The organism is Planctomycetia bacterium (assembly GCA_034440135.1).
Lineage (GTDB): Bacteria > Planctomycetota > Planctomycetia > Pirellulales > JALHLM01 > JALHLM01.
On sequence record JAWXBP010000339.1, the window covers coordinates 1 to 48,043 of the forward strand.

The window sequence follows — 48,043 nt, forward strand, 5'->3', positions numbered from 1 at the left end:
ACCAAAACTTTTCCCCACATTTTGTGGCCGATAAAAGCAGCTTGCTACCGTCCGACATTTGTCGGGCCAATGTCTTTTCGCAAAGGGTCATCGCGCCGTTGTAGGAAACTTCGCACCATGCAAACCGCACTCCGCGGTGAGCGATAAATGGAGCGAACGACGATGGCAACGCAACCGGTTGAATCCTTGGCCCTGCGACCGCGTGAGGCGGCGAAGGCTTTGGGCGTGAGCGCCAGAACGCTTTGGGGGCTATCTGCGCCACGCGGCCCGATTCCCTGCCTTCGCGTGGGAAGCGGCAAACGGCAAACCGTGCTTTATCCGGTGGCCGACCTGCAACTCTGGCTGAGCCGGCAAGCGGTGCACGGCTGACTCCGTTCGGCCGCGGAGACTTCTTAGACAACTTCAACCTCCGAGGTTTACTATGTCCAAGTCTTCGATCGAAAGCATCTCTACAACCAATGGCAAGCCAGCACAGATTGGAATTGAGACCGATCCCTTTGATCTAGACCGGCTCCGACTCTCGCAAAACTTTGGCGAGGCGCTCGGAGTCAAGAAGATTCTGACCACGCTCCGTTGCCGCAAGCCCGACAAACAAGAGTTTGTCCGCGTGCGGCCAGGCGATGAATGGCGGCTGCAAACCGCGATCCTCGAAGATCGTGTCAACCGCGAGGATTACATCGTCGACCCTCGCTTACACGCCGACGTAGCAGAATTCCTGCAACCTGTCGTGTTGCTCTTGGCAACTACCAAGCAGGGAAATCCATTTCTCTGGCGGTGCAAGCTGCCGTCGTCGGACGGACGCCCGAACGCCTGGAACGATTCGATGTTGGCGGCGGCTCACGCGGCGGAAACGAAGTGGGTTCGAGTCGCGGCGAACATGCAAGCTGGGCTCTACGACGTGTTTATCGCCGCCGGGGAGCTGGCCGAGCCAGAGTGGCCAGATCTGACATTCCAGCAACTCGTCAAGCTTTGTTTCCAGTCGCGATTTATTGCCAGCCCGGATCACCCGGTACTCAAGCAACTGCGCGGCGAAGCATGATCGACACGTTCAGAGAAATCTGGTTGGCGGACTTTGAATTCTCCGCGCCCACCGGCGAGCGGCCTGAACCGCTCTGCCTGGTGGCGCGAGAATTCCGCACCGGTCGCTTATTGCGGCTGTGGCGTGCAGACCTGCAATCGTTGCGGCTGCCACCCTTCGAGACGGGCAAGGGGACGCTGTTCGTCGCCTACTACGCCAGCGCAGAGCTTGGCTGTTTTCTTTCACTGGGCTGGCCAATGCCCGCGCGAATCCTCGATTTGTTTGTTGAGTTTCGTAACGCCACGAATGGCCTACCGACTGAATGCGGTAGTGGCCTACTCGGTGCGCTGGTCCATTTCGGGCTCGACGGCATCGCATCTGCGGAGAAGCAAGAGATGCGCGAGTTGGCGATGCGCGGCGGCGACTACACCGACGCCGAGCAAGCGGCCTTACTCGACTACTGTCAAACGGACGTGGACGCACTCACCAAACTGCTGACCGCAATGCTGCCCGAGATTGACCTGCCGCAAGCAACCTTGCGTGGTCGCTACATGGCCGCGGGGGCACGAATGGAATCGATTGGCGTGCCGATCGACCTTGAGACCCTGGAACAACTTCGTGAGTCTTGGCGGTTGATTCAAGGGAAGCTTATCGAGCGGATTGATGCAGACTTTGGCGTGTACGTTCCGCGTGGTCAAAAGCGACTCGACCATCGCAGCGATCCGCGCGGACGCTTCGAAAACGGCAACGCCGGCGGACCTGGCCGGCCCAAGAAAGCACCGCCGCCGCGCGAGATCAACCCCAGCCTGGTTGTGCAGCCGATCGAACTCATGCTGCTGCGCGACGCGCTGCTGTTGCGCGACGAAATGATGCAGCACATCCGAAAAGACTGCCCGCCTCACATCGTCGCCAGGCTCGAGCACTTGCTGCGCGAAACCGATCGCCTGGCCGGTCTCAACCCAGACGAACAGCGACCGCCGCGTTAGAATGCGGCCGAGGCGTGTTCACCGATACGCGACCTCATAGAGCAACAGCCGCGGCGGCGATGATCACGTCGCCGCGGCCACGCCTCACCACGCCTTCCACGACCGCGTGCGCAAAACGTCGCGCACAACTCGCGTCGAGCCCCGCGATCGTCGAAGCAATCCGCGCCGCGATCGACCTCCGTCTCGTGCTGCTCCGCGTTCGGTCCGCGCGACAGCAGTCGATCGACGAGCTCGCCGGCGACGTCGCCGACGGCGGTTGTTGCGCACAAACCGCCGCCCTCCCTTGAACCCTCACCCTCTGCGCGCTGCAAAGGTGAAGGTGAAGGTGGAGATAAATCTCTTTCCTGAAAGGTACCAAGGCGCGACGGCGGTTGTTGCGCAACAACCGCCGTCACGTCGGCCTCGTCGTCGCTCGATCGTGACTCATCGGCGAACGAAAGTTCGCCTTGGTCGGGTGGAGCAACGCGACGACCGACGCGGACGTCGGCCGGCTCGTTGAGATACACACTCCACACGCCGTCGCGTCGATCGACCACGTGCAACAAACCATGCGCGGCGAGCGTTTCGAGCGCCCGCCTCCCACTGCGATCGCCGACGCCCTGATCACCGCCGACGTCGCACGCATGCGTCGACACGCTCGCGCAACGACCGCCGGCCAGGTCAAACAAATACAGCCAGGCCAACTTCGCTTCGCCGCTGAGACGAGGCCAACGCTTGACCACGCCCCAGCAATCGCCGGCGGCCGCGGGCGCCGCCGGCGAATCGGCCTCATGCCGCCGGCTTCGGTCCATCGCCGCTCCTCCGGGTCACAATGGGCTCGCGGCCGTCGAACAATCGCCGCTGACCGATCTCATCGTCGTCGCTGACCCACGTGTCCAATCCGTCGTCGACCTCGACGTTGGCGAACAACTGCCCCGCGCGGTGCCGCTTCAACTCCACGCGCGCCACCACGCGCGTCGGCACGCCGCCCGGCCCGCGTTGGTAAACGATCAACACCCCCGGGCACGGCAACAACAGGTCTTCGCTCGTCATCGCAAACCCTCCCGCCGACGACAGAGACAATCGTCGCCGGCGTCGCGCTGCAACGCCTGCACTTCCACGATCGCCTCGTTCACGGCCACCATCCCGATCGCCTTCCCGCGCACGACTCCCACCGCCGGCGGCGCCACGATCCTCCATTCGATCGCCGCCCGCCGGCGGCACCCACGACTCGCGATCAGCACGATCGGCCCGTCGCTCGAATCGAGCACCAAAGCCTCCACGTCCGAAGTCGACAAACAAAGCGCTCCCATCGCTTCATCCTCCTTGCTGACGTTGAAACAGTTGATCGAACTCCACCGGATGCGGCGCACGCTCCACCGCCTCCCGCAACCACTCCGTCGCGTCCACGTACAACTCGCTCGTCGCGATCGACGAGTGATCCAACATCGCCCGCACCGCATGGGCGCCGCCGACGCGCGCCACCTGCGTTCCGCAGGTCGCCTTCAACGCGTGCAGCTTGTACCACTCGCCGCGGCGAACGCCGGCGGCCGCTTGAATCCTTCGCCACTCGCGATAGAGCGTTCGCCAGGTCGCGTACGGCCAGGCAAACACGCGCGCGTCGGCCGAGCGAATCGCCACCAGGTGGCGCACGACGACTTCCTTGAGCGGCTTCAAACGCTCGACGCCGCACTTGTCTTCCTCCGCGCGCACGCGAAGCGTGCGGCGCGCGAGATCGAGGTCACTCCATTCGAGCGACAACATCGCTTGCCGACGAATGCCCACCTGGCTCGCGACGACGATCCACGCGCGCCACCATGCCGCCGGGGTCACGCCAGCGATCGCCGGCGCGACCGCCACGCCGCACGCGGCGTAGATTTTCCCGAGGAGCTCCTGCGGCGACGGCCGCGGCCGTCGCCGCGGCAACTTGAGCGGCTTCGCCCAAGGCACTTGCGCTATCAAGCTCAACGCGTCACGGTTACGCGGGCCTGCCGGCCCCGCTTTCGCAAGGATGGCGCCGATCGCCGCCAGGTGCTTATTCACCGTCGCCGGCGAGAGTGATTTTCCGCGCCACGCGCGCTTCGCGAGCTCCGCTCGAAACGTCGCCATCGTCAAGTTGGAAACAGCGTCGATCGGAGGATCCTCCGTCAGCGACCGCCACAACGTCAGCGCCTCGCGATACGCGGCCAACGTCTTCGGCGCAGCCTGGGGCAAAAAGTGCGGCTCGTACGTGGAGTAATAAAAGTCCCCCACGCGCAGCAGCACACGCTGCAGCGTCATGGTGCGTTCCTCGCGTTTTACAAACGGCGTTCACGCACGCGACATAAGAAGCGAACGTGAACTAGAGTTGCTTAAGGGACGCTCGTTGTACCGCGCGTTTCAGCCGTCGGCAACACTTTTCGCCAGCGCCGCGCAGCGAAACGGCCGTTGCCCGGAGGCAACGGCCGTCTTCGATGTGCGTGCGGAGAAGCCTTAAGCGGTCACATGCAGCGGACGCGAGGAGCGGAGAATCCGCAACTTTTCCGCTGAATCACCGTTGGAGTCCTCGCGGTGGCTCCCTTCTCCCCACGCATTCTATCAACCACAACTCGCACCGCGAGCCGCGAGAATTTTCTGCCAAAAAGAGGTCACCCGAATCAAACTCCGGTGCCCACAACTACCCCCAGCGGGAGTCGAACCCGCGTTGCCGGACTGAGAACCCGGAGTCCTAGGCCACTAGACGATGGGGGCCTTCAACTACTGCCAAGCCCCAAATTCTAAATCGCGGTCCGTGCCACGGCAACCGCAGGCGTGCGGAAATCATGGGCCGCAGTCTGCGCCAGGAATGGTGTGCTGGAAAATACGATTTGCGGAGCAAGACCTGCCCGGATCGCCCGAATTCCCCACAGGGCGAACTGTGCCGCGAGCGCCACGCAGGGCTGAGGGCGGTTCGATCTGCTCTGGCGTTTGCCCGGTCGACCCCTAGAATGAGGTCGATTTCCGCCTTTGCTGTGTTTCAGGAGTTTGCCTGCCCGTGGCCAAGAATCCCGTGATCGTCACCGCGCCGGACGGCAGCCGGATCAACTTACGAGATCCCTTCGTGGCCGGTTTTTTGGCCTGGCTCATCCCTGGCGCGGGGCATCTCTACCAGGGTCGGACCACGAAAGGCATCATCTTCCTGACGTGCATCCTGGGCACCTTCGCCTATGGCGTCTTTATCGGCGGATCGCAGGTCGTCTACGCCTCGCTGCGGGCGGAAGATTACTACCGCCTTTCGTTCGTGGGCCAGGCCGCCGTGGGCTTGCCGGCGTTGCCGGCGCTGGTGCAGCATTTCCGCGTCGAACGCAAACAGCCGCCGCTGTGGAACGGCTGGATGGCCCCGCCGGACGTCATCAAACGCGGCAATCCAGGGATGTCGGAATTGGATCGCCTGCAGGGCGACCCCGGGCGCGATTTCGACTTGGGAACGACGTTTACGATCATCGCCGGGCTGCTCAATGTGCTGGCGATTTACGATGCCGCCAAGGGACCGATGTTCATGCCGCCGGACGAGCGCGAAGCCAAGCGCAAAGCCGCGGAGGGAAATACGTCGACCGAACCAGGCACGGGGAGTTAAGCAATGACAAGCGGACTATTGCTGGCGATCGGCCCCGTGCATTTGATGCACGTCGTGCCGCTGTTGGTCTCAGTCAGCCTGGTCTATTCCGCTACGCGCTGCGAATCGACGGAAGAAATCATGCGCGGGGCCTGGAAAAGCGCCGTCACGTTCGGCGGTTTCCTGGTCGGCATCTTCATCGTGCTGGCGTTTTTGTCCTGGCTCGTTTGAACCAGGCGACCCCGGTCGCTTTCGCCTATCGACCGGTCGAGTTGCTCGGGGCCACCGGCGCAAGTTCTTCATCGTCGTCGGAAGGCGACTCGCTGCGCGCCGGAATGACGAGTTCGACGCCAATCGGCAATAGCTCTGGATTCGAGATCAACGCTCGGTTGGCCTTCAAGAACTCGCCCGCCCGGGCGGGATCTCCCAAGTACCGATCCGCTAGGGACGCCAAGGTGTCCCCATCCATGACGCGGTGCTTGCGCTGTCCCGCGCCTGCCGACGAATCGGTCTCGTCTCTCCATGCGCTAGACGTGCCGGCGGACACGTCGCTCAGCGGCTCTTGCGGAAAGGACTTGGCTAACGCGGGAGGCGGCGCAACCAGGTCCACCGGCCCGCGCTGTTCCGATACAACGTCAACGGAGGGCGCGCGGTTGATCTTGCCCAAGAGATGCGTGCCTGGCCCCTCGGTCATCGGCGGCTTCTTCACCGTGATGCGCTGCGGCGCAACGCCGTTCTCGGCCGAGCTTTCCGGCTTGCGCTTGAACGTCAGGGCCGCGACGATCGCGACTACGAGCACGACAAAGATCACCACGGCCTTGAGCGGCGGCGGCTGGGTTTCTTGATCCATAGCGGCAAGGGCTCCTGATCGTTACCCATCGGAGCGGGCGGGAGCCGCACTTTCGCGCCCCGCGCGGAATACCGCGAATTCCGTCTGGGAAAACTCTGCGGCCGTCAAAGGCGTGCTTTGGCCGTTGCCGGCAACTATACTAATCGCCGGCGGAAATCGCTCCTCGTCAAGCAACTCGCGACCCACGAACCATGAAACGACGACCCTTGCGCCGCGTCGTCTCCCGAGGACTCGAGAAACGAGCCCTGCGTTTGGAGTCGTTGGAATCGCGCGCGCTGCTGAGCGGCGCGCCGCCGGGATATTTGGCCGGGCCCGAGTTTCGGGTGAACACCTTCACTGCGGGCAACCAGCAGTTCGATCCGTTTAACGCCCAAAACGTGGCGATGGACGCCGATGGTGACGCTGTGGTCGTGTGGGTGAGCGATTCGCAGGACGGCAGCGACCGCAGTATCCATGCCCAGCGTTACGCCGCCGACGGCACGGCGGCCGGCGACGAGTTTCAAGTCAGTCTGTACACGACGAACAACCAGATGAACGCGTCGATCGCAATGGACGCCGATGGCGATTTCGTCGTGACCTGGAGCAGCAAGGGGCAAGACGGTTCGGACTATGGCGTTTACGCGCGTCGCTTCAACGCCGCTGGCGTGCCGCGCGGCGGCGAATTTCGCGTGAATCAAGAGTCCGCGGGCTATCAACGACTTTCGACAATAGCCACAGATGCGCAAGGCAACTTTATCGTCGCCTGGGCCGAGCGACCGTCCGAGCTACAAATCTGTCCCTGTCAAATCATGGGGCGCAGGTACGACATGGATGGCGTGCCCTTAGGGGACGAATTTCAGATCAACGAACCCTCGACCGATTTTGTTACAGAGCCGCACGTGGCGGTCAACGGACGCGGTGACTACGCGGTCGTCTGGCGGCGGAGCCAAGCCGCTGGGACGGACGACGTCTATGGCCGTAACTTCGCAGCGGACGGCACGCCGCGAAGCAGCGAATTTCGCGTCCACCAGCGCACGGAGAACCAACAAATTCGCTCCGGCGTAGCGATCACGGCCGCAGGCGAGGTCATCGTTACCTGGCACAACCAGTCCACGGTCGCCGGCGTGATCGAACCGCGGCACGTCTTCATGCGCCGCTTCGCGCTGGACGGCACGCCGCTTAGCGACGACACGCGCGTTAATACTTCGCCAGAGCCAGAACATCGCAACCCCGCCGTCGTCGTGACGCCGGCCGGCGACTCGGTCGTGACTTGGGCCGGAAAGAATTTCGAGGAGCCCGGAAACAACACGTTCGGCGCGTTCCTTCAGCCGTATGACGCGAGCGGGAACGCGGTCGGCGGCGAAACGCTCGTCAACGTTACCACGGCGGGACAGCAACAATTCCCCGCGATCGCCACGGACGCCGACGGCGACTTTCTGGTGGCCTGGTCGAGCTTGGGCCAAGACGAAGGCAACGAATTCGGCATCTATGCCCGGCGGTTCGAGCGTGGCGCGGACAGATCGCCGCCCATCGTCGGCAATGTCTTCGTGGGAGGGGACGAGCATGCCATGCGCGAACGCGAGGTGCTCGTGCAACATCCCGAGCGGATGGTCGTGACGTTCAGCGAAGCGATCGATCTATCGCCGGGCGGGGCCCGCCAGCAGTGGCGTCTGCTGCGCAATGGCGTGGACGAAAGCGAGCGACTGGCCGCGGCGACGTACGTGTTCAACGGCGCGGCGAATCGCCACGAAGCGACGCTCGATTTCCAGACACCGCTGCCGGACGGCGACTACGAGTTGATCGCCTTGCCCACGCTTCGCGATCTCTCCGGAAAAATGCTGGACGGCGACTACGACGCCGTCGGCGGAGACGCGTTTACCCGGCGTTTTACGATCACGACTCCGGAAGCCAAGGGCCCTCAACTGTCGATCGCAACGGGAGACCTGTTGATCGACGACGGCGTGCCGGGCGCCATCGCGCGGGACGCGGCAGGCAATTTCATCCTCGTCTGGCCTGCTGCGGGGCAAGGCCTTGATATCCGAGCACAGCGGTACGACGTCAACGGCAACGCTGTCGGCCCGGAGATCGCTGTAAACAGTTTGCTTGCCGGCGACCAGAAACAGCCGACCGTCGCGATGGACCATGACGGCAATTTCGCCGTGGTCTGGACGAGCATCAACGAACTCGGTGAACAGGACGCGGACAATGAAGACATTTACCTGCGGCGCTTTGACTCCGCGGGCAATCCGTTGGGCGCCGAGCTGCGCGTCAACGTCTCCGACAGCGGCGTGACGTCGCCGTTTGTGCAACAGCGGCCAACCATTGGCATGAGCCCCACGGGCGAGTTCGTCGTGGCTTGGGAAACGAGCGCACATCCAGGCGGCGGCGGAGTCGATATTCACTTCCAGAGATTTAACGCCAACGGTTCGCGAAGCGGAATCGAGACGCGAGCCAACTTTGAAGAGGAGGACACGCAGCGTTTCCCGCACGTGGCGATGGATGCGTACGGCGACTTCGTTTTGACTTGGACCAGCCGTCGACAAGACGGTTCGATCCCCGTCAGCGATGGTGTCTACGCCCGCCGTTTCTCAGCGGCCGAGGGAACGCTCGTCGGCAGCGAATTCCTCGTGCATCGCGATGATGTGGCGGGAGAACAGCGCAGATCAACCGTGGCGATGGATTCTAGCGGCAACTTCGTGATCGCCTGGCAATCGGTCGCGTTGGGCGCTGAGGACATTTACGCCCAGCGATACGCGTCCCGCTTAAACGGCGCGCTCAGCTATGAATTTGCTGTCGGCCCTCGATTCAGGGTCAATCAGCAAACGGCCGGTCCACAGCAGCGCCCCGTGGTGGCGATGGACGCGGATGGCGATTTTGTCGTGACCTGGCAGAGCAACCACTCGCCGCAATTGAACGATATCAAATATCGTCGCTATGCCTGGAATGGCACGGCGCAGAGCGACGAGTTGGCGATTGCCGATGTTGGAACGCCCACGCAGCAGACCTTGCCGCAGTTGGCCATGGACAGCCAAGGCAATTTCGTTCTGGGCTGGCATGCGGAAGAATCGCCGACCCCGGGCCTCTTCGCCCAGCGCTTCGTCGGTTTCGTGAATTCGCCCCCCGCCGCCGACGCCGGAGGATCGTACGCCATCGCCGAGGGGCAGCCGCTCCAACTCAACGCCGCGGGGAGCGCCGATGTCGATGCCGGTCACGCCGCGCAACTGCGCTACGATTGGGATCTCGACGGCGACGGCGCCTTCGACGACCTGGTCGCCGCCGATGCATTGGCGACAGTCACTTGGAACACGCTTTCCAGCCTGGGCGTCGTCGACGACGGCCAATATGCGATCTTCGTGCGCGTCACCGATCCACTGGGAGGCGTGTCCGTCGACAGTGCGACGCTGAGTTTGTCGAACACCGCGCCCAGCCAACTCGTGCTCGTGACCGGCGCCGCGATCGACGAAGGCGGCGAAGCCATGGTGACCGGCACGTTCGTCGACCCGGGATTTCGCGACGAACACCAACTGCGGATCGACTGGGGCGACGGGACGATCGAAACGCTATCAATTCCAGCCGGGTTACAATGGTTTTCCTTCAAGCACGTGTACGTTGACGACAATCTCGCCGACTCCTTTCGGATCACCGCCCGCGTGATCGATGATGACGAAGGAATGAGCGATCCGGCTGAGACGTCCCAAACGGTTGCGAACCTGGCTCCGTTTTCTCTGGCGGTTCAACTCAGCGATGCGAGAGAGGGCGAAACGTTGACGGTCGTAGGTAGCTTCTTGGACGCTGGAACGGGCGATGTACATGACGTCTACGTCGATTGGGACGACGGCCAAGGTCTAGTGAAATTGCCCGCCGCTGCAGTTGTGGCGCGCCAATTCACCGCCGCGCATGTGTACCGCAATAATCGAAACGATGTCGAAATTCGGTTGCGCGTCCACGACGACGACGGCGGAGTCGTGCAAACGACGCGGCGCGTGAATGTCGAAAACGCATCACCGGCGAATGTGGTGCTAACATTGGCCGTAAACGTTGTGGCCGTGGACGGGTTGGTGCAATTGAGTGGGACTTTCACCGACGCCGGTCTTGACGACCGACATATTGTCGACGTGTTTTGGGGCGACGATTCATCACCACAGTCGATTCCGTTGCCAATTGGCGCACGAAACTTCGTCGCCACCTATCGCTATCCACTCCCAACAGCTTACGTCATCTCCGTCACAGTCTCAGATGAAATGGATGAATTGGCGACTGGAACGACCACCGTTCAAATCATCTGCGGAGTTTCCGGCGATACCAACGCCGATTGCGTCGTGAACGTGGCGGACCTCAACGCCGTCCGCAACTTTTTCGGCACCGGCGTGCCTGGCGGCCCGCGCGTCCCGGGAGACGTCTATCCCTTCGACGGCGTCGTCAATGTGAACGATCTCAATCAAGTGCGCAACCAGTTCGGCGTCAGCGCCCCGGCGCCGCAGTCGAATCACGAAAGCACCATCGCGCCGCGCATCGACGAGCACTCGGTCAGTCGATCCTTGACAGCGCTGGACGCTGTCTTCGCCCGTTGGACGAACAACGAGCTGCCTCCACGGTTGTTGCTCGACGACGCCGGTCAGCCGCGTGGAACCCAGCGACGCAAGGCCGTGATGAGCTCCCGCTAGCGACGCGGCTTGGCAGGGCGAATCGGCGTTACCGCGGCGGCTTGCCAATTCTGAAAGAGCAGATCGGCCGCGCGTTGGCGTTGCTCTGTATGTTGCGTTGGCGTGTGCCGCGTCATCGCGCTAGGTGCGCCAGCGGGCGTAGCACCGAACTGATTGCGCACGGCGTTCAGATCGCTGATGTCGACGTCGTTGTCGCCATCGGCGTCCCCAAGTCCTTCACCGCCGAAGTTGTTGCGAACATTGTTCAAGTCAGTGATATCGACGCGGCCGTCCTCATTGGTATCGCCGACGAGGCGGGGCGCGACCGTGACGGTAAAACTAACAGGATTTGCAAACGCGCCGGCGGTATCGAACAGCACCAGGGTGACGGTGGACGATCCCAGCGCATCGTCGGCGAGCGTGAATCGAAGCGTCCCGTCGGCGCTCACCTGCGGCCGTCCGGCGACGCCCGCGAAGATCGCCGTATGCGTATCATAAGTCGGATAGAAGAAGACGTTCTGCGTCAGCTTTTCGTCGTCCGGTCCCACGCTGACGTTGGTCGCCCAGTTCGGAATGATGTGCGCGCCGGAGTTCTTCGGCACCACGACGTTTTCGCCGCGCGTGAACGAAGGCGGATCGTTGACCGCATTCACCACGATGCGATATGACTTCGCGGCGGACACGGCCCCCAAGCTGTCGCGCGCCACGATCGACAGATTGGCAATCCCGTTGGCGTTGGGCGCCGCGCGAAATCGAATCGTGCCGACGGCGTCGATCTGCGGCCGACCGAGCGCCGTGAACAGTCCGGGATTGTCGTTCTCAACGACGAATTCCACGGTTTGACTCGCCCGCTCATTCTCCGCCCCTGGTGAAATACTTGTGATCCGGCCGGCGTAAACCTGCGGCCCGCCGTCCTCCTGGGCGTCGGTGACGTCCGGCCCGAGGACAAAACTCGGCGCGTCGTTCACCGCGTTGACGATCAGCCGGAAGGTTTGCGGATCCGACGTATCCTGTCCGCCGCGTTCCGTGCCGCCGCCGTCTCGGAGGCGCACCCGTACGCCGGTCTCGCCAAAAGCGTCCGGGGCAAGTCGGAAGCTCAATCGGCCCAGACCGTCGATAGTTGGCGGCACGGCGAACAACGACGGGTCGTAGCCGTCGACGAGATAGCTCAACGGTGGTTGCGGCGTATCGTCCTCGCCGTCGCCATAGGATTCCAACTCCGCGAAGTCGAGATTCATCGTTGCGTTCGCGGGAGCGTCTTCGGCAAAAATCAGCGTGTCGCTGCCGAACAGCAGCGACGGCTTGTCGTTGACCGGCCGAACGGTGACGGTGAAGGTCCGCGTGAAGACGCCGTTGTCGGCCGGCGACAGCAAGTTCAAATCAGCGCCGCCGTCGGTAACGGTGACGGTGACGCGCGCCGCGCCCCACTTGTTCGCCGCGGGCGTGAATCGCACGGCGCCGGCCTTGGTGATGATGTTGTAATCGCGCACGAGCGCCAGGAACAAAGCGGGATTGTCGGAGGACACTTCAATCTTGAGCGGCTGCACTTCGCCGCCGCCTGCGGTGATGTCAGACAGTACAATCTTCGTTTCCAAGGCGTCTTCGTCGACCACTTGCGGCGGAATCTCATTCAACGTCGGCGGATGGAGCACGGAGCGCACTCCGATATCAAGCAACGGCAACACTTGATTCTCGTTGCCGGTCAACTCCACGTAATGAGCGCCATTGACTTTTGCATTGGTGAGCAACGCCACGCGGTTCGACCAGCCGCTCGATACGACCACGTCCGGTAGGCCATCATTGTTCAAGTCGCCGGCGGCCACGCTGAGATGTTCCGACGCGCCAAACCGCGCGACGCCGACGTTGTACGGTTGCACCGCGGCGAAACCGACGGTCCCTTGCCGTCGTAAATTGCGCAACACGCTGAGGCCGCGCACCGCACCGCCGCCGACCTTCGTGGTCACCAGCAGGTCGTTGTCGTTGTCGCGGTCAATGTCCGCGACCGCGAGCGACATTGGCGAGGCGGCCAAATCGAAGTCCTGCCGCGTCGTAAAGTTGCCCTGAGTGTCGTTCCACCGCACCGTCACGCTGCTATCGAAAACGTTCGCGGTCACCAGGTCGCGGTGGCCGTCGTCATTCAGATCGGCGAGCGACACCGACGTCGGTCCTCGGCCGGTCGCAACGGTCGACGCGACTTGGAACTCGCCCGCCACATTGCGCAAGACCGTGACGTTGTTCGAACCGAAATTGGCGACCAGCAGCTCGGGATAGTCGTCATCATCCCCATTCAATTGCGCTGACGCAATCGCTCGGGGCGATTGACCCACCGCAATGATTTGCCGAAACGGCGGCGAGTCCGGAAACACGCCGCCGCCGGAGTTTCGCAGCACGCGCAAGTTTCCTTCGGACTCGTTCACCACGGCCAGGTCCGTTCGGCCGTCCTGGTCCCAGTCGCCGGCCGTGATCGCAGTCGGCGCAAACCCAGCCGCGTACACGCCGCCCAAGACAAACCAACCGTGACCGTCGCTCAAGAACACCGTGATCGTACTGCCAAACTGATTCGTCACGGCGATATCGAGCCCGTGCGCGCCGTCGAGTTGCGCGGTCACGATCGACGAGGGGCCGCTCGCCAAAGTACTCGCCGCGGAAATGGCGCCCAGCCGCTCCAGTACGCCGCCGTTGTTACGGACGATCGTCACGTCGTTCGACAGCGCATTGGCCGTGGCGACGTCCTGATCGTTGTCGCCATCGTAGTCGAAGAGCGCCACCTCCTGCGGGGCGTCGCCCACGGGCGTGACCGATTCGGTGAACTTGTTCCCCAGCGGCGCGGTAGTCGCCTGATCGTCGGGCGTCACGGCCCTGACCGCATACACGCCGCCGCCAAGATTGTTGAACTCGTACACGCCGGCGCTATTCGTCTGGTCAATCTCGTCGCCGTCGCTCTTGTGGCCGGAGTGATCTCTGTCGAGGTACACGTCGGCAAACGGCATCGGCAATTCACCGTCATTGTGGACGCCGTCGCCGTTGGCGTCGCGATAGTACCTGCCGGTAATCCGCCCTTTGACGCTGACGCCGTAGTTGCTGAACTGATAGAGGCCGAAGTCGCGACCGACGGCGGCCTCGGCGGCGTCCAACTCGACGACGTATTCCGACTCCGCCTGATCCGCGCGCGGCGACGTCTGGAGCCAGCCGCTCAACTCCGCCACGCGCACCTTGAACGGCAGGAACGGCTGAATGTTTGTCAGCACGTAGTTGCCGGCCGGATCTGTGATGGCAATCGGCTCGCGCGTACCTTGCGAATCGATCGGAAAGCGATCCAGCACGCCGTTGCCGTTCAGATCGAGATAGACCTCGCGGCCGGACAATGGCGGCTCCACGCCCGCGGCGAAGATGCCGTTCTGATCGAGGTCGTGAAACACGCGTCCGCGGATTTCCGCCCGCAACGGCAACTCGCCGAAATCGAAACCAGACGCCGACTCGCCGGCGTACAGGTCCGCGCGGTGCTGTCCGCGCGAGTTGACAAACGGATGTACGCCGGGTTCCTCGGCGACGGCTACGTTCAGATCCGCAAAACCATCCGAGTTCAAGTCGCCCACGGCGAGACTGGCCGGAGCGCCCGCCGGCGAAAGTCGCGATGTCCCTTCGATGGTGAACTTGCCGTGGCCGTCGTTGAGCAGGGTCTCGACGCGCCTCAAATCATCGAGCGCCACGGCCGCGTCGAGATCGCCGTCGCGGTCCCAATCAGCGAGCGCAACGTCTTGTGGCAGGCCCGGCAGTTCAAGCGTCGCTTCCGCGGTCGCTTGAAAGACGCCATCGCCACGGTTCACTAGCACGCCGAACTCCCGCGCGGCGCGGCGTAGGCCGATCAAATCCAAGTCGCCATCGCCGTCCATGTCGGCGGACTGATAAGGCGTGACCGCGTTGACCAGGTTAGTCGACTGCGAGGCGTCGAATTGACCGCCGCCGAGGTTCAACAACAGGTCCGTCCCCACGATCAGGTCGACGGTCGCGCTCCCTGACTGATTCGGATTGAAATTTCCCGCCACGATCGCTTCCGCCAGTCCGCTCACGTCAAAAGATTGCGACGTTGGAAAAACGCCCGCACGATTGTTGAGCGCCACGCGCAGTCTTCCGCCATCGGAGCCCGCGTTCGGCTCCAGCCAGACGAGATCGACAAATTGATCGCCGCTCACGTCCACGAGCAGCGGCGCACTGGGGAAGTTCGCGGTGTCGATGACATGTTCCGGAGCGGCGAACGTCCCGTCGCCGCGATTGCGCAACAAGGTCAGATTGCCCGCCGACGCGGTATGCGCCACGATGAAATCAACGTCGCCGTCGCGATCGACATCGCCGTGCGCGAGCGTGCCGGCGGCCCATGGGACGCCAGTGGAAACATAAACCGGTGCGGCGAAATTCCCCTGACCGTTGTTCTTCAGAATGATCAGCCGGTCGGACGTGGCGTCCGGATTTGACTCGAGCGCCACCAAGTCGAGATAAGTGTCCGCGTCCACATCGACGGCCACCAGATCGGCGATTGACACGTTGGCTTCCAAAGCCGAAGTTCCGGCAGCCGTCAACCAACTGGGCGAGGTGCGTTTCCAACCCGGCTGCGATTCCGTCGCCACGTAGTGCACGCCTGGCGGCAAATCCTCGAACGCATACACGCCATCCGCATCCGTGACGACGAATGTCTCATCGCTATCGCGCTTGCCGTCACGATCCTTGTCGAGATACACGACCAACCCGGCCAGGGGCGGCTCGTTGGCGTCGCGAATTCCGTCGCCGTCCTGATCTTGAAACCGCACGCCGCGCAGTTCGGCCTGGTAGCGTTCCACGGCGCCGACGTCCGCCGTCATGACGCCGTTTCCGTCGCCGTCCTGGGGACGTGGTGCGCCGAGTTGATCAAATGCCGGCGAGCGCGCGGGATCGGCGGCATCGATCGCGAGGCTATTTGGCAATAGTTGATGTACCAGCGGCGTGCCGTCGGACGGCAAGCCGACCAGCCCCGCAGCGGCCTGTGAGTTCACTTGATCCGTTGCCCGTCCAAATCCCGTCGCGCCGTTCGAAGCACCGACCAGGTTGTACCCGAGACTGGCCAATACGCCGCCGAGATCGATAGGAGTAACGCCCGTGCGGTTTCCGGCAATCAAGCTGCTCTTGATAGCCAGCGTTCCGCCCGCTTCGCCATAGATGCCGGCGCTCCCGGCATCGGAATTGTTCTGCGCGATCGTGGCGTGAACCATCGCCGTGACGGCCTCGGCCGCGCTAAATACGCCCGCGCCGTTCGCCGTGGCATCGTTGTTCGAGACGGTCACGTTTTCCAGCACGAGCGTCGCGGCGGCGAGCACCGAATCCTCGTCATAGCTCGCCTCGTAGCGCTGCAGGAAGATTCCCCCGAGATCGCCGGCTCCTTTGCCGTTCCAGACGATCGTGACCTGATTCACCGAATTGGCGGCGACGCGCGGATTGAGCTGGCTGCCACTGGTCGTCGAGTTCACGCGGAACTCGGCGCTGCGCGGATGGCCTTGATCGTCGAACTGTCGCGCGTACACGCCCCACCCTTCGCCGTCTCGTCCCAAGCTGGCGAACGTGGCGATCAGGCCGCCGTCGGCCAACGCCGCCAAGGCTGCTCCACGTTCGAGACCAGTCGAAGTGGTGCTCAATGGAACGACGCCGGCAATCGGTTGTCCCGAGGAATTCAACAACCGATATTCCAGTTGCTCTGTCGCACCGCCATCGCTGATGCGGCTCCACGCCACGGCGTAGCCGTCGCGCGTGGCGACCAGGCTCGTCGCCAACAACGACGCTTGGGCAGCGCTGGCAATCACCAGTTCCGTGCCGAGCGGCTGCGCGGAGGCGTCAAAGAGTTGGCCGCGCAGCGAGAATCGACCATCCACCTCTTCGGTGGACCAAACTACCAGCGACCTGCTATCCGCGTCGATCGCCGCGAGACCGCCCGTTTGTTGCCCGGCAGTAACCGAATTTACCCTGCGATCACGGACTTGCTCGCCGCTCAGGTAAAACCGCGCGAACACGCCGTCATTGTCACCAGCGCCCATGCCGTTCCAGACGACGAGGATTTCGCCGTCATCGTCGATCGACACGCTCGGCGCCGTTTGATGTCCGGCCGCTGCGGGATAGGGAACGACCTCCGTCTCGTCGAGCATGCCGTTCGCGTTCACGCGGCGAACGTGAATGCCCCAGCCTGCGTCGTCGGCGAGGTAACCCTGCCAGGCAATCACGCCCTCGCCCGACTTGTTCATCGCCACGGTCGGATGCACGCGTTGCGGACCGCTGATGTTGACGAGTAACTGCGGCCCGGGATTGCCGGCAGCGTCGAATCGGCGCGCGTAGATTCGCCCGGAGTCGCCACCATCGAAACTTTCCCAGACGACCAGACTGTTGTTGGCGTCATCCATTGCCACGACCGGCAGTTGTTGTTGCGACGCGTGCGGCGTGTTCACCAGGACTTCGCCGCCGACGGTCTGCAACGAATCGAGCGCCGGTCGCGTGCCGTTCGCTGCCGCCGCGTTGTATACGCCGCCGCCCTCGTTCGCCGTGTTTGCCACGAACGAGGTTGCGCGCGCGTCGGCCCGCGCACCATCGCCGTTGTAGAGGCCGCCGCCAAGCTCCGCTTCGTTATCGCGCACGACGACGCCGTCCAACTCAAGTTCGCCCAGATTGCGAATGCCGCCCCCTTCGGCGTCTGTCTGCCCTCCCCGGACGGTCAGCTTTTCGAGTCGCAGTTTTCCGCCAGGACGCACGTCGAACACGCGGTCGATCGAGTTACCGTCGATCACCGTCGCGGCGAAGCCTTCCCCTGTGATAGTGATCTCCGTCGTGATATCGAGATCGCCGAACTGAGCGGCGTCTTCGAGGCCAGGACGCGAAAGTTGAAAGACCGTCGGTCCCAAGGAATTGAGCGCGGACAGAATGATCTTCGTCGGCGCGCCACGATCGGTGGCCTGGAGAATCGCCTCGCGCAGCGTCACGCCCGTCGCGGGATCGTCCAACGGGCTTGTCACGCGAATCACGCCCGCCTCTTCGACCGCGACATCAAAGCCTTCCAGGCTGCCGCCGGCGACCGAGTTCCCGACGACATCGAACACGTTGTCCGGCAAGCTGCGCACGTCATACCGCGCGCTGTCATCCGCCGTCCACGAACCACCCGGCGGCGTCAGGATGTACGTGACCTCGATCGATTTGGCGTCGTTCGCCGTGCTGTACGAAACCGGCGCCGCCTCGCTCGTCCAAGAGCTGTTCCCCAGCCGCACGACGGATAATTTCGACAGTGGCAGCCGATCGCGATCAATCAAGTCGTTGTCGAAGTAAGTGACTCTGATCTGCAGCGACATACCGTGCGCTTCCGTGATCGTCGCAATAGGCGTCGTCAACGCGCGGGGCGCGATCGTATCTGTTTTCAACGCTTTGTACGCGTTCAACCGGCCGGCGCTGGCCACGACGCCTTGCAAGCCGGGCACGTGATCGACCCCCTCAAGGATCGCGTCCCGCACTTCCTTGACCGTGGCCTGCTCAAAATGACTCCAGATGAGCGCCGCCACGCCGCTCACGTGCGGCGCGGCCATGCTGGTGCCGTTGCTCGTCTTGTAGCAGGAAACCTGTACGCAGTCCCCGGCCCAAGTGCTCAGGACGCCGATGCCCGGCGCGGCGAGATCGACCGACGTAGGTCCATAGTTGCTGAACTTCGCAAGTTGATCGGCACTGTCGACGGCCGCGACGGAGAGGATGTTGTCCAACTCGTAACTGGCGGGATAAAAGGCGTTGGAGTCGGTGTCGACGCCGGAGATTCCGTCCTGCCCGTTGCCCGCCGCGGCGACGAACAGGATGCCCTCATCGCCTGCACGCTCAATCGCATTCTCCAGATCGACTTGCGGACCATAACTGCCGAAGCTGGCGTTCAGGACGCGAATTGGCGTCCCGCGCTGCCGCATATCCTCAGCGTAGTTGATCGCCCGAATGGCGTCCGACGTGACGCCCCGGTTGTTCGCGTCGAGGACCTTGAGCGACATCAATGAAGTTTTCCACGCCACGCCAGTGACGCCAATGCCGTTGTCCCCCACGGCGCCGATGGTTCCGGCCACGTGCGTGCCGTGCCCATGATCGTCGTAGGGATCGTGGTCATCACATGTGGGGCTTTTAGGATCGCCATTGCAGGGACGGTCGTTGACGAAGTCGTAACCGTGGATGTCGTCGACGAAGCCGTTGTTGTCATCGTCAACATTTGGCAGACCGTTCGACTCCGTGACATTCCTCCAAATGTTGGCAGAGAGATCCGGATGATCGTAGGCAATGCCCGTATCGAGCACAGCCACGACGACCGATTCCTTGCCGACTGTGATGTCCCAAGCCGACGGCGCATTGATGTCGGGTCCGGAATTCTGACCCGGCGTGGCTTGCCCGGTGTTGTTGAGACCGACCTGATCGACGAAGCGCACGTCGTCAGGAACTTGCGCGCCTTGAATCACGCTGTTCGGGCCATAAGAACTGACCCAAGGATTCGCCAGCAACGCCGACGCGATTTCCTCCTGGCTCGCAGTCGAAGACACCAGTACCTGTCCGGGCAACCCAAGGCCGCGCACCCCCAGAAACCAAGGGCCGATGCGAGCGTTGTTCAAGAGCGGCGCCACACCAGCGGGACCGCTTGCCGTGTTGAGCGCCTCGGGCCGAAGCCGGACAATCCATTCGTGTTTCGGCGCTGCTGATTGCAACGCGATCGCACCGCTACCGGGCTCATCCTCTACGGACGCAAACCAGGCTGGCGATACCGTGTCGTAATCCAAAGCAACCGGATTCAGCACCGCAAGCAAACGTCGCGACTCAAGCGGTTCGACCCATGCATGAGAACGCGTGGCTCGCGCGCGCTGGCGCAACTTGTCTGGACGTCGCGCACGGATAGGTTGATTCATCACCAAGAACCCAGGGAGGAGACGCTACGACTCGGACGCCGACTGCGCCAACATAATTTTCCAAAAACCCCGTCCATCTTAACACAGTGGCGACACAGAAACCTTTCCTTGGAAACGCAATTTCCTGGGTACGGACGACGCACGCCCTACGTCCGGTATCCGGCGCTCTGAGCCTAAAAGCGGACGGACTTTGCCCGATGAGCGCGCAAATTCCCCAGATTTTCGAAAATCAAGTTCGCCTGCCGACCATGACGATGATGACGGTTGTAGGGGGAATCGTGACAGTAGCGTTTGCGCGGCCAATGCGGCCGCGCGTGATCCTTCCTACCACTCGAATCCGGCCATGAAACCCTCCAACAGCGGTGGCAAATGTCGACATGCTTGCTCCGCCCTTGGGGAGGTCGCGCCCCAAATCCTTGGGCGGCACTAGTTTGTTGCCTGACTTTGGGCGTGGCCGCGTGGACGAGTGCTGCGGAAGAAATGGACGAACCTTGGTCGGTAGTGCCGGACGCGTCGGCCTCCGACGGCCCCGACGCCATCGTCAGCGACGATCCCTACCTTTCCCCGGACGGGCAATACGTCCGCCCCGTGAGCTTTCAGCCGCAGCCGGCGCTGACGCCGGCGACGGAGTTTTCCCCCGATGTTGCACTTCCGGCCGCCGCCGCGAGCCTGATCGCGGAATCAGGGTTGGCCACTAGTTTCCTGGGACGCCCCGGCGCACCCCGGCGATTCTCCCCCGCCACGTCGGTCGTCTACGGACGTTTGGCACGCCCGCGGATTCCGACGGACGGCGGCAGCATGCTGCTGAAATCGCCAGCTGCGGTAGGCGTAGGCGTGCAGCGCAGAACGCCAATCGTCAACGACCCGCGCATTCGCGGCAGCCGCATCGGCCAGTTGGCGGCGTCCGGCTCTTACTGGGTGCCCGCGCGTGAAGATCTCGACACGATGTTGAGCAAAATCGATGCGCGCGCCATCGACACGATCACGACGATTCGCGGGCCGTACAGCGCGCGCTATGGACCAGGCTTCAACTTCATCGACGTGCAACTGCTCGCCGCACCGCGTTACGCTGACGGCGACATGATCGAAGGGATGACCAGCGCCGACTATCAAACCAATGGCGAACAGTTCTACGGCCGCCAGGTACTCACCGGCGGCAATGAACGACAAGGATACCGCGTCGGCTACGGCCACCGCACCGGCAACGACTACGAAAGCGGCAACGGAACCGACATTCCAAGCAGCTACAAATCACGCGACTTGGAACTGGCCTACGGACTCGATCTCACGGAAGATCAGCACGTCAACGTCAGCTACTTGCGGCTCGATCAGACGGACGTGGAGTTCCCCGGTTATGCGTTCGATCTCAACTATCTGGTGACCGACGCCGTCGACGTCGATTACACGATCGAAGATCAGGCCGCCTTCGATCGCTTCGACGCCGAGTTCTGGTACAACCGCACCCACTTCAACGGCAATGCCCAGCGCACCGGGAAGCGCCGCCAGTTTCCGCTGTTCAACTTTTTCAATTTAACAGCTTTCACCGACGTTGATTCCACGTCCACGGGATATCGATTCGCATCCACCTGGGGCGACGATGAGACCGGTACGCTCACCGCGGGCACGGATCTCCGCTACCTCCGGCAAGAGCTCAACGAACTTTCCACCGGGCGGATCGGCCTCACGATCTTCGAGAACGCCAATTCGCCGATTCCCAAGTCGGAGTCGCCAAATCCCGGACTGTTTGCGGAGGCTCAAACACCTCTCACCGAGCGCTGGACCGTCACTGCAGGAGCGCGGGCCGACTACGTTGCCCCGAAGATGCTGGAAGACGTGGCCAATCTGCAAGCCCTGGGACTGGCGCAACCGCAATCGTCACTGGCGGAAATCCTAGGCACCGATGACTTCGATCAGGAGTACGGCCTCTGGGCGGCATACTTGAGCGGCGCGTATGAAATCGATCCGCATTGGACGGCGACGATCGCCGGCGGCCATGCGGAACAAGCTCCGACCATGACCGAAATGTACGCCGCGCAAACGTTTCTCTTCGTGCTACAGAACGGCCAGAACACGGTTACCGGCGATCCCCGGCTCGACAATCAACGCTTATGGTAGATCGATCTCGCCCTGCAATGCGAATATGATCGCTTCCGCGCCGGCGCGAATGGCTTCCACGCCTGGATTCATGATTACATCACCTTTGAGAACATGGGCGTCTTCCGCGGCCCACCCCAGGGCCAGGTGGAGCAAGTTAGTTTGAAATACGTCAACACGGATCTGGCCACGTTGACGGGCGCGGAACTGTTCATGGAATACGACTGGACGTCGCGATGGACTCCCTTCGCGACGCTGTCTTATGTGGAAGGGCGCGATCACACCCGTAACGGCGATTTCGCCACGCGTGAAGCATCCTCCGGCCAGTCCAGCGAACGCGTTTACGGACTCGAACGCGGCGCCTTCAGCGGCGTCGCTGGCAGCGACGAGGAACCGTTGCCGAGCATCGTGCCGCTGGAAAGCCGCCTGGGGCTGCGATTCCATCAAGCGTCCGACCAACCGCGCTGGGAGTTGGAGTTCCAGGCTCGCGTCGTGGCGGCGCAAAATCGCGTGGCGACCAGTCTGCTGGAATCGCCGACCGCGGGCTTCACAACATACGATCTCCGCGGCCGCTGGCGCGCGACGGATCAACTGCTACTTTTGGCCGGCGTCGAGAACCTCGCCGACAAGCAATACCGCGAACACCTCGACTTCCGCTCCCCCAGCGGCATCTCCGTGTTCCAGCCCGGCATCAGCTTTTACAGCGGCGTGGAATTGAATTACTAGCCGCTCCCTCCGTCGGTAGCCGAGGTCTGTGATCTCGCGAAGTTGGCGCCGCGCTACCATGAGGCTGCCTGATCTGCGCCAACTACGCATTTGTGAATGCGTAGCATACGCTGATAGTGCGCTTGCCGACGGCGCGGCCGAGGTCACAGACCTCGGCTACAGACGGAGAAGTGCTTCAAAAGCCCAAGCGGCCGCGTAACCCGAGCGGGGCGCCGAGGGAACGGGCGTTGACTTCTCCGCCGCGGCGGAGGAGTTCGTCGAGGGCGGCTTGCACGTCTTCCGTGGCGATCACGCCGTCGTCGGCGCGTTCCATTTGGAACTGTACAGAGCGCCGGATCAGTTCCTTGATAAATGCGCCGCTTCCGCCCTCGGATTGGGCGACCAGCAGTTCCTCGACGTCGACGGGAAGTTTGACGCGCCGTCCGTAGAGTTGCGCAAGTTTGCGGCGACCCTCTTCATCGGGGCAAGCAAATTCGATCGCCTGGTCGATCCGCCCCGGCCGCGCCGCGAGCGCTTCCTCCAAATCCTGCGGGCGGTTCGTCGTGAGAATGAACAAAATCTCCGCGTCGTCCTTGAGCCCGTCCATCTCGTTCAGCAACTTATTGAGCATCACTTCGGTGCAAGGGCCGTCGTGTTGTTCGCGGGAGCGGGCGATCAGGTCGACGTCTTCAATCACCACGATGCTGGGCTGCAACAGCCGCGCGAGCGACATATACTCCGCCAGCATTCCCACTTGTTCGCCGGTCATCAGCAACGTCGTTTGGCCTGGCATCGACGTCGACAAATAGCGGATCGTATGCGTCTTCCCGACCCCCGGCGGGCCAAACAACAACAGCCCCTTCTTTTTCGATTGCCCAAGCTCGCTTAAGCGCGCCCGCCGGCCGACGAAGTTGATGACGTTGCGATCCAGCAGCGCCAGAGTTTCGTCCGGCAGGATGACTTCCTCGCGTGCCACGGGCGCGAGCGTATGCACTTTCAGCCCAGTGCCTTCGCCGGAATACTCGTCCGAGGCCTCCAGCGAGAGAATCTTGCCGCGATACGAGGGCGCCAACCGCACTAATTCCTCGATCCGCGCATAAACCGCTTGGATCAGTTCGCCGCCGGGGCCGTCGTTGGGCGCCGCGACGTCAACGCGCACGGTGCCTGGGCCGTGCATACTGCGCACACGCGAAAGCAGAATCGCCCCGGGGCGCTGCTTGCCGTGAACCAGCCACAGGCTACTATCTTGCACGCGGACCGGCGCCGCCTCGCCGATGTTGACTTCCTCATATTGCACTGGCACTTGTGTCGCGACCTGCGTGCCGGTCAGTAGGTGCGCCAGTTCGATTCCCTGGAAATACTCATGTTCGTATTTCACTCCCATGAGCCGGGCGACCGTCAACTCGCCGCCGAACATCGCGTCAAACCCGCGTTGCACGTCGGCGCGCATCCGCATGGGAAACTGACGTGTGGCGACGCGCAGTTCGCCGACCGGAGTTGGTTGAAAATGACGCTGGAGTAAGTAGTAGATCGCATGGGTTTTCTCCGTATCACGCCGAGAGATGGCCGCGATGACCGCGGCCGCGACGAATCCCGCGACGAGGCCCAACAAGATTCCCCAGAGCCAAGCCATCGTATACACCGTACTACATGGACCTGAAGTTTCCCGACTACGCCTGGACTCGGTTGCCGCCGCGAACGTTCGCGCGAATTCCTACCTTCCCGCGGCCGTGTCGATCCATTCCCGGTGCCAGAGTTCCAGCACCAACAGCGCCCACAATCGGTAGGCATGATCGAAACGGCCTGCCTGGTGGTCGTCAATCAGTTGTTGTACCACGTCGGTGCGAAAATAGCCTCGTTCGGTCGTCCGGCTATCGAGCAGCACGTCACGGACATACTCGCGCAATTCGTTGCGAAACCAATGATCGAGCGGCACGCCGAAGCCCATCTTCGCGCGGCGTCCCACGCTCTTCGGCAGTAGCCCGCCGAAGACCTCGAGCAGGATGCGCTTCCCGCGCCCGCGACGATACTTGTAGCGCACCGGCATGGCGGCCGCCAATTCAACCAATCGATAGTCGAGGAACGGCTGCCGGCACTCCAGGCTGTGCGCCATCGAGGCGATGTCCACCTTGGTCATCAAGTCGCACGGCAGATAGGTCGTCAGGTCAGCCAGGCTGAAGGCCGTGATGGGATCGCGCCCCGCCGAGCGCGCCACGCCGGTTCGCAGGAACTGCGCCGGGTCGACCGCCGGCAGCGCCGCGAGAAACCCTTCGTCGTACAACTCCGCTCGCCGGACGAAATTGAAGATGCAGCTCCAATCAAGAAACCGCTCGACCGGCTCTTGGCTCAATGCGCCGACCAGGCGTTTGAAGCGTCGCAACGGAGATTTTTGCCTTACGCTCCCTGGTAACCGCTGCCAGAACTGTGCGCCGACGAAGGCCCGAAGTGGTTCCGGCAGTTGGTCAAACTTTGCCGCCAGATCCGCGGCGCGATAGCGTGGATATCCGGCGAACAATTCATCGCCGCCATCGCCGGTCAGCGCCACGGTGACATGTTGGCGTGTGAGCTGCGAAACGTACCAAGTGGGGATCGCCGACGAATCCGCGAACGGCTCATCGAAATGCCAGATCAGCTTGGGCAAGATGTCGATCGCGTTCGGCGTGACTCGGAATTCCTCGTGCCGCGTGCCGAGATGCCGCGCCACCTCGCGGGCATAACTGGTTTCATCGTACTCCGGTTCTTTGAAGCCGATCGAAAACGTGCGTACCGGCTCCTTCACAAGTTGCTGCATCAACGCGACGACGATCGACGAATCGACGCCGCCTGAAAGAAACGCGCCGAGCGGCACTTCGCTTTGCAGCCGGACTTCCACCGCGGACGTCAACAGGTCGCGCACCTCGGTTGCGTATTCCGCGTAGGGTCGCTCGCACTCGACGCGAAAGTCGGGCTGCCAATACGGGGCGACTTGCAGCTCCCCGTCCCGATACACGGCATAGTGCCCGGGCGAGAGCTTGTGAATACCCCGAAAAATCGTCTGCGGGTGCGGGACGTATTGGTACGTGAGATACGCGTCGATCGCGCCGGGATCAATTTCGCGCGGCACGTCCGGCACGGACAGAATGGCCTTCAACTCGCTGCCAAACAACAGTCGGCCCGCATCGTGTCGATAGACCAGCGGCTTTTTGCCCAACCGATCGCGCGCCAGAACCAGTTGCCGGTTCCGGCCGTCCCAGAGGGCAATGGCGAACATGCCGTTCAGATGCTGGAGGAAATCGACCCCTTCGTCCTCATACAGATGCACCAGCACTTCGGTGTCGCTGTTGGTGCGTAGCGTGTGGCCGCCGCCTTGCAAGCGCCGACGCAACGTCGGGAAGTTGTAGATCTCCCCGTTGAACGTCACCCAGATCGAGCCGTCTTCGTTCGAGAGCGGCTGCTGTCCACCCGCCACGTCGATGATTGACAACCGACGGTGTCCCAAGGCGCACCCGACCACGCTGCCGGGATAAGGGGGCGTTTCGACGTGGGCGAAATACTGCCCCTGGTCGTCCGGCCCGCGGTGCGTGAGCGCATCGGTCATCCGCCGCACGGTCTCCGCGGAGACGGCGCGATCCGCCCGAACCCAAGCTGCCCCGGCGATGCCGCACATGCCAACTATTTTAGGCCGCGAACCTGAAAGCGGATATGCGGATGCTGCGGAATGTTCGGGCCGCAGATTTTACGCAATTCAGCGCGCTCAATTACGCTGCGAATATCGCTTAGTTAAGTAGGGGAGCAGGCCGGTGACGCCGTCGTCGCTTCAAACGGCCTGTGCAGGATTTTCCGCGAGGAGCATTCCACGTCATGCTGGATCACGTTTCGCGCTGCGCGCTGGTCGGACCAAGTGAGCTCGGTTTCCGTCGCGGAGGACGGTTTCGCTCCTGGATTTGCCTGTTGTTCATGACTTCTGGCGCGTCGGCGGCGCCTCTGAACCTGTACGTTCTCGCCGGACAGTCCAACATGTCCGGCTGGGGGCGCGTCGACGAATTGCCCGCCGAAGCGATCATGCCGCAGGCCGACGTGCTGTATCACACCGCGGGGGCTGGATTCGGCAACCTGCGGGCGACCGACGATGACTTCGGGCCAGAAATCGAGTTCGGCCGGACGATGTCCGCGGCGATTCCTGGAATGATCGCCATCGTCAAGCACGCCGTGGGCTCAACCAGTTTGGCAGAGGATTGGAGCCCCTCGCTGGGAGATAATATGTACTCGACACTGATGACGCGCGTCGCAACCGCGCGGCAATATTGGACTGGCGCCGGCTACGAGGTCCAGGTCGCCGGCGTCGTCTGGATGCATGGCGAAGAAGACGCTCGCCGCGCGGCGATGGCCCCGCTGTACGAGGCGAATTTGCTGAACTTCATCGAACAGGTCCGTCTGGACCTGCAAGCTCCGGACGCGCCGTTTATTTTCGGACAGATTCGCGGGGCCAATTTTGCCTATCGCGAAACTGTCCGTGGCGCGCAGGCAGCGGTCGATCAGACGGGCATCGCCGCGTATCTCGTCGAAACGGACGATCTCACCTCCGGGGATGGGCTGCACTTCGACACCGCCTCGCAGATCACGCTGGGTCGGCGCTTCGCCACGGCGATGCCCTTGGCGACGGCCAAGTGGGCATCGACGACCTGAACGCCGTACGGAACAACTTCGCCGGTTTCGGCGAGGGAGACGTAACCCGCGACGGATTGATCAACATCGACGACCTAAACTTGATTCGCAACCAGTTCGGCACTGGCCTCGATTCCAATGCCCATGCCGTGCCGGAGCCATCCACTTGGTTGCTCACCATCGTCTGGGCGGCGTGCGGCGCTTACGCGCGACGGGCGCGGCTATAAAGGCAGACCCAGCTTTTTGCCGTAACTCGTGTAGTTCGGGTTGTTCAGCATCAGCGTCACCAGCGGGGCGACTACGGGGTCGAGCGCATCAGGGGCGATCTTGATGACGCCGGCTTCGCCGGTGCCGCGGTTTTCCGCCGCGGCGCCTTTGGCGGCGGATCCGAGCAGGTTCCCCGCCGCCGTGGAAGGCGCGCGAATCGCCTCCCAGACGGTCTTCAACGTGCAGCCGACAGTCATCTTGGAACCCTGCGTTTCCACCTTGAGCGTCAATTCGGCGGCGATCTTGATCGCGTTATAGCCGCTGGTGATCTTGATTGGCTTGTCGGTCGCCGCAGTGGTGTACTTGTCGGCCGGCAAGGCGCCCGCGATCCGATTCACTACCATCGTCGAAAGCGCCGCCGTCAACGTGTCCGACATCAACCCAGTCGCCCCCGCCCCGTCCGGCACGACCACCGGCGCGATATATACCCAGATTTTGCCCATGACGGATGGTTCTCCAGTAGATCGGAATTGCGGTTGCCGGATGGGATCGAGAGCGCCCACTTTGATTGTTAAGCGTGGGTTCCCGCTGGATGTTACAACGCCACCATAGTCTTCATAACGGGTGGTACAGGAATTCGTGGCTGGTCACAATGCGTGGCAATCGAATTTGCGCAACGACAGGGCCTTTGAAATCCCGCTAGCGCGTTATCACGTCCGCGAGTTGTTCCGGGAGGTCGAGGTCGTAAACGGCGTTGGGCATTGGCACGTCGATGAGCAAGCTCGAGTCGAGTGCCGAGATGACGCGGCGAGCGCCTTCGTCCCCTGGGAGCAACAGCAACGCCGCAAAGCAACTCGCTGGAAAAATGACTGGGGGACCCACGTACTCGTCGTGTCGCGCGCGGCAGACCGTCGACCGACCTGACTTCGTCCATGCTAGGTGAAGTGCTTGCAAATCTCCGGCGCGGATGCGGTATTGATCGCAATGCAGGATCAAGAGTCCGGCGGCATTCTGGTCAATTGCAGCGCTCGCTGCTTCGCGGATCGATGAGGCGAGGCCTTCCTCCCACTGTTCGTTGCGGCGAACCGTTACGTTCAAGCCGCTCAGAGCTGCGAAGCAAGCGTCGGCATGACAGCCAAGAATGGTTGTAACGAGACCGACTTCCGCTTCGATCGCGACTCGGCACTGGCGCGAAAGTAGCGGTTCGTCGCCGACTTGCACGAGTTGCTTCGGTTGTCCCAAGCGGCGCGAGGCTCCGGCGGCCAGGATGGCGACGAGTAGCTCGTCAGACATTGTCGACGACGTCGCTTGCCGCGGTGCATGCTCGCGGCGAAAACTGGGACAATGGAATCGCCGTGCGACCATGCAATTCCGCCATGATCTCTGAGGCGATCGAAATGGCGATGCCTTCTGGCGTCCGTTCGCCGAGATCGAGGCCGATTGGACCTCGCAAGCGGGAAATAAACGCGTCGCTGAGCATGGACGTTTCCTGAGCGTCCCGCAGCACCCAGCCGAGGCGATGTTCCGGTCCGAGTACGCCGACGTAGACCGCCGGTTGTTCCGACAAGAGCGGCAGGATTTCGACGTCGTCGTTAACGCTGTGCGTCATCACAACCACCGCGGTCTGCGGCGTGAAGACAATCTCCTTCAAGGCGTTCCACCAATCGGCGGCAATGACCTGGTCTGCATCGGGAAACCTGGTTTGGGTTGCCAGGCGAGCGCGGCGATCGGCAACGGTCACATGCCAACCGAGGGACCTCGCTAGCTTGCACAGCGGACGAGCGTCGTTGCCCGCGCCGAGCAACACCAGGCGCGTCAGGGGGCGAACATAATGCACGAGTGCGCTACATGAGCCACCGACCTCGCCGTGCCGGCTTCGTCGTTCAGTAATCGCGCGACGGCGCAGCGCTTCCAAGGGTTGATCCGCGATGCCGTCGTCTTGGTCGAACCAACTCCGACGCACGGTGAGAGCGGGCAATTCCGCCGGATCGATCACGCACGCGACGGCGGAACAGACGTCGGCCGATTGGGCCGCGCTCAAGCGGCGTAGAAAAGTCAGGTGTTCCGGCGTGCAGCGTTCGACGAGAACTTCAATCGAGCCCCCGCAGCCGAGCGAAGGGACGCCGTCGTCATTGCTATCGGGGTCCGTATCGAAGCTCAGCATCGTGGCGTCATAACGTTCGATCAGTTCGCGGCCGCGCCGGGCGATGTATTCTTCCAGGCAACCGCCGCTGACGCCGCCGGCGATGAAGCCTGAGCCGGGACCGCTGACCATCATCGATCCGAGCGTGCGATAGGTGGACCCGTCCGCCGAGAACAGCGTGGCGAGAACCGCTGGCTCGCCAGCGGCCAGGAGCCGTTCAGCGAGACCGATCATCTCGGAGAGTTCGTCGCGTGACATACGTCCCTAACGCATTGCATCACGCGCCGCGAACGCGGCGCTGGTTGAGATTCCGATTACCCGCTGTCCCGATAGCACTCGCGTTCAGGCAGGCAAACACGGCGGCCCACGATCTGGTCATCCGGGCCGAGGGTGCGTTGCGTCTGGTTGCACCAGCAATAGCGGCTGCCGGTTTCTTCGCCGAGATCATGTTCGTGCCGCGATCCGGCGATTTGCATGATCTTGGAACGGAGATACGCGCAGGGAGGCTCGGTGATGGTGGGGAGGGGATCGTAGACCTTTTGAAACGCCATCGCTACAGTCCTCCTGGATTTAGTCCCGCGGCCAACATCACGGCGCGTTTGACAGCCACTTGGGTCAGTTGAATCTTGTGGGCGTTGCCTGACATCGGCATGGCGCCAGTCACCGCAGCGACTCCCGCGGCTGCAGCGCGCGATTCGTTGACGGTCCCGCCGAGGAGCGCGCCCGCGGCCTCTGGAGACAGCCAGGGGATCGGCGCGACTTGCCCCAAGACGATACGCGCGGAGACGACGACTCCATTGCGCATCGTCAGCGCTGCAGCAGCCGCGGCCAGCGGATAGTCCGGTCCGACCGATGGCCGCACTTCGTACGTGGCGCTCGTGGCCGTGGCTGGCGGCAAGATGATTTGCGTGAGGAGTTGCTTCGGCTGAAGGACGGTTTCGCGGTCTTGGTCGTTTTGAGGAACCTGGAAAAACTCCTCCGCGGCCACAAGTTGTTCGTCTTGTTCGCGCGGTCCGACGATTCTCAATTTGGCGCCCAGCGCGATCAACGCCGGTGCGATCCGCGAACCGCAAACGAACTTGGCTGGCCCCAGGTTGCCGAGAATCGCGTGGTCGCGGTTGTCGCCAAACTCGGCTAACTCGCTGCCGGCGAGCAAGCCGTGCCCGTTGCGAAAGAACCAGCACCGCGCCCTTTGGCAGAGCTCGCCGCCAATGGTGCCCTGACACTGCAACTGCATGCTGTTGATTCCGAGGATCGCGTCGGTGACGGCGCGATAGTCGGTCAGGTAATGACTCGCGAGCACTTCATCCAAGGTCTCGGAAGCGCCGATCACCACGCTTCCGTCGGCTCGCTCTTCGATTCCCTTGAGCGAAGGGATCTCCATGATGTTGACGACGCGCTCCGGCCGCAGCACCATGGATTTCATCAGGGCGACGAGGTCGGTGCCGCCGGCCAGGATTTCGCTGCGCCCTGGCACGGCATGGAGTAAGTCCAAGGCCTCCGCCTCGCTGCGAGGCGCCGCATACTCGAATGCTTTCATCGTTTAGGTCCTCTTCGCCGATTTTTGAATTGCTTCGAGCACCCGAGCGGGCGTCATGGGAATGACCGGCACGCGCACGCCGAGGGCGTTGCAAACGGCATTGGAGATGGCGGCGCCGGGTCCGATGACAGGCGGTTCGCCCAGGCCGATCACGCCACGTTTGCGCTGGTCTTCCGGCTCGTACAGTTCGACCACGATCTCGCCGATATCGCCGAGGCGCGGAAGTTTGTACGTCTCCATCGAGCTGTTCACAAACGCGCCGGTCGCCTGATCCATGATGCGTTGCTCAAACAGGGCGTACGCGATGCCCATGATCACCGCGCCGTTGATCTGGCTCTCGGCGCCAGTGCGATTGATGATCAGGCCCATGTCCTGGACCGCGACGAATTTCTTCATGCGGACGATACCGGTTTCGGCATCGACCGCGACATGGGCCATTTGCACGCCGCCCACGCCGGAACCTGAGAGCGGACTATTGCCGCTTGGCTGATAGACGCCGGTCGCTTCCAGCGGTCTCATGCCGAGCGTGGCGCAGGCTTCCTTCCAGGCGAGCCCTTGGTCCGGCTTGCCACGAACCTGAATACGGCCGACGACGACTTCCAGTTGATCTGCCGTGGTATTGAGCTTGGGCGCGACTGTTTCGAACAACTGCGCCAACGCGTTCAGCGCCGCCCGACGGTGCGATTCGGAAACGCCGCCCACGGTTGTACTGCCGCCCGAGGGTCCGCTGACCGGCAGCTTCGACGTGCCGATGTTGACCTGCACGTCGGCGACGTTGAGTCCGAGCGTTTCGGCGACAATCACCGCGCACACCGTGCGCGTGCCGGTTCCCAGGTCTTGGGTGCCGCAGAAGGTTTCGACGCCACCGGTCGGAAAGATCTTCAGCGTGCAGTTTGACGCGTGCCCCGCGCCGCCCCACGTGTGGAGCGATACGCCCAGGCCTTCCACGACGGAACCGTTGACCGGTCCCTTGCCGTGCGGATGCCACTTGGCCTTCCAGTCCATCAGTTTCGCCGCGATCTCGAGTTCCGCGAGGTACACCTCCGGCGTTTGCTGCGAAGCGATATTCGGGATGTTCTTGCGAAACACTTCCAAACTATCGGCGCCCATCTTGGCCGCCAGATCGTCATAGGCGGTCTGCGACATGGCGCAGGCCTGCGGATGACCTGGGGCGCGCCAGGCGCGGGCCTGCGGGACGTTCGTGCGGATGTTCGTCGAATTGACGCGCAGGTTCTTCGGCCGGAAGACGTATGGAATGATGGTCTGGCTGACGGCGCCGCCGCTAAATCCGCCGCTTCCCCAGTGCGTCGAATCCCAGACTTGCACCACGCCGTCCTTGTCAGCCCCCAGGCGGACTTTCAAATACCCCGAGGGGCGATGACCGCCGAGCTTGAGTTCCTGCTCCCGCGAGAGCATGAATTTCACCGGACGTCCGGTCGCCTTGGAGATCTGAGCGGCCGCGATGCTCCAATAGTCGGCCGCGAACTTACTGCCGAAGCCGCCGCCGATGTACTGACAGATCACTTCGACATCTTCGGGACCGATCTGTAACGCCGCGGCAAAGCCCTCGTCGGTGCCGGAGACGTTCTGCGTGGACAGGTACGCCTTGAGCTTCGCGCCTTCCCAGGCGACGGTGACGCCGTGCGGTTCCAGGCAGCAGTGCGTGATCACGTCGGCGCCGTAGTAGCCTTCGACGACGTAGGCGCTTTCTTTCAGCAGCCGTTCGATTTCTTTTTCGATGAATTCATCTTCGTCGTCATCGTCGCCAGGTTCGTTCTCAGTTTCCGCGCGACCGCCGCCGGGGCTGGTGAGCTTGGCATCCGTGGCGGCCTGGAGATTCTCGTCGTCCAAGAACGCCGGCAGGACTTCATAAGCCAGGCGAAGTTTGTCGACGCCTTCCATCGCCGCGCCTTCGGTCTCGGCGGCGACGGCGACCAGCAACTCGCCTTCCCAATTGATTTCCTTACCGACTTCCGCGTGCGGGAAAACATGTACGTGGACGACGCCAGCTACTTTCAGCGCGGCGCTCGTGTCGAGGCCCGTGATCCGGCAATGGGCGTGCGGACAGCCCAAGGCCAGTACAATCAGTTGCTTGGGCAGATTGATGTCGTAGGTGTATTTCGCCGCACCGGTGGCCTTCACGAGTCCGTCGAGGCGTTGATGCCGTTTGCCGATCAACCGCGCCTGGTCGGACGCGGGCCAGGTGTATTGCACTTCAGCCATTGACATCTCCCTTGACGACGGCCACGGCGGCTTGAATGACATTCGCGTACGTGCCGCAGCGGCAAATATTCCCGTTGAGCCCGGCGCGGATCTCGTCAATCGTCGCTTTCGGATTTTTGTTGAGAAACGCCCGCACCGCCACGACGAAGCCAGGCGTGCAGAAGCCGCACTGCTCCGCATCGTGCGTGACAAACGCGCGGACTACGGGATCGACCTTGTCGCCGCCCAGGCTTTCCACGGTTTCAATTCGCTTCCCTTGGCAGGCGACTGCCAGGAGCAGCGAGGCCATCATCGGCTTGCCGTCGACCAGTACGGTACACGCGCCGCTACTGCCATCGAGGCTGACGGGCTTCGCGCCGGTCAGATCCAGTTGATAGCGCAACGTTTCGAGCAGCGTGTCGCGAGGCTCGACTTTCACCGTGTGTTCGGCGCCGTTGACGTCCAGCTTGATCGTCGTCGATTCACGCACGACGACGGCCGCTTCGTCTTGGGCCTTGGCGAGTTCCGCCTGGTGAAGTGCGGTGGCCGCGGCGACCGCGCCGGAGCCTTTCAGAAATGCGCGGCGATTGACGCCCGACCGCGCGTTGGACCCTGGGTCTTTCCCCGTCATTCGTAGTCGCCTTATGCAGAAGGAGCGACGCGCGAGTCAGGATCGTTGACAAGCGTTCGCTGGCGGAAAGCTGGACTAGCGGGACGTGATTATACGGCCTGTCAAAGGAGAAGCAACACTTTTGCGAGAATTGTTGGCGAGGTCCCATCAGACACGATTTGCGCGACGGTCCAAGGTAGAAGCATGGCCGCGTCAGGGGGCAATCGGCCGGCGGCGCAGCTCGATGGGGCCCTGGCAGCATTCGCACAATTTGAGTTCAAACATCGCGATCGCGCAGACGTCGCACCAATAGTCGAGCTCCGCGCGGCTGCCGTCGGACGTGACTTCCAGAATCTGCAAGACTTGCAGTAGCGGAGTCTTTTGATAGCGTCGCACGACCAACTCCAGCTCCATCGTTCGCAGCCGTTCATCAAGACGAAACGCGCGGCCGCGCGAATCTTCGAGCAACGGCACGACCTCGGCTTCTGCGGTCGTGATGGCCAAGGTTCGTTCGCTCGCTTCGGGGGACAACTCCAGGCCGAAACGTTCACGTAGCGCGTCCCCCAGCCAGCCGACGCGACCTGTGACACGGACTACTTCGAAGTCGGCTTTGGCCGAATCATCGGCGTTGGCAGAGCCAAACGGCAATGCCAGCCCAGCGCCGAGCGACAAGGTGAGCAGTTCACGGCGCGATCGCAACGTGGCCATGGAGAACTCCGACTACTCGTTCGCGTGGCCGATCACGACAACATCGAGCGGCAGGTCTTTTTCTTCCGCGCCGACGCGTCCCTTGCCGTTCAAGCGAAGCAACCGCCAGTCGTTCGCTTCGTCGTGCCGTAGTTTTTCACCATCTGTCGATGCGGCCTTCAAGGCCAGCATCGCGGGGTGCGCGGTGCCGGCCGCCTCGGCGGCGTCTTTCATCAAGGATTCCAAATCGCGCGCTTCAGGCGACGGATCGGCGGCGGCTTTGTTCAACAACAGGAAATCACGCGTGGGCGAAGTGCCCACGTGCGCGCCGTCGACCGGTTGCTGCGCGTAGCGGAGCGTATACACGCCCTTCGCGACGCCTTGATCGCGAAAATCGCCGGTCTTGCGCGGCAGCCGCAACACGCCGATCAACTGACCGGGCGTAAACGGGTACAAGACGTCTCCCTCGGGCGTGAACGACTTGAGTTCCCACGATTTGAGGAGCCAGATCTCGCAAACAACGCGAGTGCCGTCGCGCACGACCTTAACGCCGCTGCCGCCGAGTTGATCCGCGACGGCGGCAGCCACTTCCTCGGCGGGAGCGCGAGTCTCGATCGATTCAACGGTGTATTCCTGGCACCAGGCAGGCAGCGGGCAACACGTCAGCACGCCGATCAATGTCAGAAGGAAAACGCGGACCAGCGACAACATGGCGGCGCCTTGGTGTAACTACATGATGGAAGTTTCGGTACGGATGACTAGCGAACCGCGTTGCCTAGTAAACGAACGTGCCCATGTAGGCGCTGCGGCTGTCGGGCGCCGACCAGCGTTGGCCCAGGCCGCGACCGCGGAATTCGTTTTCGATGCAGACGCCGGCGGCGAAGTTTTCCAGCCGAGCGAGCGGCGGATAGTAGGCGGCCTCATTGCCGCAGATGCAGTCGCCCACGCGCGCGGCGCGGGTCGAGAGCTTGACCACTTTGCCGACTTCGAGCTTTCCGCGCAGGTCGAGAACATCCAGCGACATGCTGATCGGTTGAGACTCAACCTTGACGACGTGCTCGCCGGCGCGGCCGACCTGCTGACGAGCAAAGTCGACGAGGGCGTCGCGTTGTTCCGAAGTGGCGCGTTCGTCCACCAGGATCATTGACTTAAGTTCGCGACCGTTGTCGATGCCCTCGAAGGCCAGCGTGTCGGAGGAGTGGACGACGACCACGACGCTGAGGCCGGCGAGATCGACGCCCGCATGGTCTCCTTGAGATACGTTCCAGGCGAGGATTGCGCACTTGCCGGCCAGGCCGGATTCGGAATTCGCGAAGCAAGGCCCCGTGTAGACCTGGCACGTGCGGCTTTCGAGGTACGCGCCTTCAAGTTTCGCGGCGTGGGTCACCGAATTCGCGGCGGCCAGCACGATGGAAGCAAACAGCAGACCGGACAGCACGCGATGCGACATGGGAGGACCCTTCCTGAAAAACTGACAACTCCCCCGCGGAACGGCACCCACAGTTTAGCCATTGGGCCGCCCGAGGTCCACTTGGGGGCACTACTTCCGCGGCCCGACTGGATCGGCTGCGAAGTTATCGGCAGAATGGACACCTGGGGTTGTGCCGTGGGCCGCTCCACGCGGTACACTGCGCAACCGATGAAGTGAACGGTACTTGTCGAGACGTCACCGCGAGGGCTTTATGTCACGATCCCAGCAACGACTCAACGCACATCGTCGCTGGGCGATGATGCTAGCAATTGCCTTGATGGCGCTTCGCGCGCCGGCTCGTGCCGACGATGAAGCCGATTTCTCGCCACGGACTGAGGAGCGGCAACTGCCTCGCTCCATGCGCGCGGAAATGAGCGAGCTGCCGCGCGTCACCGTCGGAACCCGCGACGCCGATATCGTGGGCGTCGATGGTCGCGCCTTGCAGGCCGCCGTGGATTACGTTGCGGCGCTCGGCGGCGGCATCGTAGAGATCGGCCCGGGCGAGTTCGCGATGTCAGACTCGCTGCATTTGCGTCCGTTCGTGACGGTGCGGGGCACGCCCGGCGAGACGATTCTGCGCAAAACGAAGGCGGACGTGTCTGCCCTCGCGCTCGACGGCGATTACGGCGAGGAGCAAATCACGCTTGTAAGTCCCGAAGGGTTCGGCGTCGGCGCCGGTGTGGCGATCTGGGACGACAACGCGGGCGGGTTTCATACGACCGTGGCGCGGATCACGGGGCGCAGCGGTAACACTTTTTCGATTGATAAGCCGCTAAACGCCGACTGCCTGGCGGCCAGCCACGCGCAAGCGGCCACGGTGTTTGCCGTCATCAGCGGCTACGGCGCCGAAGGGGCGCGCGTCGAACACGTGACGGTGGAAGGAAATCAGGCTGAGAACGTCGCGCTGAACGGCTGCCGGGGCGGCGGCGTATTTTTGTATCGGTGCCACGGCGCGGTCATCGAGGACTGCCTGGTTCGCAATTACCACGGCGATGGCATCAGCTTTCAACAGTCGAACGACGTACGGGTCGAGCGCTGTGTTTCGGCGGATAACGCGGGGTTGGGCTTGCACCCGGGGAGCGGCTCGCAGCGGGCGGTCGTCCGCGAATGTGTCGCGCGCGGCAATCGAGAGGATGGCTTGTTTCTTTGCTGGCGGGTGCGGCACGGGCTGTTCGAAAAGAACGTGTTGGAGAACAACGGGCGGTTCGGCATCTCGATCGGACATAAGGACAGCGACAATCTGCTGCGCGACAACCTCGTCCGGCTCAATGGCGAGGATGGCGTGATGTTCCGGAATGAGACGGTCGGTATGGCGGCGCACCGCAATCGGTTGGAGAACAATCGCATTGAGGACAATGGCGCCACGGAGCCTGCCGCGGGGATTCGCGTGCGCGGTTCCACGGACGGGCTGGTGTTTCGCAACAACATCATCCGCGACACGCGGCCGATGAATGAACAGACCCAAGCAGTCGGCATCCGGATCGAGGAAGACGCCGGCGAAGTGACTCTGGACGGCAACGACGTGCGAGCGAAGACGACTGTTGACGATCGCAGATCGCCGAAGCCGTGAGACAGGACCATGTTGGCGGCGCCCAGCGTGGTACTCTGGCAGGCGAGAGATCGCGATCGCATTGGCACAGGTCAGTCAGAAGAATCTGCATTACTTGATGGAATGCGCCTGTCGAGACGCGTAGTCCAGCAAGCTATGGCGGCTACCAGGGCACTGCCGGCGGCGGTCAGGAACAACGGCGCATAAGAGTCAAACTGGTCGCGAAGGTTCGCCAGGATCACCGGTCCCAGGGCGGAGGCAAACACGGTGATGGTTTGCACGACCGCTTGGATTGCGCCGAGGTGCTGGCGGCCAAAGGCATGTCCATAGGCCGCGAAGAAAACTACGGTGACAATGCCGCCTGAGACGCCCAAGCCCGCGGCATAGACGATGGCGGTCGTGGTCGAAGTCACGAACGGAAACATCGCCAGCGTCAGCGCAAGGACCGCCATGCCAATCGCCAGGATGCGTTCCATCGGCCATTTCTTGGCTAGGTATCCGGCCATGATGTTCGTCGGCAATCCGCTGAATGCCAAGACCGCCATCACCATGATGAACGCGTCGTGATCGAGACCTTGCTCCGCGAGAATCGATTCGTTGAACAGCGTGATCGCCGACCAGACGAGATTGAACAGCGACGTCGCCAGCGTGATCGACCAGAAGGCCGGCACGCGCAGCACGCTCGCCAATGGCAAATCGAGCGGCGCATAGTGGACATCTCCCAGATCACCGATTGATTCCGGACCGCTGCGGACCAACAGCCAGCAAATCGGCGCAAACGCCAGCAGCGCAAGGCCGAGCGTGCTCCAAGCGGAGCGCCAGCCCTCGGCGGCGACCCCCGCGCCGAGGGCGACAGTGCTGACCATGAAGCCGATCGTCAGTAGTACAGCGTACACGCCCATGGCCGGGCCGAGTCGACGGCTAAACCATTTTCCGACCACCGCCATACTGCAAACCGAAAGGGCGCCCTGACCCAGACCTCGGACAAGCACCAGCGACAGGAAGAACCACCACCATTGATCCACCCGGCTCATGAACAATACGGAACAACCCAGCGCCGCCACCACGGCCACCAAGACGCCGCGCACGCCCAGGCGGTCAATGGCCCGTCCTACGGGCAGGCACATCAGCGAACCGAGCAGGATCGCCCAGAAATTCAGGAGGCTGAACGACTGCTCGTTAATCGCCAGTCGCCCGTCTTCGGTGATTGGTTTCGCAATCATCCCCAATCCATGGGTTCGTCCCGGCAGCGTCGCAGTCATTGCCGCCGCGGCGACCAGGAGATTGACCCAGCCATAATAGATAGGCAACCGCGCCAACCACGGGCGGACAGCGGCAGGGCCGCAATCCAAAGTATCGCTTGCCATGTCGTATTGCGTTCGCGTTTGTGACTCGGAATCCCTGCAAGCCTTGAATGAATGAAAGTCTATCAGCGTTTGAGTGAAAGCGGCTCCCTTCCAATTGATGAAAATGTGCGGCGGATTGACGCGCGTCGGGCGAGGCTTCACACTCTAGCGAAGCGGAAACCCACGCCGCTGAAAATGCTCTTCCTCGATTCAGGAGCAAGTATGATGCGCGCACGATTGGGATTGCTGACATGCGCCGTGCTGGCGTTCGTGCTCGGGACATTTCCTGCGTCCGCCGCGCCGGAAGGATTCAAAGAGCTCAAGATCGGCGACGCCGCGCCGGAGTTTAATTTGCCAGGCGTTGACGGAAAGAACCATCAGCTCGCCGATTTCGCGGACGCCAAGTTATTGTTGGTCATTTTCACCTGCAATCATTGCCCCACGGCGCAGGCGTATGAATCCCGCATCATGCAACTCCACGAGGACTACCAAGATCGCGGCGTCGCGCTGGTGGCGATTTCGCCCAATGACGATCAGGCTTTGCGGCTCGACGAGCTGGGTTATACGGATCTCGGCGACTCGTTCGAGAACATGAAGCTACGGGCCGAAGAACACGGCTACAAGTTTCCGTATCTCTATGACGGTGACACGCAGAAAGTGTCGCTCGCCTATGGCGTCGTCGCCACGCCCCAGGCGTTTCTCTTCGACGCCGATCGCATGCTGCGATACGTGGGTCGGATTGACGATTCCGAAGTGAAAACCGTTAAGAGCCACGATGCGCGCAACGCGATCGAAGCGCTGCTCGCCGGCAAGCCCGTGCCGGTGGAGCAAACGCGCACGTTTGGCTGCTCGACGAAATGGTCCGAGAAGCGCCAGGACGCGGCAGAGTCGCTTGAGAAGTGGAACGAGGAGCCGGTGGAACTGGAATCGTTGGACGAGGTGGCGCTCGAAAAACTTGCTGCCAACGATACCGATCAACTGCTCGTCGTGAACGTCTGGGCGACCTGGTGCGGTCCGTGCGTGAAGGAGTTGCCGGAGTTTGTCACGATCAACCGCATGTATCGCCAGCGCCGCTTTCGACTGGTGACGATCTGTCTTGACGAACCAGAGCAACGCGAGGACGCGCTCGCCTTCCTGCGCAAGACTCACGTCTCCTGTACCAACTATTTCCCGGCGTTCACGGACCGGGATCGCCTGGCAGATTTGTTAGACAAGGAATGGAAAGGCCCGTTGCCCCACACGGTTCTGATCGCGCCGGGCGGCAAGGTGATCTACCGTCAGAGCGAGGAGATCAAGCCGCTGGAGCTGCGGCGCGAGATCGTCAAGGTGCTCGGCAGAACCTATGGCAGCGACCCGGAAAAGTAGAAACGATGGCCTACGAGGCCGCATCCGTGGCGTCGACACGGTTGCCGAATTCCGCTCAATCCGTTGCTTTCAAGATGCCGACGTCCAGTTGGCCGTCAGTCTTCCAAGGGTCGCCGCCGCCGTTACGGCCCGAGCGTTCCTCGTGAAAGTTGGGGACGGCATAGCGTTCCGACAAGGACTTCGCTCGTTCCAGACACTGCATGACATGATTTCGTTCGGTGTCGACATCGGCCGCGATATGGTGCGTGATCTGGCCCGTGGTATCGCTGAAACCCACACGTCGATCGTAGGTCGCGGAGCCCAGCCAGATCGGGCGGCCGTCGGCATCGGACTTAGGGGACCGCCAGTAACGCACGTGATGCCGTTGGCGCGGATCATCGCCGACCGGCTGCTCGAACGCCAGGTCTTCCTTGCGCCCGAAGAGATACAGACTGCTTACCGGCGCTGCGTCGTACGGACGCTTGAGCACCGTGGCTTCGGCGATTTCCAGGCAACTCTTCAGTGTGAGCGGATCAGCCGGATACCATTTCGCGGCGACCATCGCGCGTTTAAGGTCGCGCTCGGAACCGATCAGCGCAAGGTTCAACGGATCGCCGGGAATCTTGTCGCCGGTTTCGGTGATGTCCGGCATGTCGTCCAGTTGCGGATGGCGCGTGGCGTATCGATCCCACATGAAGGGGAGGATCAGATAAGCGATCGCCAAGTAGGCGAGCAGCAATCCGAGTACGATCCAGGCGGTGCGCTTGCGCCAACGCGGCGCGCCAGCGTCGGTCGATGTGAGGGCTCGCGCGGACGACGGCGCGTCGGGTTCTGCAGGAGATTGCGCATTGCCCGAAGTTGTCCCAGCCATGATTCGCGCCCATTTCTTGAAGAGTGCGTCACAATGCGTGTTTCGACTACGCGCTTCCAGCTAGCGAACTATTGTCCGCTCGATGTGCCGCCGGTGGAAGAGCTGCCGGAGGAGCCCGAAGAACTGCTCGAATTGCCGCTGTCCGAGGTGGATGAGTCTTCCGTATCCGTCGTGCTCGGCGGCGGCATCATCCAGCGGGTCAGGGCGAACTGCACGGGGCGCTGGCTCGGTTGCAGGTTTTGATTCACCGTGACGGTGACGCTCGCCAGACCCGTGACCGAGTCGATTTCGCTGAATTCGATCGAATAGAGCCACGCCTGGTCGGGATCGTAGGTGGTATCGAACGTCGCGCCGCTCACGTTTTCCAAGGGAGACAGGCCCGATACCAGCTCGTTCAATTTGCTCTCGCACAAGAGTTGCGCCTGCGTCAAGTCGCGCGCGATCCGCGCGTTGCGCATGCCGAACCGCGTGAGCTCGCCCAACAGCACCGTGGCCGAAGCCAGGATGGCGATCGCGAGGATCACCTCCATCAACGAAAAACCTTGCCGCCGGCGCTTCATGGCGATTTCTCCAGCGCCGGCGCCCGGTAATTCTCATCGGCGCTGACTTCGCCGAGCCGCGAGCCGCCAGTCAGTCCGCGCAACGAAATCATGACCGTGGCGCCATACTGGTTGGTGAGCGTCAACTCCGCCGTAGTCGAGGTGCCGTCCGGAAAGAACAGCACCGGCGTCGACCAGGTTTCGTCGCGCGATTGGCTCGGATCTTCGTTACCGAACTCCATCGCCTGGCTCGACGTACGGGCGTCTGCTTCCGTTTGCAAGTCGGACATCGTCACGCCGGCTGGCAAAGTTTTGTCGATCGACAGTGCCGGCGTACCAGGCGTGGCGTTGTCCGACGCGGTCGCCGCAAAGCCGGTGGACGTGACCGCCTGGTCGATATCCAGCCCGGCGTAACGCTCGATCAGATACCGGCTCCCCTGCAACTGGCAGCGGAACGAATAGACTTCACCGGAATCGATGGCGCGATTCCGAGCGCGACTCCAATGGGCGCGGACTTGATCGCCAGCCCGGCGCAACCGCTCCGCCGCGAACGGCCGCTGCAAATTCGGCCACACCATCGCCCCCATCGCCACCAACAACGCGAGCACCAGCAAGACCTCCATGAGGGTCAAGCCGCGCCGGCGTTTTGGTTTGCAATAGAAGAACATGCTAGGAGTGTAAATTCGTTTTGAACCGCTGAGACGCAGAGTGAGGAGGATTTAACCGCGAAACACGCGAAACAGCGCGAAAGAATTGCAGGTTGTCGGATCAGCTCAGACCGATTCTGAACCTCTCCTTTTCGCGTCATTTCGCGTGTTTCGCGGTTAAATCCTCCGTCACCCCAAGTTTGCGTTTCTATCGTCTGCCTAGCTGGCCGCTTCCGCGGTCCAGTTGCCGATGTCGTCGGCGGAGTTGTCGACGCCGTCCGGGCCGAAGCTCCAAATGTCGAACGAATCTTGATTGCGGTTGCCGGGCGACATGTATTGGTATTGATTGTCCCACGGATCGAGCGGCACCGCCTTATCGAGGTACGGCCCTTGCCACTTCGAGGCGTTGGCAAGATCGCCCGGGGCGGATTCCAGCGCCTGCAGCCCTTGCGACGTGGTCGGGTACGAATTGATGTTCAGGTGATACATCTCCAGCGGCTGTTCGAGTTGCTCGATCTGCGCCCGGGCGGCGTTAACGTTCGCCTGTCCCTGGGCGTTGCGGATGGCAATGCCGACGAACGAGCCGATGATCACCAGGATCACGAGCACGAGCAAGACTTCCATCAGGGTGAAGCCAGCGCGGTTGCGGCGGCGCGAGGGTTTGCGAGTACGCATGGGTATCCTCTTGTTAGTTTGAAGTTTTCAGTTTTCAGTTTTCAGTGTCCAGTCAATTGAGTGCTTTGTCTCAACTGAAAACTGAACACTGAAAACGTCAAACTCTATAACGAAGTACTCATCTTCATCACCGGCAGCAGCAGGGCCATGACGACCAGCAGGACGACGCCGGCGAGGATGAGCAACATCAACGGTTCCAACAGACGGACGAACAATTCCAGTTGCCGCCAGGTGCGGCGTTCCAGGCCTTCGGCGATGGTGACTAGCACCGTGTCGAGCTGATTGGCTTCCTCGGCGACGGCGATCATCTCCACGACGGTCACCGGGAAATGGCCGCTGGCGCCCAGCGGACCGGCGAGCGATTCGCCCGCGGAGATATTCTCCGCGGCGTCGCGCACGGCGGTGGACAGCACGCGATTGCCCGTGGCGTCGCTGGAGATATCGAGCGACTTCAAAATCGGCACGCCATTCTTGAGCAAGGTGCCCAGCACGCGGCAAAACCGCGCCACGGCCAGGTTCAAGAAGATCGGGCCGGCCATGGGGATGCGAATCTTCACGCGATCGACGAACCGGCGTCCTTCCTCGGTGCCGAGCGCATTCTTCGCGAAGATCGCCAGCACCGCGAAGCCGGCCAGAATCAACCAACCGTATGAGCTCAGCGTTTCGCTCAGCCAAAGCAGCCATTCGGTTGTGGCCGGCAATTCGCCCCGTTCGCGGAGGCGATCGAACATCGTCGCGAACTTGGGGACGAAGAATACGATCAACACTGTCACGACCACCGTGCCGACCACGGCCAGGAACATCGGGTAGGCGATCGCGCCCAGCGTGCGGCTCTTCAAGTCTTCTTGCTGTTCGGTGAATTCCGCGACGCGATCGAGGGCTTCTTCCAGGAAGCCGCCTTCGCCGCCGGCGCGGACCATGCTGATCGCCATCTCGCTGAACACCTTGGGGTGCCGCGCGAAGGCCTCGGCCAGCGTCGTGCCTTCTTCGACTCGGCTGCGCACATCCGCCAGCACGGCCGACAGGCCGGCATGCGACGATTGTTTTTCCAGGATCGACAGCGATTTCAACAGCGGCACGCCGCTGCGCAACAAATCGCCGAGCTGGCCGTAGGTCGACGCCAGCCGCTGCGGGCTGACGCGTTTCGACTTCCAGACTGCGCTCCCCTTATTGTCTTGCGCGATTTCGACCGGAAACAGCGCGCGCTGGTCCAGCAGAGAAATCGCCTCTTGGCGACTTCCCGCCGACAACTTTCCGGCCACACGTTTGCCGCCGGAGTCACGCGCGATGTAAGCGAATTCGGGCATGGTGATTCAGTTTGAAGTTTTCAGTGTTCAGTTTTCAGTTGGATGCCGAATCGAAATCCTCACTGAAAACTGAACACTGAAAACTGAACACTTCAAACTCATTTCTTTTGCACTGAGAATCGATCTGCTTTCGTCACGCGCAGCACTTCTTCCACTGTCGTTTGGCCGGCGAGGACCTTTTCCCAGCCGTCGTCGCGGAGCGTCCGCATGCCGTCGGCGACGGCAGCGCTTTTCAGTTCCCAGCTTGTGGCGCGGTCGTGCGCGAGCTGCCGAATTCTGTCCGTGGTCAACAGTAATTCGTAAATGCCCATCCGCCCTTTGTACCCGACGTTCCGGCAGGCCCGGCAGCCGCGCGGCAGGAAGATCGGTTCCAGTTTGGCGAGGCGATCCTTGGGGAAATCGTCCGGCAGCTCGTCCGGGTGCGGCGTGTATTCCTGTTTGCAGAGCGGACAGAGGCGGCGCACGAGGCGTTGAGCCATCACCGCTTCGACCGTGCTGGCCACGAGGAACGGCTCGACGCCCATGTCCACCAATCGAGTATAAGCACCCGAGGCGTCGTTGGTATGCAAAGTACTGAACACCAAGTGACCGGTGAGCGACGCCTGGATGGCGTTTTCCGCGGTTTCCAGGTCGCGGATTTCGCCGACCAGCACTACGTCCGGGTCATGTCGCAAGATGCTGCGGAGCGACGCGGCGAAGGTCAGGCCGATCTTGGGATGGACCTGGATCTGGTTGATGCCTTCGAGCTGATATTCCACCGGGTCTTCGGTGGTGATGATCTTCACGTCCTCGCTCTTGATCTCCAACAGTGAACTGTAGAGCGTCGTCGACTTGCCGGACCCGGTCGGGCCAGTGACGAGGATGATGCCGTGCGGAAGTTGGATCAACTCGCGGAATTTTTTGTAGATCTGTTCGTCCATCCCCAACTTACGAAGCGCGAATTCCATCCCGCCCTTGTCGAGAATCCGCATCACGATGCCTTCGCCGTGAATCATCGGGATCACGCTGACACGGACGTCCACCTCGCGGCCTTTGACTTTGAGTTTGATCCGCCCGTCTTGGGGCAAGCGTTTCTCGGCGATGTTCAATCGCGCCATGATCTTCAAGCGGCTGATAATGGCGGCCTGAAAGCGCGTGATCTCCGGCGGCACCGGCTGTGCGTGCAACATGCCGTCGACGCGGTAGCGAATCTTCAAGCCCGACGGTTGCGACTCCAAGTGAACGTCGCTGGCGCGGGTTTCGATGGCTTCGAGCAGGATCTCGTTGACCAGGCGAACGACCGACGCTTCTTGCGCTTGTTCGGAGAGCTCGGAACCGTCGGACTCGATCTCTTCGAGGAGTTCAACGTCACCTTCGGCATTCTTGGCGGCCATCAGGCCGTCGATCGTCTCGCTGCCGACACCGAGGTGCGTCTTGATCAGCCGTGCGATCTCGTTGCTGCTGGCCAGCACCGGCTCGACCTGCAGTCCGGTGATGGCGCCCAACTCGTCGAGCGGATAGAGATCGAACGGGTCGCTCGTGGCGACGGTGATGGTGCCGTTGTGGCGCTGGATGGGGAACAGCGCCTGGCGATGGATCAACTTTTGCGGAAAATCCTTGAGCAGGCCGAAATCAATGTCGGCTTCGCTGAGGTCAATGAAGTTAAGCCCGACCTCTTCGCCGATCGCCTTGAGCGCGGCTTCCTCACTGCAATAACCCATGGTGACCGCGATCTGGTCGGCGCGCGAACCGTCCATCCGCGCGGCGCGAATCATTTCCAATTGGCGCGCGTCGAGCAAACCCTTCGTTAAAAGGATCTCACCGGCTTCCATGAGCTGTACCGAGGCGGGGGGTTCAGGTGGGCTGTTCCGTGGGTTTACAGTATACCCGATCCGGAACAACGAATCAGCGCGCTTTTATGGGCCGGGAGTAGGGAAAACCACCCCGGCGACTGGACGCTCAGACGAGCAACCACGAAATACACGAAAGGCACGAAAGTGTTGCGGCTCAGTGGATTGCGCCGCACTGAATGACAAGGCGACGCCACGGCTCCGGCGCATCGCTCATTTCCAAATGCTTTCGTGCTTTTCGCGTCTTTCGTGGTTCCTGCCGAGATACATACGGTTCGGATCGAATGGGAAGCGGAGCCGGCGCCATCTGGCATAGCGTTCCGGCTCCGCCTGGGATCGAACACCCCTACGTGCGGGGCGTCGTCAAAGTTCACTGCCTAGCCGACGTTGCGAGTGCTATTCGCCGTCGCGGTCGCGGTTGCGACGTCCGCCGCCACCGCCGCCGCCGCCGGGACCTCCGGGGCCGCCTGGGCCACCGGGTCCGCCGCGACCACGGCCCAGATCTTCCATGCTGATCTCGATCTTCTCGCCTTGCATTTCCTCGAACTTCTTGGCCTGCTCTTCGCTCAGCTCGGCCAGGAGCTTGGCGTCGAATTCCTTCCGCATTTCGGTCATTTTTTCCCGCATGCCTTCGAAGCCCCCGCCGCCCCCTTCTGCACGGAGAGCTTCCATGGCTTCGCGCATCGCGGTCATGTTTTCTTCTTGAGCGGCTTTCAGCTTTTCCTTGGCGCCGTCGTCAAGACCGACTTCTTCGGCGACTTTCTCGTCCAACAAGGCATTCGCGCCGCGGACTTGCAGGGAGATCTGCTTCAGGCGGGTGCGTTGATCGTCGTTCAAAACAGCCTGGATTTCTTCGTCCGTCTTCGCGCGTTGCTCGGCCATTTCCTTCATCTTGGCATCGCGCTCTTCATCGGACAGATCGCGGATGCCTTGGAAGGCCCCGCGTTGCGCTTCGCGTGCGGCGTCGCTGATCTCTTGAATCTTGGTGCCCTGTTCGAGATCCAGACTTAGCGCATCGCGCACTTTCTCAACGCGAAGGAGCGAAACGGTGTCCACGCCGCCGCCGGGGCCGCCGCCGAAACCCATTCCGGGGCCGCCGAACCCGCGCCCACCGCCACGACGACCGCCGCCGGGACCTCCGGGAGGTTGCGCCAACGCGGCCGAGGCCATCAAACCCAAGGCCAGGCACACTGCGAGTGTGCGTACCGACTGATTTCGTGCCAACATACGACGCCTCCAAGAAATTGAACGTTGATATGGTGCGTGCCTGGGATGCCCTGACGCTGCCCACGAAATTACTAAACCCGGTGTGGCGGGGGAAGTTTCGCCGTGGAGATTTGCTCGAAACTCCGTGCCCTCAAAATGGTTAGATGCCCTCGGGGGGTGTTGCGCGCATTCCGCTATGCCCATTTGTCGCACCTGTTTACAATGCATTCAGCGGCCTGCTTCGGCGGGTCGCAGGGAAATCGGGTGAATCCATGCGAGTTCTTTGCCGCATCACCGTCATCTTGGGGCTGTTCGCGGCCCTTCCCGCCCTCGTTCCCAACGTCAGTTCCGCCCAAGATTCGGGCGAGCGCGATCGCCGTGGCGGCGATAACGACGATGACGACGACAATGGTCGTCCCCCCTGGCAGCGCGGCCGGAACTTCGGCCCAGCGGGCGGCGGCGGACCTGGCG

Annotated in this window: 39 protein-coding genes and 1 tRNA gene; 13 read left to right on the forward strand and 27 right to left on the reverse strand. The window is 62.3% G+C overall.

The genetic code is table 11. The features are described 5' to 3' along the window. Positions 1-162: 162 nt before the first annotated feature. Genes SGJ19_20385 through SGJ19_20395 form a run of 3 tightly spaced genes read left to right on the forward strand, consistent with a single transcriptional unit; the run spans position 163 to position 2,004 of the window. Positions 163-369: a hypothetical protein gene (locus SGJ19_20385; GenBank protein ID MDZ4782612.1), complete on the forward strand. Its 207-nt coding sequence runs from the start codon at positions 163-165 to the stop codon at positions 367-369. Positions 370-421: 52 nt separating this feature from the next. Then, entirely contained in the window at positions 422-1,039 is a 618-nt protein-coding gene (locus SGJ19_20390) for a hypothetical protein (protein MDZ4782613.1), read from the forward strand. Then, positions 1,036-2,004 carry a hypothetical protein gene (locus SGJ19_20395; GenBank protein ID MDZ4782614.1) on the forward strand — a complete coding sequence of 323 codons (969 nt, stop codon included), beginning with the start codon at positions 1,036-1,038 and terminating at the stop codon, positions 2,002-2,004. Before SGJ19_20390 ends, SGJ19_20395 begins: the two co-directional genes overlap by 4 nt. Here SGJ19_20395 and SGJ19_20400 read toward each other — a convergent pair. From SGJ19_20400 to SGJ19_20420, 5 genes are all read right to left on the reverse strand, one after another. Then, on the reverse strand, positions 2,001-2,795 hold the full coding sequence (locus SGJ19_20400; protein ID MDZ4782615.1) for a hypothetical protein: 795 nt from the start codon (positions 2,793-2,795) through the stop codon (positions 2,001-2,003). The two genes, SGJ19_20395 and SGJ19_20400, sit on opposite strands and share 4 nt — an antisense overlap. Further along, the gene (locus SGJ19_20405) at positions 2,773-3,036 is read right to left on the reverse strand and encodes a hypothetical protein (protein ID MDZ4782616.1); all 264 of its coding nucleotides are present in this window, start codon (positions 3,034-3,036) and stop codon (positions 2,773-2,775) included. The genes SGJ19_20400 and SGJ19_20405 overlap by 23 nt, the downstream gene beginning before the upstream one ends. Further along, the gene (locus SGJ19_20410) at positions 3,033-3,296 is read right to left on the reverse strand and encodes a hypothetical protein (GenBank protein ID MDZ4782617.1); all 264 of its coding nucleotides are present in this window, start codon (positions 3,294-3,296) and stop codon (positions 3,033-3,035) included. Before SGJ19_20410 ends, SGJ19_20405 begins: the two co-directional genes overlap by 4 nt. A gap of 4 nt (positions 3,297-3,300) precedes the next feature. Beyond that, positions 3,301-4,263, reverse strand: a complete 963-nt coding sequence (locus SGJ19_20415; GenBank protein MDZ4782618.1) for a site-specific integrase — start codon at positions 4,261-4,263, stop codon at positions 3,301-3,303. A 377-nt stretch (positions 4,264-4,640) separates the two neighbouring features. Beyond that, positions 4,641-4,713, reverse strand: a tRNA-Glu gene (locus SGJ19_20420). Between the two features lie 283 nt (positions 4,714-4,996). Between SGJ19_20420 and SGJ19_20425 the strand changes: the two genes are divergently transcribed. Both SGJ19_20425 and SGJ19_20430 read left to right on the forward strand, forming a co-directional pair. Then, positions 4,997-5,578 carry a DUF6677 family protein gene (locus SGJ19_20425; GenBank protein ID MDZ4782619.1) on the forward strand — a complete coding sequence of 194 codons (582 nt, stop codon included), beginning with the start codon at positions 4,997-4,999 and terminating at the stop codon, positions 5,576-5,578. Between the two features lie 3 nt (positions 5,579-5,581). Continuing rightward, complete coding sequence (locus SGJ19_20430) at positions 5,582-5,788, forward strand: hypothetical protein (protein MDZ4782620.1); 207 nt, start codon at positions 5,582-5,584, stop codon at positions 5,786-5,788. A gap of 25 nt (positions 5,789-5,813) precedes the next feature. Here the strand turns inward: SGJ19_20430 and SGJ19_20435 are convergent, their stop codons facing one another. Then, positions 5,814-6,407: a LysM domain-containing protein gene (locus SGJ19_20435; protein MDZ4782621.1), complete on the reverse strand. Its 594-nt coding sequence runs from the start codon at positions 6,405-6,407 to the stop codon at positions 5,814-5,816. Positions 6,408-6,598: 191 nt separating this feature from the next. Between SGJ19_20435 and SGJ19_20440 the strand changes: the two genes are divergently transcribed. Beyond that, entirely contained in the window at positions 6,599-11,050 is a 4,452-nt protein-coding gene (locus SGJ19_20440) for a hypothetical protein (protein ID MDZ4782622.1), read from the forward strand. Here SGJ19_20440 and SGJ19_20445 read toward each other — a convergent pair. Further along, positions 11,047-19,848, reverse strand: coding sequence for a S8 family serine peptidase (locus tag SGJ19_20445; protein ID MDZ4782623.1), 8,802 nt, complete (start codon positions 19,846-19,848; stop codon positions 11,047-11,049). The genes SGJ19_20440 and SGJ19_20445 overlap by 4 nt on opposite strands. A gap of 588 nt (positions 19,849-20,436) precedes the next feature. Between SGJ19_20445 and SGJ19_20450 the strand changes: the two genes are divergently transcribed. Then, positions 20,437-22,071, forward strand: coding sequence for a hypothetical protein (locus tag SGJ19_20450; protein ID MDZ4782624.1), 1,635 nt, complete (start codon positions 20,437-20,439; stop codon positions 22,069-22,071). Between the two features lie 12 nt (positions 22,072-22,083). Beyond that, positions 22,084-22,776 (forward strand): TonB-dependent receptor, encoded by a 693-nt coding sequence (locus tag SGJ19_20455; protein MDZ4782625.1) that lies wholly within the window; start codon positions 22,084-22,086, stop codon positions 22,774-22,776. A 175-nt stretch (positions 22,777-22,951) separates the two neighbouring features. Here the strand turns inward: SGJ19_20455 and SGJ19_20460 are convergent, their stop codons facing one another. Together SGJ19_20460 and asnB are read right to left on the reverse strand one after the other, a co-directional pair. After that, the gene (locus SGJ19_20460) at positions 22,952-24,388 is read right to left on the reverse strand and encodes an ATP-binding protein (GenBank protein MDZ4782626.1); all 1,437 of its coding nucleotides are present in this window, start codon (positions 24,386-24,388) and stop codon (positions 22,952-22,954) included. A gap of 81 nt (positions 24,389-24,469) precedes the next feature. Then, on the reverse strand, positions 24,470-26,401 hold the full coding sequence (gene asnB, locus SGJ19_20465) for an asparagine synthase (glutamine-hydrolyzing) (GenBank protein ID MDZ4782627.1): 1,932 nt from the start codon (positions 26,399-26,401) through the stop codon (positions 24,470-24,472). A 194-nt stretch (positions 26,402-26,595) separates the two neighbouring features. Here asnB and SGJ19_20470 point away from each other — a divergent pair, with 194 nt between their 5' ends. Next, positions 26,596-27,420 (forward strand): sialate O-acetylesterase, encoded by an 825-nt coding sequence (locus SGJ19_20470; protein MDZ4782628.1) that lies wholly within the window; start codon positions 26,596-26,598, stop codon positions 27,418-27,420. Further along, a complete protein-coding gene (locus SGJ19_20475) occupies positions 27,402-27,626 on the forward strand; it encodes a hypothetical protein (GenBank protein MDZ4782629.1) in 225 nt (74 codons plus the stop codon). Before SGJ19_20470 ends, SGJ19_20475 begins: the two co-directional genes overlap by 19 nt. Here the strand turns inward: SGJ19_20475 and SGJ19_20480 are convergent. From SGJ19_20480 to SGJ19_20525, 10 genes are all read right to left on the reverse strand, one after another. Next, positions 27,621-28,109 (reverse strand): hypothetical protein, encoded by a 489-nt coding sequence (locus SGJ19_20480; GenBank protein ID MDZ4782630.1) that lies wholly within the window; start codon positions 28,107-28,109, stop codon positions 27,621-27,623. The genes SGJ19_20475 and SGJ19_20480 overlap by 6 nt on opposite strands. 196 nt (positions 28,110-28,305) lie before the next feature. After that, positions 28,306-28,899 carry a nucleotidyltransferase family protein gene (locus SGJ19_20485; protein MDZ4782631.1) on the reverse strand — a complete coding sequence of 198 codons (594 nt, stop codon included), beginning with the start codon at positions 28,897-28,899 and terminating at the stop codon, positions 28,306-28,308. Beyond that, positions 28,892-30,007: an XdhC family protein gene (locus SGJ19_20490; protein MDZ4782632.1), complete on the reverse strand. Its 1,116-nt coding sequence runs from the start codon at positions 30,005-30,007 to the stop codon at positions 28,892-28,894. The genes SGJ19_20485 and SGJ19_20490 overlap by 8 nt, the downstream gene beginning before the upstream one ends. A 56-nt stretch (positions 30,008-30,063) precedes the next feature. Beyond that, entirely contained in the window at positions 30,064-30,300 is a 237-nt protein-coding gene (locus SGJ19_20495) for a hypothetical protein (protein ID MDZ4782633.1), read from the reverse strand. A gap of 2 nt (positions 30,301-30,302) precedes the next feature. Then, positions 30,303-31,289 (reverse strand): FAD binding domain-containing protein, encoded by a 987-nt coding sequence (locus tag SGJ19_20500; GenBank protein ID MDZ4782634.1) that lies wholly within the window; start codon positions 31,287-31,289, stop codon positions 30,303-30,305. Between the two features lie 3 nt (positions 31,290-31,292). Beyond that, entirely contained in the window at positions 31,293-33,512 is a 2,220-nt protein-coding gene (locus SGJ19_20505; GenBank protein MDZ4782635.1) for a xanthine dehydrogenase family protein molybdopterin-binding subunit, read from the reverse strand. Continuing rightward, positions 33,505-34,122 carry a (2Fe-2S)-binding protein gene (locus SGJ19_20510; protein MDZ4782636.1) on the reverse strand — a complete coding sequence of 206 codons (618 nt, stop codon included), beginning with the start codon at positions 34,120-34,122 and terminating at the stop codon, positions 33,505-33,507. Before SGJ19_20510 ends, SGJ19_20505 begins: the two co-directional genes overlap by 8 nt. Before the next feature lie 192 nt (positions 34,123-34,314). Next, complete coding sequence (locus SGJ19_20515; GenBank protein MDZ4782637.1) at positions 34,315-34,809, reverse strand: hypothetical protein; 495 nt, start codon at positions 34,807-34,809, stop codon at positions 34,315-34,317. Positions 34,810-34,821: 12 nt separating this feature from the next. Beyond that, positions 34,822-35,499, reverse strand: a complete 678-nt coding sequence (locus SGJ19_20520; GenBank protein MDZ4782638.1) for a hypothetical protein — start codon at positions 35,497-35,499, stop codon at positions 34,822-34,824. A 64-nt stretch (positions 35,500-35,563) separates the two neighbouring features. After that, a complete protein-coding gene (locus SGJ19_20525; GenBank protein MDZ4782639.1) occupies positions 35,564-36,238 on the reverse strand; it encodes a DUF1326 domain-containing protein in 675 nt (224 codons plus the stop codon). Between the two features lie 232 nt (positions 36,239-36,470). Here SGJ19_20525 and SGJ19_20530 point away from each other — a divergent pair, with 232 nt between their 5' ends. Continuing rightward, positions 36,471-37,829 carry a right-handed parallel beta-helix repeat-containing protein gene (locus SGJ19_20530; GenBank protein MDZ4782640.1) on the forward strand — a complete coding sequence of 453 codons (1,359 nt, stop codon included), beginning with the start codon at positions 36,471-36,473 and terminating at the stop codon, positions 37,827-37,829. Between the two features lie 71 nt (positions 37,830-37,900). On the opposite strand, the gene SGJ19_20535 is transcribed toward SGJ19_20530, so the two are convergent. Continuing rightward, a complete protein-coding gene (locus SGJ19_20535) occupies positions 37,901-39,175 on the reverse strand; it encodes an MFS transporter (protein MDZ4782641.1) in 1,275 nt (424 codons plus the stop codon). A 204-nt stretch (positions 39,176-39,379) separates the two neighbouring features. Between SGJ19_20535 and SGJ19_20540 the strand changes: the two genes are divergently transcribed. Continuing rightward, on the forward strand, positions 39,380-40,519 hold the full coding sequence (locus tag SGJ19_20540; GenBank protein MDZ4782642.1) for a redoxin domain-containing protein: 1,140 nt from the start codon (positions 39,380-39,382) through the stop codon (positions 40,517-40,519). Between the two features lie 55 nt (positions 40,520-40,574). Here the strand turns inward: SGJ19_20540 and SGJ19_20545 are convergent, their stop codons facing one another. The 7 genes from SGJ19_20545 to SGJ19_20575 all read right to left on the reverse strand — a co-directional run bounded on the left by SGJ19_20545 (position 40,575) and on the right by SGJ19_20575 (position 47,593). Next, entirely contained in the window at positions 40,575-41,369 is a 795-nt protein-coding gene (locus SGJ19_20545; GenBank protein ID MDZ4782643.1) for an LssY C-terminal domain-containing protein, read from the reverse strand. Between the two features lie 68 nt (positions 41,370-41,437). Next, positions 41,438-41,929, reverse strand: coding sequence for a prepilin-type N-terminal cleavage/methylation domain-containing protein (locus tag SGJ19_20550; protein ID MDZ4782644.1), 492 nt, complete (start codon positions 41,927-41,929; stop codon positions 41,438-41,440). Then, positions 41,926-42,531 (reverse strand): hypothetical protein, encoded by a 606-nt coding sequence (locus SGJ19_20555; GenBank protein ID MDZ4782645.1) that lies wholly within the window; start codon positions 42,529-42,531, stop codon positions 41,926-41,928. Before SGJ19_20555 ends, SGJ19_20550 begins: the two co-directional genes overlap by 4 nt. Positions 42,532-42,774: 243 nt before the next feature. Beyond that, the gene (gspG, locus tag SGJ19_20560) at positions 42,775-43,230 is read right to left on the reverse strand and encodes a type II secretion system major pseudopilin GspG (protein MDZ4782646.1); all 456 of its coding nucleotides are present in this window, start codon (positions 43,228-43,230) and stop codon (positions 42,775-42,777) included. Between the two features lie 104 nt (positions 43,231-43,334). Then, a complete protein-coding gene (locus tag SGJ19_20565) occupies positions 43,335-44,537 on the reverse strand; it encodes a type II secretion system F family protein (GenBank protein MDZ4782647.1) in 1,203 nt (400 codons plus the stop codon). Positions 44,538-44,635: 98 nt separating this feature from the next. After that, positions 44,636-46,348 carry an ATPase, T2SS/T4P/T4SS family gene (locus SGJ19_20570; GenBank protein MDZ4782648.1) on the reverse strand — a complete coding sequence of 571 codons (1,713 nt, stop codon included), beginning with the start codon at positions 46,346-46,348 and terminating at the stop codon, positions 44,636-44,638. Positions 46,349-46,762: 414 nt separating this feature from the next. Beyond that, a complete protein-coding gene (locus tag SGJ19_20575) occupies positions 46,763-47,593 on the reverse strand; it encodes a hypothetical protein (protein ID MDZ4782649.1) in 831 nt (276 codons plus the stop codon). A gap of 251 nt (positions 47,594-47,844) precedes the next feature. Between SGJ19_20575 and SGJ19_20580 the strand changes: the two genes are divergently transcribed. Further along, positions 47,845-48,043, forward strand: a 199-nt coding sequence (locus tag SGJ19_20580) for a hypothetical protein (GenBank protein ID MDZ4782650.1), incomplete at its 3' end; no start/stop codon positions are given.

What these genes read in the sequence shown, in the direction of transcription:
- SGJ19_20395 (MDZ4782614.1), top strand. Translation starts at nt 1,036, where the DNA reads ATGATCGACACGTTCAGAGAAATCTGGTTGGCGGACTTTGAATTCTCC.
- SGJ19_20410 (MDZ4782617.1), bottom strand. Translation starts at nt 3,296, where the DNA reads ATGGGAGCGCTTTGTTTGTCGACTTCGGACGTGGAGGCTTTGGTGCTC.
- SGJ19_20405 (MDZ4782616.1), bottom strand. Translation starts at nt 3,036, where the DNA reads ATGACGAGCGAAGACCTGTTGTTGCCGTGCCCGGGGGTGTTGATCGTT.
- SGJ19_20565 (MDZ4782647.1), bottom strand. Translation starts at nt 44,537, where the DNA reads ATGCCCGAATTCGCTTACATCGCGCGTGACTCCGGCGGCAAACGTGTG.
- SGJ19_20570 (MDZ4782648.1), bottom strand. Translation starts at nt 46,348, where the DNA reads ATGGAAGCCGGTGAGATCCTTTTAACGAAGGGTTTGCTCGACGCGCGC.
- SGJ19_20480 (MDZ4782630.1), bottom strand. Translation starts at nt 28,109, where the DNA reads ATGGGCAAAATCTGGGTATATATCGCGCCGGTGGTCGTGCCGGACGGG.
- SGJ19_20485 (MDZ4782631.1), bottom strand. Translation starts at nt 28,899, where the DNA reads ATGTCTGACGAGCTACTCGTCGCCATCCTGGCCGCCGGAGCCTCGCGC.
- SGJ19_20500 (MDZ4782634.1), bottom strand. Translation starts at nt 31,289, where the DNA reads ATGAAAGCATTCGAGTATGCGGCGCCTCGCAGCGAGGCGGAGGCCTTG.
- SGJ19_20520 (MDZ4782638.1), bottom strand. Translation starts at nt 35,499, where the DNA reads ATGTTGTCGCTGGTCCGCGTTTTCCTTCTGACATTGATCGGCGTGCTG.
- SGJ19_20530 (MDZ4782640.1), top strand. Translation starts at nt 36,471, where the DNA reads ATGTCACGATCCCAGCAACGACTCAACGCACATCGTCGCTGGGCGATG.
- SGJ19_20470 (MDZ4782628.1), top strand. Translation starts at nt 26,596, where the DNA reads ATGCTGGATCACGTTTCGCGCTGCGCGCTGGTCGGACCAAGTGAGCTC.
- SGJ19_20515 (MDZ4782637.1), bottom strand. Translation starts at nt 34,809, where the DNA reads ATGGCCACGTTGCGATCGCGCCGTGAACTGCTCACCTTGTCGCTCGGC.
- SGJ19_20525 (MDZ4782639.1), bottom strand. Translation starts at nt 36,238, where the DNA reads ATGTCGCATCGCGTGCTGTCCGGTCTGCTGTTTGCTTCCATCGTGCTG.
- SGJ19_20550 (MDZ4782644.1), bottom strand. Translation starts at nt 41,929, where the DNA reads ATGAAGCGCCGGCGGCAAGGTTTTTCGTTGATGGAGGTGATCCTCGCG.
- SGJ19_20495 (MDZ4782633.1), bottom strand. Translation starts at nt 30,300, where the DNA reads ATGGCGTTTCAAAAGGTCTACGATCCCCTCCCCACCATCACCGAGCCT.
- SGJ19_20555 (MDZ4782645.1), bottom strand. Translation starts at nt 42,531, where the DNA reads ATGGAGGTCTTGCTGGTGCTCGCGTTGTTGGTGGCGATGGGGGCGATG.
- SGJ19_20385 (MDZ4782612.1), top strand. Translation starts at nt 163, where the DNA reads ATGGCAACGCAACCGGTTGAATCCTTGGCCCTGCGACCGCGTGAGGCG.
- SGJ19_20400 (MDZ4782615.1), bottom strand. Translation starts at nt 2,795, where the DNA reads ATGGACCGAAGCCGGCGGCATGAGGCCGATTCGCCGGCGGCGCCCGCG.
- SGJ19_20430 (MDZ4782620.1), top strand. Translation starts at nt 5,582, where the DNA reads ATGACAAGCGGACTATTGCTGGCGATCGGCCCCGTGCATTTGATGCAC.
- SGJ19_20505 (MDZ4782635.1), bottom strand. Translation starts at nt 33,512, where the DNA reads ATGGCTGAAGTGCAATACACCTGGCCCGCGTCCGACCAGGCGCGGTTG.
- SGJ19_20415 (MDZ4782618.1), bottom strand. Translation starts at nt 4,263, where the DNA reads ATGACGCTGCAGCGTGTGCTGCTGCGCGTGGGGGACTTTTATTACTCC.
- SGJ19_20575 (MDZ4782649.1), bottom strand. Translation starts at nt 47,593, where the DNA reads ATGTTGGCACGAAATCAGTCGGTACGCACACTCGCAGTGTGCCTGGCC.
- SGJ19_20450 (MDZ4782624.1), top strand. Translation starts at nt 20,437, where the DNA reads ATGGACGAACCTTGGTCGGTAGTGCCGGACGCGTCGGCCTCCGACGGC.
- SGJ19_20535 (MDZ4782641.1), bottom strand. Translation starts at nt 39,175, where the DNA reads ATGGCAAGCGATACTTTGGATTGCGGCCCTGCCGCTGTCCGCCCGTGG.
- asnB (MDZ4782627.1), bottom strand. Translation starts at nt 26,401, where the DNA reads ATGTGCGGCATCGCCGGGGCAGCTTGGGTTCGGGCGGATCGCGCCGTC.
- SGJ19_20460 (MDZ4782626.1), bottom strand. Translation starts at nt 24,388, where the DNA reads ATGGCTTGGCTCTGGGGAATCTTGTTGGGCCTCGTCGCGGGATTCGTC.
- SGJ19_20545 (MDZ4782643.1), bottom strand. Translation starts at nt 41,369, where the DNA reads ATGGCTGGGACAACTTCGGGCAATGCGCAATCTCCTGCAGAACCCGAC.
- gspG (MDZ4782646.1), bottom strand. Translation starts at nt 43,230, where the DNA reads ATGCGTACTCGCAAACCCTCGCGCCGCCGCAACCGCGCTGGCTTCACC.
- SGJ19_20435 (MDZ4782621.1), bottom strand. Translation starts at nt 6,407, where the DNA reads ATGGATCAAGAAACCCAGCCGCCGCCGCTCAAGGCCGTGGTGATCTTT.
- SGJ19_20440 (MDZ4782622.1), top strand. Translation starts at nt 6,599, where the DNA reads ATGAAACGACGACCCTTGCGCCGCGTCGTCTCCCGAGGACTCGAGAAA.
- SGJ19_20540 (MDZ4782642.1), top strand. Translation starts at nt 39,380, where the DNA reads ATGCGCGCACGATTGGGATTGCTGACATGCGCCGTGCTGGCGTTCGTG.
- SGJ19_20490 (MDZ4782632.1), bottom strand. Translation starts at nt 30,007, where the DNA reads ATGTCACGCGACGAACTCTCCGAGATGATCGGTCTCGCTGAACGGCTC.
- SGJ19_20390 (MDZ4782613.1), top strand. Translation starts at nt 422, where the DNA reads ATGTCCAAGTCTTCGATCGAAAGCATCTCTACAACCAATGGCAAGCCA.
- SGJ19_20510 (MDZ4782636.1), bottom strand. Translation starts at nt 34,122, where the DNA reads ATGACGGGGAAAGACCCAGGGTCCAACGCGCGGTCGGGCGTCAATCGC.